The sequence below is a fragment of the Catellatospora coxensis genome, assembly GCF_016862635.1.
Lineage (GTDB): Bacteria > Actinomycetota > Actinomycetes > Mycobacteriales > Micromonosporaceae > Catellatospora > Catellatospora coxensis.
The window spans coordinates 1-55,929 of record NZ_BONI01000047.1 but is presented as its reverse complement, the minus strand read 5'-3'; the positions used below and the strand labels follow the sequence as shown (position 1 = coordinate 55,929).

Below are 55,929 nucleotides of genomic sequence, written 5' to 3'. Positions count from 1 at the left end.
CTGCTGCAGTTCGTGCAGACGGTGGCGAACCTCTACCTGCCCACCCTCAACGCCGACATCATCGACCACGGCGTGGTCAAGGGCGACACCGGCTACATCATGCGCGTCGGCGCCGCCATGATCGGCGTCTCGCTGGTGCAGATCATCTGCTCGATCGGCGCGGTCTACGTCGGAGCCCAGGTCGCCAGCGCGCTGGGCCGCGACGTCCGGGCCGCGATCTTCGACCGGGTGCAGTCGTTCTCCGCCCGCGAGGTGGGCCACTTCGGCGCGCCGTCGCTCATCACCCGTACCACCAATGACGTGCAGCAGGTCCAGATGCTCGCGCTGATGACCTTCACCATGATGGTCAGCGCGCCGATCATGATGGTCGGCGGCATCGTGCTGGCGCTGCAGCTCGACGTGCAGCTGTCCGGGCTGCTGCTGGCCGTGATCCCGGCGCTGGTCCTCGGCATCGGCTTCATCGTGTGGCGGATGCGCCCGCTGTTCCGGGCCATGCAGACCAACATCGACGAGGTCAACCGGGTGATGCGGGAGCAGATCACCGGCATCCGGGTGATCCGCGCGTTCGTCCGCGACCGGCACGAGCAGGAGCGCTTCGCCGGGGCCAACACCGAGCTGACCAACGTCGCGCTGGCCGTCGGCAAGCTGATGGCCTCGATGTTCCCGTTCGTCATGCTCGTCATCAACATCTCGACGGTGGCCGTGCTGTGGTTCGGCGCGCACCGCATCGACAGCGGCGGCATGGAGATCGGCGCGCTGACCGCGTACCTCAGCTACCTGATGCAGATCCTGATGGCGGTGATGATGGCGACTTTCATGTTTGTCATGTTGCCGCGCGCCGAGGTCTGCGCGGAGCGGATCGAGGAGGTGCTCGGCACCGACTCCAGCGTGGTCCCGCCGACCGCGCCGGTCAGCCCGGAAGGGCTGCGCGGGCACCTGGAGCTGCGCGACGTCGAGTTCAGCTACCCGGGCGCGGAGGAGCCGGTGCTGCGCAGCATCGGATTCAGCGCCCGGCCCGGCGAGACCACCGCGATCATCGGCAGCACCGGCAGCGGCAAGTCGACGCTGCTGCACCTGGTGCCGCGGCTGTTCGACGCCACCGGCGGCCGGGTGCTGGTCGACGACGTCGACGTGCGCGACATCGAGCCGCAAGCCCTGTCCCGGGCCATCGGCTTCGTCCCGCAGAAGCCGTACCTGTTCTCCGGCACCGTCGCGTCGAACCTGCGCTACGGCAAGGCCGACGCCACCGACGAGGAGCTGTGGCGGGCCCTGGAAGTGGCGCAGGCCAAGGAGTTCGTGCAGGCCATGCCCGAAGGGCTGGACGCGCCGATCGCCCAGGGCGGCACCAACGTCTCCGGCGGCCAGCGCCAGCGCCTGGCCATCGCCCGCGCGCTGGTCAGCCGGCCCGAGATCTACCTGTTCGACGACTCGTTCTCGGCCCTGGACTACGCCACCGACGCCGCGCTGCGCCGGGAGCTGTCCCGGGAGACCGCCGACGCGACGGTCGTGATCGTCGCCCAGCGCGTCAACACCATCCGCGACGCCGACCGCATCCTCGTCCTCGACGACGGGCAGGTCGTCGGCACCGGCACCCACAGCGAACTCATGAACAGCAACGTGACCTATCGCGAGATCGTGCTGTCCCAGCTCACCGAGGAGGAGGCGGCATGAGCGAGCGTAGCGAGCGAATCATGAGCCCCGTGCGTCACGACGGAGCCGAGCGCAGCGAGGTGACGGCGTGACTCAGACCCCCGTACGCCGTGATTCAGGGCCTCGCTTCGGACCCGGCGCGATGATGGCCGGCCCGCCGCAGGGCAAGTCGCTCAACTTCAAGCAGTCCAGCCGCCGCCTGCTGAAACTGCTGATGCCGCACCGCGTCGCCGTCTGGTCGGCCGTGGCGCTCGGCGTCATCGGCGTGGGCCTGTCGGTGATCGGCCCGCGCATCCTCGGCCACGCCACCGACGTGCTGTTCACCGGCGTCGTCAGCGGCGGCATCCCGGAGGGCGTCACCAAGGCGCAGGCCGTCGAGTCGGTCCGCGCCCAGGGAAACGGCACGCTCGCCGACATGCTCGCCTCGATGGACCTGGTCCCCGGGCAGGGCGTCGACTTCGACGCGCTGGGCCGGGTGCTGCTGGTCGCGCTGGGCGTGTACGTCGCCGCGTCGCTGTTCTCGCTGATGCAGTTCCGGATCATCACGACGGTCGTGCAACGTGCTATCTACACCCTGCGCGAGCAGGTGGAGACGAAGCTGTCCCGGCTGCCGCTGAGCTACTTCGACGGCCAGCAGCGCGGCGAGGTGCTCAGCCGGGCCACCAATGACATCGACAACGTCGCGCAGACGATGCAGCAGTCGCTGAGCCAGCTGATGAACTCGGTGCTCACCATCGTCGGCGTACTGGCGATGATGTTCTGGATCTCGCCCCTGCTGGCGCTGATCGCGCTCGTCACCGTGCCGGTGTCGGTGTGGGTGACCATGAAGATCGGCAAGAAGGCGCAGCCGCAGTTCATCGCGCAGTGGGCCGTCACCGGCAAGCTCAACGCCCACATCGAGGAGATGTACACCGGCCACTCGCTGGTCAAGGTGTTCGGGCGGCAGCAGGAGGCGGCCGCGACGTTCAAGGAGCACAACGAGGCGCTGTACACGGCCGGTTTCAAGGCGCAGTTCATCTCCGGCATGATCCAGCCCGCCATGTTCTTCATCGGCAACCTGAACTACGTGCTGGTCGCCGTCGTCGGTGCGCTGCGCGTGGCGTCGGGCTCGCTGTCGCTGGGCGACGTGCAGGCGTTCATCCAGTACAGCCGCCAGTTCAGCCAGCCACTGAGCCAGGTCGCCGCGATGTCCAACCTGGTGCAGTCCGGTGTCGCCTCCGCCGAGCGGGTGTTCGAGCTGCTCGACGCGACCGAGCAGAGCCCCGAGCCGGTCCCCGCGGCCCGGGTCACGGACCTGCGCGGGCGGGTCGGCTTCGAGCACGTGTCGTTCCGGTACAGCGAGGACAAGCCGCTGATCGAGGACCTGTCGCTGGCGGTGGAGCCCGGCCAGACCGTGGCCATCGTCGGCCCGACCGGCGCGGGCAAGACCACGCTGGTCAACCTGCTGATGCGCTTCTACGAGGTGACCGGCGGGCGGATCACGCTCGACGGCGTCGACATCGCCGCGATGGACCGCGAGGACCTGCGGTCCAAGACCGGCATGGTGCTGCAGGACACCTGGCTGTTCGGCGGCACCATCGCCGACAACATCGCGTACGGCGCGGACTCCCCCACCCGGGAGCAGATCGTCGAGGCCGCCAAGGCCGCGCACGTGGACCGGTTCGTCCGTACGCTGCCCGACGGCTACGAGACGGTGCTGGACGAGGACGGCACCAACCTCAGCACCGGCGAGCGGCAGCTGATCACCATCGCGCGGGCGTTCCTCGCCGAGCCGAGCATCCTCATCCTCGACGAGGCGACCAGCTCCGTCGACACCCGTACCGAGGTGCTCATCCAGCGGGCGCTGAACTCGCTACGCAGCGGCCGGACCAGCTTCGTCATCGCGCACCGCCTGTCCACCATCCGCAACGCCGACGTCATCCTCGTCATGGAGCACGGCTCGATCGTCGAACACGGCTCCCACGACAAGCTGATCGCCTCCGGCGGCGCCTACGCCCGCCTCTACGAGGCCCAGTTCGCCGGCGCCACCACCGAATGAAACAAAGGAAGGGCACCTTCTACACGGACGTCCGTTAAGAAGGTGCCCTTCCTTCGTTTCGTGGTTGCGGTGGGTGAGGGCGGTCAGCGGCGGTGGGTGCGCAGGACGCCGGTGAGCATCGGGAGGGTGAAGTCGCCGCCGGAGGTCGCCGGCTGCGTCGCGAGGAAGTCGCGGATCCGGTCCGCGGTGGCCCGCTGTTCGGGTTCCGGCATGATCAGCACGCCCGCGCGGGTCGCGAGGGTGGCGACGAGGGAGTCCGCGGTGCGGTGCTGCCCGTGCGGGAACTCGGCCTGCTCCGGTGAGCCGAACCGAGGCGGCCCGGTGTGCGGCAGGTGCAGGCCGGCCGTGGCGGCGCGCCAGTTGCGCAGCGTGTCGCGCGGGCCGATGACGGCGCTGCCGCCGACCCGCTCCAGCCCGGCGATCCAGTCGACGCGGTCGTCCAGCACGTTCCACAGTCCGGCCAGGACGCCACCGGGCGCGAGCACCCGGGCGATCTCCGGTCCCGCGACGGCCATGTCGAACCAGTGCATCGCGTTGCCGGCCAGCACCGCGTCGACGGAGCCGTCCGGCAGCGGGATCGTCTCGGCGCTGCCCGGCAGGGCACGGACGGACGGCAGCGTACGCCGCAGCTCGGCCAGCATCGCCGGGTCCGGCTCGACCGCGACGACGTCCAGACCCAGCGCGACCAGCGTGGCGGTCAGCTTGCCGGTGCCCGCGCCGAGGTCGAGCACCCGCGAGCCGGGCGCAGGTTCGACCGCCCAGCGGACCGCGGCCTGCGCGTAGTCCGGACGGTGCTCGGCGTAGGCGGCGGCCGCCGCGCCGAACGACGAGGAGAGCGACCGTTCGTCTTGATCCACGCGATCACCCTAGCCGCGCTGCCGAAGGGCTCTCATGCGAGCGGGCCGCGGAGCAGCTGCGCGGCGTGTTCGATCTCGTCGGCGGTGATGTTCGCGTCGAAGTGGCTGCGGACCCCGGCCGAGTCGTGCTCGTACAGCCAGTCCACGTCGGCCCCGCCGGCCTGCATCGTGGACCGCACCGGCCAGTACCTCCGCACCCGTTCGGCGAGCCCATGGCGATGGTGGGCGATGACGCGGGGCGTGACCGAGTCGTAGAGCCGGTCCGGGTCGTGAGCCGCCTGACGGGCCAGGTCGTCCTCCCAGAACTCGAGGGTCCAGCCCGGCCACAGCTCGGCCCACTGCTCCCGCAGGCCGCACAGCGGCTCCAGGGTCCACAGCCCGGCCCGCCGGGTCGCGGGATCGAGGTCCAGGCCGGATCTCGGCACGTCATCGGCGACGTCGTACGGCAGCTCGGGCCCGGCGGCGAGCCACTCGACCAGGTCCGGCCCCATCCGCCAGCGCAGCCAGGCCAGGTCGGGGCTCAACCCGTAGAGGCGCACCAGCCCGTCGGCGCCGCGGACGGTGACGACGGACCGGACGGAGTCGCCCGGCAGGAACTCGTTGCGCTCACACTGCTCCGATTGATCGTCGACACGCGCGGCCCCCGGGTCGAGTCCGACGTACGCCATCAGGTCGCCGATGCCGTCGTAGGCCCACCGAATCTCCCAGCCGGACCACGTCGCCGCGTACGCCTGCAGCATCGCCGCCCGATGGGCCAGCCGGTTGAACGTGGTGTTGAACAGCAGCAACACCTGCCGGTCGACGTCGATCAGCACGCCGCCCTCGCACATCAGGTCGTCGAACCAGTGGTCGCCGGCGTACTCGCCGGCCTGGGCCAGCCAGCGCAGCACCACCTCCGGGCCCGGCGCGAACAGGTAGTCGATCCCGTAGCCCGCCCCGCCGCCCTGCGCGTACACCGTGTGTTCACCGTCGCGCACGACGACGTAGTTGACTCTGCTGCCCACCGCCGCACCTTAGCGCTCGCTGATCATCCGGTGGGGCCGCGCTCCGCCCTCGGTCCCGGTACGACGGCACGGACCCTGCTCACCGGGCCGCCCGGATCTCGGCGGCGCACACGCCGGGCCGCACGAACGGGTGCAGCTCCGCGTCGAACGCCTGCGGCGACAGCCCGTCCACGGTGCCGCGCAGCAGCCCGAGGTGCACGCCGCAGACCACGTCGGGGTGCCGCCGGGCCACGTCGAGGAACGGGCAGGCGTGCAGCTCGATCCGGGCGGCTCCGTCGTGCGGCGTACGCACGGGATCGAAGCCGAGCTCGGTGAACAGCGCCACGGCGCGGGCGGCGGCTTCGTCGAGCGTCACGCCCGCCTGCGCGACCGGCCCGGCCGGGGCGGTGGGCGCCGCGTGCCGCAGCCAGCGCCGGCCGGCGCGCTGGGCCAGCGCCGCGCCGTCCGCCTCGTCGAGCTGGCCGGCGAGCATCTCCGCGAGCAGCGCGTAGCCGCCCTCGCCCGTGGCGGGCGTGACGCTGGTGTACACCGCCTGCGGGCGGCCGCGGCCGGATCGGTGCGCGCTGGTCTGCGCCACGTACCCGGCGTCGATCAGGACTTTCAGGTGGAAACGCACCGTATTCGGGTGCAGCCCGGTGGCCTGGGCCAGCGCGGTCGCGTCCTGCGGCGTGCCGGCCTCGCGCAACACCTCCAGCACCCGCCGCCGGCTGGCGACCGCGAGTGCGCCGTAGGTCATATCGTCAGCCACGGTCCGAATATATACGATGGCGGTAGTAAAAAAGGAGGAGCCCGTGCGCACCGACATCACCGACCGCGCCGACATCACCGGCCTCGTGACCGACTTCTACGGCCGGGTGTACGCCGACGACCTGCTCGGCCCGATCTTCATCGACATCGCGAAGATGGACCTCCCCGCCCACCTGCCGATCATGAGCGACTTCTGGGAGACGGTCCTGCTGCGCACGGGCAGCTACCGCCGCAACGCGCTGCAGTCGCACTTCGACCTCAACCGGCTGGTACGGCTGGAGCAGCACCACTTCGAGCGCTGGCTGGCGCTGTGGCGGGCCACCGTCGACGACCGCCACGCGGGCCCGCTCGCCGAGCTGGCGAAGACGCAGGCCACCCGGATCGCCGGCTCGATCGGGCGGCGGCTGGCCGGCGCGACCGGCAGCGAGCACGTCACCATCTCGACCGGCAGACCGTGACCCGCGCTCGCTGACCGGAACTCGCATACCGGAGACCGCCCGGCAAGCATCGAAGCGGACCAGTAGGAGACCGGTCATGTCGGCAGCGAAGGCGATCACCCTCGGACTGCTCGCGCTGCCCCTGGCGGCAGCCACGACGGCCGACCCGGCGGGCGGGTACTACCGGACCGTCCTGGACGACCTCTCGCCCCGGCTCCCGCAGGACGTTGTCGACGCCCTTCCACGAAAGCTCCGCGCTTGACAGTGCCCCGTTCCGTCCGGTTAGCTCGTTCCAGCGCGTTCGGGTACGCGCCGAGACTCGCCGGAAGGCTCGAAGCCACCCCGCCTGTTGTCAGGCTGGGCGACGGTCACCGACGCTCTCATCCGCCTGTGCGAGTCCGGGCGTGGAGCGAGGTGCTCACATGAAGACGCTGCCCGACAACCCCGACCTCGGTCACCTGCGCCGGCAGGCCAAGGACCTGCTGGCCGGACTGCGCGACGCCGACCCACAGGTCACCCTGGCCGACGCGCAGACCTCCCTGGCCGCGCAGTACGGCTTCCGTACCTGGGCCGATCTCAAGGCCGAGGTCGACCGCCGGCAGGGACAGGCCGACGTCGCCGATCCCGCGCTGGCACGGCAGATCGCCGACCGGTTCGGCCTGGGCGAGGTGACCGGTCCGATGCGGTCGCTGGCCCGGCCCGACGAGATGGGCCGGCGCTGGTCGCTGGAGACCGATCGCGGCAGGTGGTCGCCGCGCACCGTCGACGACGTGTTCCCGGCGACCGACGGTGCGGAGAACACCCGGTTCCAGGAGGCCGCCGCGCGGGCGGGCGTGGTGCTGCCGGCCCCGGTCCGCAGCCGGTCCGGCGCTTCGGTCGAGTCGATCGAGGGCAACCGCTGGCGGGTCCACGAGTGGCGGCACTCCGGTCCGCCGCTGGCCGCGCCGGTCAGCGCGACGATCACGTACGCGGTCGGCGGCACGCTCGCGCTCCTGCACGGCCTCCGCCTGCCCGCGAACGGGGTCTGCCCGTGGAGTTCGGTCCCACTCTGGACCGTGAGCTGGGCGCGACTCGCCGACACCGCCGCCGCGAAGGGCGCCGGCTGGGCAGCGGCCCTGGCGGCGGCGGTGCCCGTGCTGTCCGAGTTGGAGACCGTCGGGCAGGGCGCGGCCGTACCGGAGCCGGTGCTCTGCCACAACAACCTCAGCCCCGGCAACGTACGCCTCGGTGCGGGAGACTGCCTCATCGTCACCGGGTGGGAACACGCCGCCGGGCTGCCACCGGCGTGGGAGCTGTGCACCGCGCTGGCCTCGTGGGCGGTCGACCCCCGGGGCGGAGTCAACGCCGCCGGGGCCCGTGCCCTGGTCGACGGCTATCGCGCGCGGGCCGGTGCGCTACCGCCGTTGAGCGTCGACTCGTTCCGGGGCGCGGCGACGGGGCTGCTGAACTACGTCGCCGGGCAGGCCGGCGCGGCGCTGGCCGCGCACGGTGAGCAGGACGAGCGGCACGCCGACCGCACCATGCGGCACCTGCTGACCCACCTGCCGTCCCGGACGACGTACCAGCGGGTCCTCGACGCCGCGCTGACGGCGGATGAGACCGCTCCGGCGGGCGCTGCTCGCGGCTGATCCGGTCGGCCTGCTCACGGGACGGTCGCGTGGATCCACGTGACCGTCCCGTGAGCAGCGGGTGGGGAACAGGGCATGGCTCAAGCGCCGTGCCCGAGCCGTGCCTTCTCGACGACCGCCAGCACGGCGTCCGTGACCGCCTGGTCGCTGGCGCCGAAGCCGGCCCGGTCGTACGCGATGACCCTGGTGTGCCGCGCGAGCGCCGGCAGGATCGGCAGCCAGGTCAGCGCGGGGGGGGCCGCTGGCCGCGTCGAGCACGACGGTCGGGCCGCCCGTGCCCGCCTCGACCCAGCGCAGCCTGCGCTGTCCGAAAGCGAGCTCGCCGCGGGTCGCACCGCCCGGAAGCAGCGCGGCCACGGCCCGCAACATGACGTCGTCCACGTGCCGCCCCTCAGCCGAGGCGACCGGCGTCGACGGGCCGGTCGCCGAACCAGATCATCGCCTGGCCGTGCGAGCGGGTCCAGGCCAGCGGCCGGCCGTCCAGCGCGAGCAGGTTGTACGACGCCCCGTCGGGTGGCGGCGGGACCGCCCCGGCCGGCAGAAGATCGCTCGTGTCGTTGGAGATCCAGTGGCCGGGCAGGTCCCGGACCAGCTCGACGAACGTCGCCTGCTGCGGCGCGGGCACCTGGTACAGCACGGACGTGTGGAACACGACCAGGGTCGCGCCGGGTGGAGCCTGGGCTGCCAGCGCGGGCAGGGCGACGTTCAGGTCGCCGCGTACCAGCAGCGGCGGTTCGGCCGCGGCGACGGCGGCCGCGGCGCGCAGCCGGTCGCGGCGGTGCTGGTGCTCGGGCCAGATGAGCGCGTCGAGCCAGGCCACGTCGGCCGGTTCGGTGACGTCGAGCGGGTTCAGGTCGATGCCGGCGCGCCAGACGACCTCGGGCAGCCGGTCCGGCGGGGTGGTGCCGGTGACGGCGCAGTCCAGGACCGGGCCGTGCTCGCCGAGCAGGTGCTCGCCGTAGCGGTAGGCGTACCGGTCGGGGTAGAGGCACAGCCCGGCGGACGCGCCGACCTCCAGCAGGGCCAGCGGCTGGGGCAGCGCGGCGAGCACCGGCAGCAGCACGGCGCAGCGGCCGGCCTCGTTGGTCTGGGTGGCCCTGGCCGTCATCTCGGCCGCGATCGCGGGCCAGTTCCGTACCGTGAACTCCAGGCACGCGGCCGGATCGGCGACCGGGCCGCCGAGGAAGCGGACGACCCCGAACAGCAGCTGCGGCTGCCGTTTCGCCGCCGGCAGCGTCGCGAGCAGCGCCAGGACGTCGTCGTCGCGGCTGACGGCCCGCCCGAGGCGTTCGTAGACGGAGGAGACCCCGTGCGCCTCCGACACCGCGAATTCGGCATAGAGCTGCGCGATCGTCATGTCGCCATGCTCCCACCGCGCCGCCGTACGCGCTGCCCCGGGAAAACTCCTGCTCATCGGCACTGTTGCGTTAACAAGGGCACCTTCTACATCGCATAGCGATGTGAAGGTGCCCTTCCTTCGTCCTGGTCGTCAGGAGTTGAGGCGGCGGTGGCGGTGGACGGAGAGGGGGAGGAAGATCGCGGTGAGCAGGAGTGGCCAGAGGACGGCCAGCAGGAGGGCGTGGTCGGGGACCAGGCCTGGGTTGCCGAACAGGTCGCGGGAGGCGGCGGCGGTGGCCGAGAGCGGGTTCCACTGGGCGATCGTGCCGAGCCAGGCGGGCATGGTGTCGGGGTCGACGAAGACGCCGGAGAGGAAGCCGACGGGCCAGACCAGGATCTGGACCATGGTCACCGATTCCGGTCCTTTCACGACCAGGCCGAGGAAGATGCCGACCCACAGCAGCGCGAAGCGCAGCAGCAGGAGCAGGCCGAACGCGGCGAGCGCGGAGCCGAGGCCCTCGTGCCAGCGCCAGCCGAGCGCCGCGGCCGCGCCGACGAGCACGGCCAGGCCGACCGCCGAGTTCATCAGGTCGGCCAGGCAGCGGCCGAGCACGACCGACGCCGAGTTGATCGGCAGGGACCGGAACCGGTCGGTGACGCCCTTGGCGGCGTCGGTGGACACCGCGGTCATCGTCGCCTCCACGCCGAAGAACATGGCGAGGGCGAACATGCCCGGCATCAGGTAGTCGAAGTAGTCCGCACCGATCGCCCCGCCGAACAGGCCGCCGAACATCAGCGCCACCATCACGGTGAACAGCCAGTTGACGATCACTCCGACGGGCTGCTGCCGCCAGTGGGTCAGCTCCCGGCGGGCGAGCACCCACGTCTCCTCCAGTACGGCTGTCACGCCGCCACCTCCTGCTTGTCGCCCTGCTTGCGGTGAAGGTCGAGGAACACCTCGTCGAGCGTGGGCCGGCGCAGGTTCACCTCGACCGGCTCGACGCCCTCGGCGGCCAGCGCCGTGCTGATGGCGATCAGCGCCTTGGTGCGCTGCCGCACCGGCACGCTGATCCGGTGCTGCTCGGTGCGCGGCTCGCCGTCGGCGTGCGCCGCGACCGCGGGCAGCGCCCGCCCCGCCTGCTCGGGGTCGGCGAACGCCAGGTCGATCCAGTCCTCGCCGATGGTGGCCTTGAGCTCGTCGGGGGTGCCCTCGCTGACCACGCGGCCGTGCCACAGCATCGCGATCCGGCTCGCCAGCTGGTCGGCCTCCTCCAGGTACTGCGTGGTCAGCAGGACGGTGGTGCCGCCCGCGACCAGTTCCCGCAGCGCGGACCAGACCTCCTGGCGGGCCTGCGGGTCCAGGCCGGTGGTGGGCTCGTCCACGAACAGCACCTCGGGCGAGACGATCAGGCCGGCTGCCAGGTCGAGGCGGCGGCGCATGCCGCCGGAGTACTTCGCGACCGGTTTGCCGCCCGCGTCGGTCAGGCCGAACCGCTCCAGCAGTTCGTCGGCGCGGGTCGCCGCGCGGGCCCGGCCGAGGTGGTTGAGGCGGCCGAACAGCACCAGGTTCTGCCGGCCGCTGAGGATCTCGTCGACGGCGGCGTACTGCCCGACCAGGCCGATGCGCTGCCGGACCTGGGCCGGCTGGGTGGTCACGTCGTGCCCGGCCACCACCGCGCGGCCCGCGTCCAGGCGCATCAGCGTCGCCAGAATGCGTACGGCCGTCGTCTTGCCCGCGCCGTTCGGGCCGAGCAGCCCGTACACGGTGCCCCGGGGCACCTCGAGATCGAATCCGTCGAGTGCCGGGGCCGGTGCTCCCCGGTAGGTCTTGCGGACCCCGTGCGCCGCTATCGCCGGCTCTGCCATGCGCAGACTCCTCCCGCTCAGTTCGAGTACACCGTACCGTACAACGTACGCCACTGTCGAGGCGAGCGGAATTCGCGCGGATGACCCACGCTGTGCCGTATGGATTACGCCCCCTTGATGGCCCTCTCCGCGTTCCTGCCGTTGGCGGCGCGGACGGCACTGTGGCAGGTGCCCGAGGACGAGGTGTGGATCGTGGAACGCCACCGGCGCTTCCACCGCGCGCTGGCCGCCGGCCGGCGGCTGGCGGTGCCCCTGCTCGACCGGGTCAAGGCCAAGGTCGATCTCACCCAGCAGATGCTGCTGTGGCCCTCGGCGCCACGGGAGGGCAGCGTCGACGAGCCGGCGGGAGACGTGTTCACCGCCCGGGACGGCGGCAAGGTCGAGATCCGGATGCGCATCCTGTGGCGGATCACCGACCCCGTGCAGGCCGCGTACCAGCCGAACGGTCCGGGTCTGGCCATCGACGACCTGGCCGCGGCCATCCTGCGCCGCCTCATCGCGGCCCTGCCGCAGGAGGCCGCGATGACGAGCCGGTCGACTCTCGACCGGGAACTGACCACCGCGCTGACCGAGCAGGCAGGCCGGTGGGCCGAGATCGGCAGCGTAAGGATCAGCGAGGTGCTCGCGCACCCGGTGCCGGTGCGGGCCTAGCCGCCCGACCGCAGCAGGTCACGGCACAGCGGCACGTCCGAGGTCTTGACGTCGGGCGGGAAGATCAGCGCGGCGAGCGGGCGGCGCAGCACACCGGCCTCCCGCTCGCTGCACATCAGGCGCGAGGTGATCTCGTCGGACGCCAGCTGCCGCGGGCCGCCTCCGTCGCGGTACAGCACGGTCTCCAGGTCCTCGTCCTGGCCGAGGATGTAGGCGATCTTCGTCGTGCCGTCCACGGTGAGCGCGGTCGCGGGCAGCCACATGCCCTGCAGCGCGACCATGCCCGCCAGCAGCACACCCAGGGCCAGCGTCAGCCCGTCGACCCAGCGGTTGGGCACCCGCCCGCCGAGCAGCGGGCTCGGCGGGCGCTCGCCGGCGCGCGGCGCGGCGGTCCGCTCCCGGCGGCGCAGCAGCATCAGCGACAGCAGTGCGGCGGCCGCCGCGAGCGCGAGCAGCAGGTACACCGGCGCGGTGAGCAGCCCGACGACCAGCAGCATCAGCGCCACCGGCGGCGGCAGGCTGGCCAGCACCGTGGGCTGGAACACCGCGCCCCGGACGGCGGCCCGCCGCTCGGACAGCGCCAGGTAGGCCGCGAGGATGAGGATCAGCGGCAGGAACGGGACATAACTGCCGATGAGCAGCGCCTGCATGCTGGTGTGCTGGGCGAGCGCCTTGAGCGTCGCGTCGTCGCCGTTGGACAGCACGAACAGCCGCACCCCGGCCAGGATCGCGGGGAACGCCGCCGACACCAGGCCGAGATAGAAACCGTGCCGCTCCCCCGCGGCGACCGCCGCGGCCGGCGGCGACGGAGCCACGGTCAGGGTGTCGCTGGGCTGCTCGCTCACGGTGCGCATTCTTTCATCCAGATCGGACCGGCGGCCAGACCCGACCACGAGCGGGGCCGGGGCCGGGTCCGCGGCGCGCCACGCCGCCCGGCGGGTGCCGCCGCAGGCCACCCGACCTGGTCTCAGGGTCGAGACCAGGGTTGACACCGGATCTGCCGGGCACGGCCCGGGGTCTAGGTTGTCGGCGTGGCCCTCATCGCGACCCAGTCGCTGACCAAGACATATCCGGGCGGGGTGACCGCCCTGTCCGACCTGACCCTGTCCGTCGAGCCGGGCATCATCGGCCTGGTCGGCGCCAACGGCGCCGGCAAGTCCACGATGATAAAAACCCTGCTCGGGCTGCTGACGCCGACCAGCGGCCAGGCGCAGGTGCTCGGCCTGGACCCGACCACCGCCGGTGAGCAGGTGCGCGCCCGCGTCGGGTACATGCCCGAGCACGACTGCCTGCCGCCGGACATGATCGCCGCGGAGTTCGTGACGCACATGGGCCGGATGACCGGCCTGCCGCGCACCGTCGCCCGCGAGCGCGCCTCCGAGGCGCTGCGCCACGTCGGGCTGTACGAGGAGCGCTACCGCCAGATCGGCGGCTACTCCACCGGCATGAAGCAGCGCGTGAAGCTGGCCCAGGCCCTGGTGCACGACCCGGACCTGCTGCTGCTCGACGAGCCCACCAACGGCCTGGACCCGGCCGGGCGTGACGCGATGCTGACGCTGATCCACCGCATCGGCACCGAGTTCGGCATCTCGGTGGTGGTCTGCTCGCACCTGCTCGGCGAGATCGAACGGATCTGCGACTCGCTGATCGCCATCGAGGGCGGGCGGCTGCTGCGCGCCGACCGGGTCGACGCGATGACCACCGGCACCGACGTGCTGGCCATCGAGGTCGCCGAGGGCACCGACGAGCTGTCGGCGGCGCTGGCGCAGCGGGGGCTGACCGCGACCGCGGAGGGCCGGATGCTGCTGGTGCCGCTGGCCGACGAGGACACCTACGACCTGATCCTGCGTACGGTCGCCGACCTGGACCTGCCGCTGCACCGCCTCGACCAGCGCCGCCACCGGGTGGCCGAGCTGTTCTCCACCGCCGCCCCGCAACCGTCCCTGGAGGTGACCCATGTCTGAGCGGAGTGTCATCCACGACATCGGCTACCAGCGTTACACCGGCATCCGGCTGGGCCGCGGTTACGCCGCCCGCTCGCTGTTCGAGCACGGCGTGCGGGTCGCCTTCGGGCTGGGCCGCAGCGCCAAGGCGAAGATCTTCCCGTGGATCGTGATCGGCCTGGTCACGTCGCTGGCCCTGATCGTGGTCGCGGTGAAGGCGCAGACCGGCGAGATGATCCTGACGTACCAGCAGCTGCCGAGCACGGCCAGCGTGCTGGTGATGGTGTTCCTCGCCGTGGTCGCGCCCGAGCTGGTCTCCCGGGACCTGCGCAACCAGACGCTGCCGCTGTACTTCTCCCGGCCGCTGGCCCGTTCGGACTACGCGCTGGCCAAGCTCGCCGCGCTGGCGACGGCGGTCTGGCTGCTGATGGCCGGGCCGCAGCTGCTGATGTTCCTGGGCTCGGCGTTCACCGCCGAGAACGCGTCGGGGGTGGCCGCGGAGGCGCGCGGCATGCTCGGCGGCTGGGTGGTGGCCACGCTGTACGCCCTGGTCTTCAGCAGCCTGGCCGTGCTGATCGCCTCGATCGCCAGCCGCCGGGCGTTCGCCGCGGGCGCGATCGTGGTCGTCTTCATGATCACCTCGCCGGTGGTGGGCCTGCTCGCCGCGCTCGGCGAAGGCGGCGCGCTGTCGCAGATCGCGCCGATGTTCAGCCCGTTCTCGCTACCCGAGGGGGTACGCAGCTGGCTGTACGGCACGTCGTTCGACGTCGGACCGTACGGGCCGGTGTACGGCCTGGTGACGCTGCTGAGCATCACCGTCTGCACCCTGCTGCTGCTCCTGCGCTACCGGAAGGTTTCCCTGTGAGCGCGAGGAGCGAAACGAAGTGGAGCACCGCAAGCCGCGAACGAAAGGCAGCCCTGTGAGCGACCTACACCTGCGCGGAGTGTCCCGCTGGTACGGCAACGTCGTCGCCGTCAACGACGTGACGATGACCCTCGGGCCGGGCGTGACGGGCCTGCTCGGCCCGAACGGCGCCGGCAAGACCACCCTGCTGCACATGATGGCCGGCTTCCTCGCCCCGTCGCGCGGCGAGGTGCTGATCGACGGCGACGCCACCTGGCGCAACCCGGCGATCTACCGCAAGCTCGGCCTGGTCAACGAGCGCGAGGCGGTGTACGGCTTCCTGTCCGGCAAGGAGTTCGTCCGGGCCAGCGCGAAGCTGCACGGGCTGCCCGACGCCGATGCGGCGACCCGGCGCGCGATCGAGCTGGTCGAGATGGCCGACGCGCAGGACCGCCGGATGGACACGTACTCCAAGGGCATGCGCCAGCGGATGCGGGTGGCCGCGGCGCTGGTGCACGACCCGGCGGTGCTGCTGCTGGACGAGCCGTTCAACGGCATGGACCCCCGCCAGCGCATGCACATGATGGAGCTGCTGCACCGGCTCGGCGCGCAGGGCCGCACGGTGCTGTTCAGTTCGCACATCCTGGAGGAGGTCGAGCAGGTCTCCGGCACCGTGCAGGTGATCGTCGCGGGCCGGCTGGCCGCGTCCGGCGACTACCGCACGATCCGCCGCCTGATGACGCACCGGCCGCACGTGTTCGCGATCCGGTCCAGCGACGACCGGCGGCTCGCGGTCGCGCTGATGGCCTCGGACTCGGTCGCGGGCGTGACGCTGGGCAAGGACGGGCTGACCGTGCACGCCGGCGACTACGGCACGTTCACCCGGGCCCTGCCGCGCATCGCCCTGGACCAGGGCGTACGGGTGCGCCAGCTCATCCCCTCGGACGAGTCGCTGGAAAGCGTCTTCTCCTACCTGGTCTCGGCATAGGGAGCACCGCGATGAACATGACCATTGCCTGGATCACCGCCCGGGGGCTGCTCGGCCGCCGCCGGTCCTGGCTGCTGCTGCCGATGCCGGTCATCCTGATCGGCATCACCGCGATCGGGCTGGCGTTCGAAGCCGAGGCCGCCGATCTCGCCGATGGCGTGCTGATCGGGCTCGGGGTGGCCGTGATCCTGCCGCTGGTGTCGCTGATCGTCGGCACCGGCGTGCTCGGCTCGGAGATCGACGACGGCACCGTGGTGCACATCCTCACCAAGCCCATCCCGCGCAGCCGGATCATCCTGGCCAAGCTGGTGGTCGCTGCGACCGTCAGCGCGGTCACCACCGCGGTGCCGATGTTCGTCGCCGCGACCATGGTCGGCGGGGTGCGGCTCGGGCTCGGGTTCGGGCTGGCCTGTGTGGCCGGGGCGATCGTGTACAGCGCGCTGTTCCTGGCGCTGAGCGTGGTGACCCGGCGGCCGGTGCTGGTCGGCCTGCTCTACGTGGTGATCTGGGAGGGCCTGCTCAGCAACGTGGTGACGGGCACCCGCACCGTGTCGGTGCAGCACTACGTCATCGAGTTCGCCAGCGCGCTGTCCGGCTCGGCGCTGTTCCCGAGCACCGTCTCCACGGCCGTGGCCGGGGTGATGACCGTCGTCTTCACCGTGCTGGGCGCCTGGCTGGCCACCCAGCGCCTGCGCGTCTTCTCGGTCGCCGGCGAAACCAGCTGACCTCCAGCGCAAGCGAAGGAAGGGCACCTTCCACAACGCATAGCGTTGTGAAGGTGCCCTTCCTTTCGCTCGAGCTCGTTCAGCCGGCGATGTTGACCATCCAGTTGATGCCGAAGCGGTCCTTGAGGGCGCCGAACTCGTCGCCCCACATCTGCTTCTCCAGCGGCACGCCGACGGTGCCGCCCTCGGTCAGCTTCTCCCAGTAGCCGCGCAGCCGGTCACCGTCGTCGCCGCTGAGGCTGATCGTGATGTTGTCGCCGGGGTGGTACGACATGCCGGGCGGGGTGTCCGAGGCCATCAGCGTGTAGCCGGCGTCGGACTCCAGCATCGCGTGCATGATCTGGTCGGCGTACGGCGCGTCCTTGTCGCCGAACTCGCCGAAGGTGCTCATCGTCAGGTTGCCGCCGAGGATGCCCTGGTAGAACTCCATGGCCTCGCGAGCGTTGCCGTTGAAGCTGATGTACGGGTTGAGGCGGGACGCCATTTGAATCCTCCATGATCGTCATGGTTAGCCCGGTTTGCGCGCGGTCCAGGCAGCATCCTCGCAGAAGGGTCGGACCGTACGACATGACACGACGGAGTGACGGCCGCCCGTAATCCGTGGTTCAACGGCGCAACGGATCACGTTCATCATCGTCCGTGAATGTCCGGCGCATGAGATCACTCCATCGCCGTACGTTCGTCCTCGGCGGACTCGCGATCGCGGGGACCGCGCTGACCGGCGCGAGTGCGTTCGCCGCCGCCCCGTACCCGTTCAAGCTCGGGGTGGCCTCGGGCGACCCCGAGTCCGACAGCGTCGTGCTGTGGACCCGCCTCGCGCCGACGCCGCTCAACGCCGACGGCCAGGGCGGCATGGCCAACGCCGACGTCGTCGTCGACTGGCAGGTCTCCACCAGCAGCTCGTTCAGCACGCTGGCCGCGTCCGGTTCGGTCACCGCCCGGTACGCCGACGCGCACTCGGTGCACGTGATCGCGGGCGGGCTGACCGCCGACGCCGACTACTACTACCGCTTCCGGGCGCAGGGCCACCTCTCGCCGGTCGGGCGCACCCGCACCGCGCCCGCGCCGACCACGTTCGGGCGCGACCTGGTGATGGCGTTCGCGTCCTGCTCGAACTGGCAGGCCGGCTACTTCACCGCGTACCGCCGGCTGGCCGAGGACAACCCCGGGCTGGTGCTGCACCTGGGCGACTACATCTACGAGGGCGGCGCGACCGCCGGTTCGGTACGCGAGCACGTCGGCGCCGAGATCGTGTCGCTGGCCGACTACCGCCGCCGGTACGCGCTCTACAAGTCCGACCCGGACCTGCAGGCCGCGCACGCCGCCGCACCCTGGCTGGTGGTGCCCGACGACCACGAGGTCGAGAACAACTACGCCACCAACGTGCGCGCCGACAGCTCCCCGGCGCTGACCGCGGCCCAGTGGACCGCCCGGCGCACAGCGGCGTACCAGGCCTACTACGAGAACATGCCGCTGCGCCCGGCCTCGACGCCCAGCGGCAACAGCATCCCGCTGTACCGCCGCATCCGCTGGGGAAAGCTCGCCACCTTCCACATGCTCGACACCCGGCAGTTCCGCGACGACCAGGCCTGCGGCGACGGCTGGAAGGTGTGCGCCGACGCCGACCTGCCCACCCGCAGCCTCACCGGCGCGGCGCAGGAGGCGTGGCTGCTCGACGGCCTGGCCCAGCATTACGGCACCTGGGACATCCTCGGCCAGCAGGTGTTCTTCGCCCGCCAGTTCGACGCCGCCGGGGCCGCCAGCATGGACTCGTGGGACGGCTACCGGGGTTCGCGCGCCCGCATCCAGCAGGGCTGGCGTGACCGCGCGGTGCGCAATCCGCTGGTGCTGACCGGAGACGTGCACAAGTCGTGGGCCAACGAGCTGAAGGCCGACTACGCCAACCCGAACTCGGCGACCATCGGCACCGAGCTGGTCTGCACCTCGATCAGCTCCGGCGGCGACGGCAGCGCCACCACGACCGTCCCGAACGTGGCCACCAACCCGCACCTGAAGTTCTACTCCGACCGGCGCGGCTACGTGCGCACCACCATCAGCCAGGCGCAGGTCCGCGCCGACTTCCGCGCGGTCGGCGCGGTCACCGAGCACGGGGCCGCGGTGTCCACGCTGCGCTCGTACGTCATCCAGGACGGCCTGCCCGGCCTCCAGCAGGTCTAGGAGATGCCCATGAAGTCCCTCACCACCTTGGCTCTGTCCGCGACGGCGGCACTGGCCGTCGCGGCCGTGGCCACCCCGGCCCTCGGCGCCTCGGGCCTGCCGTCGGTCACCCCGGTCTCCGCCGCCCGCGCCATGGCCGCGCTCACCCCGACCTCGGTCACCTGGACCACGGCCAACAGCACCGCCACCGGCGACCAGGACGTCTCCGCGGTGGCCACGAACCGGTCGGGCCACGTCGCCGTCGTCTGGGAGGACGACCGCGACAGCACCGGCCCGGAGGACGCCGCCCACTCCGAGATCTTCCTGCGCCTGTTCCGCGACGGCGTCGCCGTGTACGAGCTGAAACTCTCGGCGGGCGGCACCGCCGGCACCACCTGGCGGCACCTGTCCCCCGACGTCGGCCTCGACGACAAGGGCAACGCCGTGGTGGTCTGGGCCGACGACCCGGACGGCAACGGCTTCTACAACATCCCCTACCGGGTCGTCTCGCCGACCGGCACGATCCTGGGCTCCGGCAACGCCAACGCGTCGGCCGCCGGCCAGCAGATCAACCCCGCGGTCGCGGTCGACCCCGACGGCACGCCGAGCAGCTCCAGCGCGGTCGCGTTCACCGTGGTCTGGGAGGACGTCCAGGACCCGAACCCGGCCACGGTCAAGGCGGCGGGCTTCACCAACGTCACCACCAAGGCGTACGAGGTGACCGCGAGCCAGACCACCGGCGCGCACCACCGCCCCGACGTCGCGGTGTCCGCCGCGGGCGACGCGGTCGTGGTGTGGAACGAGGACGGCGACGGCAACGGCTTCGACAACATCGGCCTGGTCCGGCTCGCCAAGGCCAACGGTGCGGTGACCCTGTCCCGGCGCACCGCCAACGCCACCGGCGACGGCCAGCAGCGCAACGCGTCCGTGGCGGCGAACATGACCGGCGAGTTCACGGTGGCCTGGGAGTCCGACCACACCGGAGCCCCGACCGTGTGGACCCGCTCCTTCACCTCGGCCGGCACGGCCCGCCACGCCGACGTCGAGGTGTCCCCGCAGCCGGGCGCGACCGCGCCCTCGACCGGCATCGACGACCAGGCCAACGTGGTGGTCGCCTGGTCGATCCCGGCGAACACCGGCGACGTCTGGGCTCGCGGCGTCAACCCCGACGGCACCACCGCCGGCCGCCTGCCCGCCCAGTTCTACAGCGACCTGACCACCGGCCGCCAGGACCAGCCCGCCGTCGCCGTCTCCCCCTGGGGCGAGATAGCCCTCACCTTCACCGACGACAACGACGGCAACCAGTTCGACCAGATCCGCCTGGGCCTGGGCGCCCCCAACTCCGACTGGTAACCACCCCACCCCACCCCTCCCGGGGTGATCATGAACCTATGGCACGGCTCGGCGGCGTGTCGGCGGCATAACCTCATGATCACCTCGGGTGTCGGTCTCCGCGCGGCGCAGCACCAGCACCGCGGGGATCACGGCGAGGATCGCGGCCTGGGTCCAGAACAGGGCGTCGAGGAGCAGCTTGATCGGGTCGAGGTGCAGGCGCAGGCGCTCGGGCGCGGCGGCGATCTCCTCGATCTCGTCCAGGGTCGACGCGTCGGCTCCGCTGTCCAACCACGACCACGGGTAGCCGAGGCCGCGGCGGTAGCCGAACATGCAGCAGATGTCCTCGCGTACCACCAGCAGGCCCGCGAGCAGACCGGCCCCCGCCAGCACCGCCACCGCGGCCCAGATGATCGGGCCGGGACGCAGATCGGCCAGCCCGAGCCAGGCCAGCACCGCGCCGGCGCACCCGAGCACCATCCCGAAGACCGTGTAGTAACCGATACCCACGTGTGTCACCAGGGCGAGCAGGCCGACCGCCGCGCTGGCCACCCCGGCGCACAGGAACACGGCCATCCGCAGCCCGGATATCTGCATGCCCAGAGTGTGCCACGGACTGCGGCACCCGCCCGTGCCCCCGACGGCGCTAGTCTTGCCCGCGTGACGACGTGACCCGTGCGGAGGGCCCGTGGACCAGCAGGTGCTGCAAAACCTCGCCGGCAATCCCGCGGCGCCGGAGGACGTGCTGGTCCGGCTCGCCCGCGATCGGCACCTGGCCGGCCTGGTGGCCGCCCGCAGGGGCGAACTTCCCGACGCCGTCGCCGACACGATCGCCGGCCACCGCGATCCGGCGCTGATCACGTCACTGAGCAGGCGGGGCAACGTGTCGGCGGTCAAGGCCTGGCAGCTCGCCGAGCATCCGGTCGCCGTCGTGCGGCAGGCCTGGCGCGACGCGCCACGGCAACGGCTCGTCGACGACCGCTACCTCACGATCGGCGAGCTGGAGCAGCTGCTCGGCATGCCCCGATCCGAACTGGCCTCCCACCACGACCCGGTGGTCCGTGCCGCCGCCGCGCGCTGCTGGTTCGACCCGCCCGCCGACGTGCACCGCGCGCTGCTCACCGATGCCGATCCGGCGGTACGCGCCGCCGCGGTCTCGCCCCGGCACCCTCAGACGCCCGCCGACCTCCAGCCGGAGTTCCTGCGCGACCCGCGGACCCGAGCGGTGCTGGCCCGGTATGCACAGCTCACCGACGACCAGGCGACGGCCCTGGCCATGGACCCGGACGTCGCGGTCCGGGTCGGCCTGGCGCACCATCCGGCGCTGCCGCCGCCGGTACGCGAGCTGCTCTTCCAGGACCCCGAAGACGAGGTCCACCTGACGATCCTGCAGCATCCGTCGCTGACCGAGGAGGAACGCATCCGGCGGTACGACGCATGCCAGGCGGCCGCCGCATCGGGCGACGAGACGGCCGAGGTGGTGGTCGTGTTCTTCGATCTCGTCGCTCCGGACTGGCTGCGCGCCGCCCCGCTGGAGCGCAGGCTGGCCTACCTGGACTCACCCTTCATCGCGTTCCGGGAGGCCGTGGCATGGACGCGCGACCTGCCACCGGAGGCGTACGCCCGGCTCGACGCCGACCCCGCGCACCGGGTCCGGTGGGCCGCGGCGAAACGGCCCGACGCCCCGCCCGCGGTGCTGGAGCGGATGCTGCGCGAGCGCGGAGACAGCCGCAAGACGCGGTGGCGGTGGACCGACCACCCGAACTTCCCCACCGAGGTCCTGCACACCTACGCCGACCACCCCGACGAGCGGGTACGGAGCTACGCGCCACGCGACCCCGCCCTGCCCCCGAAGACCCTGTCCCGGCTCGCCGCGGACCCGAGCGCGGTCGTGCGGCGTGCCGTCGCGGCCGGCCCCGGGTCGCCCGCCGAGATCCTCGCCGCGCTGCTGGCGGACCCCGACCCGTGGGTCGTCGAGCGGGCCGCCGCCAACCCGCGCCTGCCGGTGAGCTTGATGCACGACCTGCTGGACCGGGCCGGCCTTCCGTGATTGTTCGACTTGCCGGGCAGGTGTGCGTATCTTGACCGCCCGTACGCCCGGTTGCCTGGCAAGTCGAGTGACCTTGGCCAGCGCGGCGGCGCGGCGGCGCGAAACGGCCGGGTGGCCGAGTGGCCGAGTGGCCGTCGGTGGAGGTCCTGGTGGAGGTACTGGTGGCGGGCGGTAGGGTCCGGCGGTGATCAACGTCGTCGCCGTCGACCTCGACGGCACCCTGCTGCGCTCCGACCACACCGTCTCGGCCCGGACCGTCGCGGCCCTGGCCCGCGTCGCGCAGGCCGGCGCGCGCATCGTGATCGGCACGGCCCGGCCGCCCCGGGAGGTGCACGAGGTCGCCGCGGCGGCGGGCATCACCGGCGTCGCCGTGTGCTCGAACGGCGCGGCCGTGTACGACCTGGCCACCGGCGAGATCACCATCGTCGGCCCGCTGCCTCTGCCGCTGGCGGAACGGGTCGCCGACGTGCTCACCCCGGCCCTGGACGGCATCGCGTTCGCGGTGGAGACCGGGCACCGGGCGCTGACCGGCCCCGGCTTCGACCACGTGAGCCGCCGCAGCATCGTCCGGGTGCCGGTGCGCACCCGGGCCGAGCTGTGGACCGAGGCCGAGAGCTGCGTCAAGCTGCTGGCCTGGTCACCCGCCCCGGTCACCGACGAGCTGCTGAACCGGCTGCAGGCGCTCGTGCCGGAGGTCGCGGTCACCTACTCCGGCGGCAAGGGCATGCTGGAGATCAGCGCCGCCACCGTGTCCAAGGCGGACACCCTGGCCCGCCTGTGCGCGGCCTGGGGCGTCGACGCCGCGCAGGTGATCGCGTTCGGGGACATGCCCAACGACGTGCCGGTGCTGCGCTGGGCCGGGATCGGGGTCGCCGTCGCCAACGCCCATCCGCAGGCGCTGGCCGGCGCGGACCGGGTCACCGCGAGCAACGACGAGGACGGTGTGGCGGTGGTCCTGGAGGGGCTGTTCCCCGCCGGCGGCGGTGTCGTACCCGCCCGCTAGCGTCGCCCGCGACACGACGGTCGGCTGTGGAGTGTGGGACATGTTCAGGCAGGGCGATGTGCTGGTGGTCCCGATCGCGCGGGAGGAGCTGCCGCCGGACCTGATGCCCGCGCCGCGCGACCGGCGCAACCGCATGGTGCTGGCGCTGGGCGAGGCGACCGGGCACGCGCACGTGGTCACCGGCGAGCGGGTGGCGATGCTGTGCCCGCCCGACGACCCGGGCCGGCTGTTCCTGCTGATCGAGGGCTACGGCCGCCTGGTGCACGAGGAGCACGGGCCGATCGCGCTGGCCGCGGGCGCCTACCGGGTGGTCCGCCAGCGCGAGTACTTCCCCGGCGCGATCCGCCCGGTCGCGGACTGAACACGGCGTGGACGGGAACATCGCGATGACGACGAGCAGCCAGATCACGAGCGCGAGCACCGGTGGGCAGCCGCCGAACCGGCGTGAGGCGCGCCGGAACGAGGACATGGCGCTGGCCGCGCGGGCGGAGCGGTGGATGGCGACCGGCCTGAGCACCGAACCGGCCGACCGGGCGGGCGCGGAGGCGGGCGTGCGCATCGCGTACGCCCTGGCGGGCCTGCCCGCCCCGCGGCGGATGCTGTGGCTGGGCTCGCCCGCGGCGGGCGCGACGGCGGTCGCGATGCTGCGCACCGTGCTCGCGGGCGACCCGCGGGTAAGCGAGGCGCTGGCGGCGCAGGGTGTCCGGCCGGGCGAACTCCCGCTCGGCCGCAGCGTACGGCCCCGGGTGCGCACCCGCCCCTGGGCGCAGGCCCGGACCTCGCTCACCGACCGGCTCGGCGCGGTGGGCTTCGCCCGGCACTGGGCCGCCACCGCCCGCCGGCCCTGGCAGCAGCTCGTCGACCAGCTCGCCACGCCGCTGCGCACCCGGCTGGCGGAGCAGTTCGCCGAGCAGAGCGGCGAGTTCGCGCAGGCCCGGCAGGACGCGCTGCTCGACGTGATCCACGGCCAGCACGACGCGGCCTGGCTGGGCGCGTTCGACAGCCACCCCGACGTCGACGGCCTGGCCCGGGTGGCCTGCAGCGCGGGCTGGTGGTGGGCGTTCGAGCACGTCGCGATCCTCACCGAGCGCCCGCGCGAGGTGCACCGGGACAACCTGGGCCGGCTGCACCACGGCGACGGCCCGGCGCTGTCCTACCCGGACGGCTTCGGCCTGCACGCGTGGAGCGGCATGCCGATCCCGGCCGAGATCGCCGCCGAGCTGCCGACGCTGACCGTCGCGCGCATCCGCGGCGAGGGCAACGCCGAGATGCGTCGCGTCATGCTGGAGCACTTCGGCTTCGACCGCTACCTGCGCGAGTCCGGCGCGGCCAAGACGCAGTCCGACGTGTGCGGCACGCTGTGGCGGGTCGAGCTGCCCGGTGACGAGCCGCTGGTGATGGTCGAGGTGCTGAACTCCAGCCCCGAGCCCGACGGCAGCTTCCGGACGTACTTCCTGCGGGTGCCGCCGTCGACGCGCACCGCGCGGGAGGGCGTGGCGTGGACGTTCGGCCTCACGCCGGAGGAATACCTGCCGCAGCAGCAGACGTGAGCAGCGCGCTCGGCACGCCCCAGGTCGGCGGCGGCCCGGCGGGGATCCGCTCGGGCACGCCGCCGGCGAAGACCCGGTGCAGGCCGAGCCGTTTGAGGTGCACGTATCCGATGTGGCAGTCGCAGGTGGCCTTGCCGCAGGCGCGGGGCCGCAGCGCGGCGCGGTAGCTGCCGTCGTACAGGTTGCCCAGCGGCTCGGGCAGGAAGTGGCAGCGCCGGACCGTGCCGTCGCCGAGCACCGACAGCGACGTCTCGCCCGCTCCGCATTCGTGCCCGGCCGAGGCGTGCGGGCGCACGCTGTACCCGAACAGCGGGTCGATCGCCGTCCACGCCGCCTCGGCGTCGGCGTCGTAGCTGTGCCCGTCCGCCGCGTTGACCCACAGGTACGTCGCCTCCGGCAGCTCGGCCCGCATCGCGACCGCCTCGGCGTGGTGTTCGGGCAGCCCGACCATGCCGACGGAGTGCCGGATGCCGTGCCCGCGCAGCGTCGCGCACGCGGCCAGGAAACGCTCCCGGCGCACCTGCCCCGGGTGGTAGGTCGCCCACAGGGCGAGCCGCGCCGGGTCGGCCTCGGCGACCCAGCCCAGCCGCCCGGCCAGGTTCGTCTGGATGGCGACCCGCTCCACGTGCGGCAGGTGCGACAGCCGCACCAGCGCGTCCCGGTACCACGACCGGGTCAGCCCCTCGCCCCATGGCGTGAACAGCACCGACAGCGTGTCCCCGGCGGGATTGGCGGCGACCCAGTCGGCGAAGCGGCGCAGCGCGGCCTGGTCCTCGGCCAGCTGCGCGCGGCTGTCGCGCCGCTTCGCGAACGGGCAGTACGGGCAGTCGAAGTTGCAGCTCGCGAGCGGCCCGCGATACAGCAGCAGCAGGTTCACCGCAGCACCGCCCGCGCCATCGCCGCCCGCACCGGCCCCGACACCAGCCACGGCCCGATCGCGTCGCCGCGCGCCAGGCCCTCGTCGGTCAGGACCAGCCGATCTCCGTCGGCGACGGCCCAGCCGCGTTCGGCCAGTTCCGCCAGGTGCGGGGAGTCCTCGTCCACCTTGGACCCGAAGCGGGACGCGTACCCGGGCAGGTCGACGCCCTCGGCGCGCAGCAGCGACTTCACCAGCCAGCGCAGCCGCTGCTCGCCGCCGTCGAGCGCGAACCCGAACTCGGCGTACCCGAAGTCCGCTGCGGGCCGGGCGAGGTAGTCGTCGATGATGGCCCGCACCTCGCGCACGCTGACCGCGTAGTCGAACGAGTAGTGCAGGTCGGCGGTGTAGGAGCGCGCGCCGCAGCCGATCCCGACCATGCCGTCGTCCTGGCAGCAGTAGTCCGCGCCGTCCGGATCGGGAACGTCGGCACGCCGGAACTGGCGCATGGAAAGCTGCCGGTAACCGGCCTCGCGAAGCAGATCGCGGCCGTGCCGATAGAGGTCCAGGCGCTCGCTGTCCCACTGCGCGTCACGATCCGGCGCGGTGGCGGTCGGGCCGGACGGCAGCAGCCCGCCACCCCGGCGGCCGAGCCCGGTCAGTGGGCGTACGTACAGCGGGTAGAGGTAGATCTCCTCGGGTCGCCAGGCCAGTGCCTCGCGGAGCGAGTAGGTCCACGTGTCGCGGGTCTGACCGGGGATGCCGTAGATCAGGTCGACGTTGAGCAGCGGGAACGCCGCGTCGCGCAGCGCGGTCAGGGCGCGGTCGACGTCGGCGCGGTGCTGCGGCCGCCCGGCGGCGTGGGCCTCGGTGTCGAGGAAACTCTGCACGCCCATGCTGACCCGGTGCGTGCCGTGCGCGGCGAGCACCGCCAGCCGGTCGGGGGTCGCCGTCGCGGGCGAGGTCTCCACGGACAGCTGTGCCGCGGCCGGGTCCAGGCCGAGCACCCCGTCGGTGATCGCGAACAGCTCGGTCAGCTCGTCGGCGGTCAGGTGGGTCGGGGTGCCGCCGCCGATCGCGGCGCGGGCGTAGCGGGCCGGGCCGAGCGCCGCCGTGACCTGCTCGGCCTGCACCCGCAGCTGCCGCAGGTACGCGCCGACCTGCTCGGCGGGCGGCTGCGCGCGGGTGAACAGGTTGCAGAAGCCGCATCGCATCTCGCAGAACGGGATGTGCAGGTACAGGAACAGGTTGTCCCGGTCCTGCCCGGCCCACACGTCGCGCAGTGCCGGGCGCGGCCGCAGCGGCCGGTATGCCGTCTTGTGCGGGTACGCGTACAGGTAACCCTGGTAGGGCGAGCCGTCGAGCACCTTCACCACTCCCCCGGGGTCAGCGTGAACTCGGCATACGGCACCGTCCACACCACGTCGTGGCCGACCCGGTGCCCCTGGTGGCCGTCCTCGCCGTACGCGGTCCCGTGGTCGGCGCACAGCACCACGAAACACGGCCGCCTCCGCGAGGTGAGCAGCGCGAACAGGCGCGGCAGCGCGGTGTCCACGTAGCGCAGCGCGGCCGCGTGGCTGTCCCGGCCGTCCTCGGCCGCGCCGGGCAGGTAGTGCCGGTTGGGCTGGTGCAGCGCCGACACGTTGAGGAAGGTGAACAGCGGCCGGTCCGCGGGCACGGCGGCGGCGCTGGCGGCGAGCTGGTCGAGCTGGTGGCGCAGCGAGTCCGGTTCGGTCACCCCGAACTCGGGCCGCCAGTGGTCCTCGGCGAACAGCTCCGGCAGCACGCTGCCCAGCGGCGAGCGCCGGTTGAAGAAGCCCACGCCGCCCAGGCACAGCGTGTGATATCCGGCCTGCCCCAGCCCGGTGACCAGATCCGGGGCGTCGAACACCCAGGTGCCGTCGGCGGTGGTCTCGCTGCCGGGGAATCTCGCCGCGAACAGCCGCTCGTGCCGCCCCGGCGTCACCGGCGTCGGCAGGAACCCCGCGAAGAACGCGTGGTGCGCCGCGTAGGTGAAACTCGCCGGGGTGTGCCGGGCCTCCCACCGCCCGCCGGGCAGCGCCCGGACCACATTCGGCGTGCGCCCCGCCGCCGCCTCCTCCGCCGCCACGTCGTACCGCAGGGTGTCGACCGTGACCAGCGCGATGTCATACGCCCCCACCACCGACGCCATCCCCACCCTCACACCGCCACACCGGCCCGCTCGCCTGCCAGCAGGGCGGCGACCTCGGCGTCGTAGGTGTCGCGGCCGTCGACCAGGAGGCCGGGGAGCAGGTCGCCGAAGGCGTTGACCTCGGCGACGGCGTGCGAGCGCCAGCCGGCCGCGAACATCAGGTCGACGCCGGTGTGCAGGCTGCCGGGGAAGCAGGCGGCGACGGCGCGGCAGGTGGCCAGCCCTTCGGCGTAGTGCTGGCCGGCGGCGGCGCGCAGCGCGCACAGGTCGCCGCGTACGCCGCCGAGGTGCAGGTTCGTCATCGGTGAGCGGCTGCCGCGGACCACGACGTGCGACGGCTCGCCGCCGACGGTGACCACACGCAGGTCGACGACGCGGCCGTCGAGCCCGGCCTTGGGCAGCCAGCGCTGCACGTGCAGGCCGTCGGGGGCGAGCCGGTCGACGATCGCGGCGACGTCGCGCTCGTCGCGATAGTGCCGCACCCGCAGCGAGTTGAACAGCCGCCCGCCGGACAGCTCCACCGACGTGGTGGCCAGGATGCGGCCGCCGCTGCCGAGCTGCAGCGCGATGACGCCGGAGGCCGACGAGCCGTGGCACGGCTTGACGAACACCCGCCGCCAGCCGGCCTCGTCCAGCCAGGACCGCAGTTGCGCCCAGCCGGCCGGCGACCCGGGCAGCGCCGCGGGCACGGGGATGCCGGCCGCGAGCAGCCGGGTGTGGCAGGCCGCCTTGTCGAACATGGTCAGGATCTCGGCGGTATCGGCCAGCAGGCGCGCGTCCTGATCGCGGGCGGCGCCGGCGACCCTGGCCAGGCCACGGGCGAGCCCGGCGTACCAGGCGCGGCCACCGACGATCTCGCCGTGCGCGGCCGGGGTCGCCGCGCCCCGCAGCAGCCGGTCGACCTCGGCGTCCTCGCCCGGCGACTCGATGCGGACGGCGGTGCCCTGGGCCAGCCGCAGCGGAGCCCCGCTGAGCACGTCGTGCCAGGCGAGCAGTTCTGGTTCGGGCAGCCCGGCCCGGACGGCGGCGGCGGCGAACAGGCCGACGCGGCGGTGCCCGGGGTTGCCGACGATGGTGAGGCGCACTACTCGGACACCGCGATGTAGCGGTCGTCGCGGTCGGCGTCGCTGCCTTCGGACACGTCCAGCGTGACCCCGGCCTCGGCGAGTTCGGCGGTGAGCCGTTCGAGCACGGCCGCGCCGATGAAGTGGTGATGGAGGTCCAGCTTGTCCAGGTGGGTGAGCGGCTGCCCGGCCAGCAGCGCGGCCGCGCCGGTGTCGCTGAGCATGCCGAGCGACAGGTCCAGCGCGCGCAGGCGGGCGACGACCGGCGCCCCGGCCAGCGCCACGGCGACGAGGTCGGCGATCTCGGCGTCACGCAGCGCGAGCGAGGTCAGCGCCGGCAGCCGGGAGCCGGCCAGGATCGGGGCCAGGTCGTCGACGTCGGCGTCGCCGCCGTAGTTGTCGGTGCCGAGCCACAGCTCCAGGTGGGTCAGCGCGGGCAGGTCGCACTCGGCGACGGCGCGCACGACGTCGGCGGGCAGCCCGCCGGACTCGATGGTGAACTCCCGCAGCCCGCTGTGCCGCACCGGCTTGAGGCCCAGACCGGTCGCGCCGCGCACGGTCAGCACCTCCAGTTTCGGCAGCGCCTCCAGCAGGGGCGTGATGTCGGCCTGCTGGATCCAGGAGATCTCGCACTCGTCGAACGTGATCTCACCGAGGAACAGCGCCCGCAGCCGGGTGAACCGCGGCAGCAGGGCGGCGAGCCGGCCGATCGGCGGGGCGGTGTCGTAAGCGCCGCCCCAGTTGCCGATGACGAGCGCGGTGACCTGGTTGGCCCAGTCCTCCGCGGCGAGGGCTTCGAGCCGCTCCAGGAACTGCCCGGTGTTGTCGTAGTCCGGGTCCTCCAGCCGCCACGCGCTGCCGGCCCGGGAAGCCTTGCCCAGGTCGGCGGGGTATTCCGCGACCGGCAAGCCGGCGAACGTCGTGATGTGGGAGCCGATCGTCATGCGCTGCCTCCGCCGGGCCGCATCAGGTCTGGGACGACGGACATTAACACCCGCCGCCGACGCTTCCGCCGAGCGTGGCACACCATTCATTGCATTAGATAGTTAAGTTTACTAAACTCCAGGCGTTCCACTCGGAGCGAGCCGCTTCCTCGTCCGAACCTGCACCAGATCGGGCCGACGCGTGCCCCCGGCCGCCGCCTGCCATCAGGCCGCACCGGGGAGGGGCGCACCTGCCTGTCCGGTCAGTCGATGTGCCGTGGGCACCCCGCCACGGCACCGGACACCGAAGGGATCCCCATGTCCGACACCCCCAAGCCCCGGCGGGGCCGCCGCTGGGCCGCCGCCGCGGCCGCCCTGGCCACCGCGGCCGCCGGCGTCGCCGTCGCGCTGGCCCCGGCCACGACGGCCCAGGCGGTCGTGCTGCCCAACGGCTTCAAGAGCGTGGGCTACATGCCCTCGTGGGCCGGCAACGTCAACTCCGTGCAGTACGGCAAGCTGACGCACATCAACTACGCGTTCATCCTGCCGAACTCCAACGGCAGCCTGCAGGGCCTGGACAACCCGTCCAAGCTGTCCTCGCTGGTCTCGCTGGCACACGCCGCCAACACGAAGGTCTCCATCGCCGTCGGCGGCTGGAACGACGGCAACGACCAGGCCTTCGAGGACCTGGCCGCCAATTCGACCGCGCGCACCGCGTTCGTCAACAACATCGTGAACCTCGTCAACCAGTACAACCTCGACGGTGTCGACATCGACTGGGAGTACCCGGACACCACCGCCGAGAGCAACAACTTCACGGCGCTGATGAACCAGCTCAGCACCGCCATGCACACCCGCGGCAAGCTGCTCACCGCCGCCGTGGTGTCCGAGGGCAGCACCGCCAACTTCGTGCAGCCCGCGGTCTTCAGCGCCGTAGACTGGCTGAACATCATGGCGTACGACGGCGGCAGCCCGCACGCCAACTACAACTGGTCGATCAACGCGGTCAACTCGTGGAAGTCCCGCGGCCTGCCCGCGAGCAAGGCCGTGCTGGGCGTGCCGTTCTACAGCCGCCCGACGTACTACACGTACAGCCAGCTGGTCGACATGGACCCGGCCAACGCCAACCGCGACTGCACCACGGTCAGCGGCGTGCAGCAGTGCTACAACGGCCTGCCGACCATCCGCAGCAAGACCGCGTGGGCCAAGGCCAACGCCGGCGGCATCATGAACTGGGAACTGTCCCAGGACAAGAACGACTCCCGGTCGCTGGTCAGCGCGATCTACGAGGTCGCCATCGGCGGCACCACCCCGCCGTCGTCGCCGCCCCCGGGCGGCCGCACCGGCCGGATCGTCGGCCAGGCCTCCGGCAAGTGCGTCGACGTGGCAGCCGCCAGCACCGCCAACGGCGCCGCGATCCAGCTCTACACCTGCAACGGCACCAACGCGCAGACCTGGACCGTCGGCACCGACGGCACCATCCGCGCCCTCGGCAAGTGCATGGACATCACCAGCGGCTCCACCGCCAACGGCGCGCTGATCCAGCTCTGGGACTGCAACGGCAGCGGTGCCCAGGTCTGGCAGCCCCAGTCCAACGGCAACCTCCGCAATCCCCAGTCCGCCAAGTGCCTCGACGCCAAGGACCTCGGCACCGCCGACGGCACCCGCCTCCAGATCTGGACCTGCGCCACCTCCGGCAACCAGATCTGGACCCTCCCGTAACGCGTTGATCATGAACTTATGGCACGGTTCGTCGGCGTGTTCCGGCCACAACTTCATGATCGACCACTGAAAGCGCGGCGGGCCCGCACCAGACCGGTGCGGGCCCCTCGTGTGGTCGGGGATCAGCGCCAGCCGTGGACCGGGTCGTAGCCGAGGACGCGGCGGGCCTTGTCGATCGAGAGCAGGGTCTCGTTGCCGGAGACCGGGCGCTGCCAGGGCAGGTCCGGGAAGACCTCGGCGGCCAGGTCCGCGGTCTCGCGGTGCATCACCGTGTCGGCGTTGGCGATGATGAACACCTCCAGGCCGGGCTGCGGGTACTCCAGCGCGCGGCGCACCGCCTGCGCGCCGTCGCGGCAGTCGATGTACGACCACAGATTCCACCTCCGCGCCCGCGGATCGTCCTGCCACGACGCGAAGTTCGCGTAGTCGCCGGGCTCCATCACGTTCGAGAAGCGCAGCCCGATCATCTTCAGTTCCGGGTCCCAGCGGCAGAACTGCGCCGCCATCTGCTCATCGAGGTGCTTGGCCAGGGAGTACGCCGTCTCCGGCCGCCCCGCGTACTCCTCGTCCACCGGCAGGTACGGCGGCGGGGTGTCGAACGGCAGCCCGAGTACCGTCTCGCTGGACGCCCACACCACGTTGCGCACGCCCGCCGCCCGCGCCGCCGCGAACACGTTGTAGCTGACCGTGATGTTGTTGGCGAACGTCGCCGCGTTCCCGGTCACCCCCGGCCCCGGGATCGCCGCGAGGTGCACCACCGCGTCCACCTTCGCGTACCGGCTGTCGATCGCGCTGAACGCCTCCACCGCCTGGCCGTAGTCGGTGAAATCGATCCGGGTGTACGGGCACAGCTGCTCGCGCGGCGGCGCGACGTCGAGGTTCACCACCTCGTACCCGTTGTCGAGCAGATCACGTACCACCGCCCGGCCCAGCTTGCCGCTGCCGCCGGTCACTGCCACCAATGCCATCGTCCACACCTCTGCTTCCTGCATATTGCTCATTACTGAGCAGTTCGGATGTTTCGCTCTCCGCCGCCGGATGGTGGCTGGAGTCCTGGACCGGCAGTCTGGTCCGGTGGCGATCGGCCCGTTCCTGCAAGATCTGCTTCACGCGCGTGTGCGGGGTGTGCAGGGCGATGTCGGGGTCGCTTGCCCGTTGCAGGATGTTGATCGCAGCGTTCACGTCGGCCTGCCACACGACCCCGCACCGGGTGCAGTGAAGCCGGTCCCCGCCGCGACGCCCGAGGGCTGCACAGCGGTGACAGGCTTGTGAGGTATAGGCAGCGTTGACGGGAACGAGCGCAGAACCTCTGCGCTCCGACACGTTCTTCAGCGCCTCGGCGGTGACCCCCTTGGTCCACGCCGCCAGACGCCGGTTGGTGTTCTTCCCGAGCAGGCTGCGCCCGGTGAACTTCTTGGTGAGGTCTTCAGCCACCACCGTGTTCGCCTTGTCCACGACGCGGTGCACAGCAGTGAACGTCTCGGTGCGTACCGTCGCTTCCCAGCGTGCGCGGCGGCGTTGCCGTTTGACGGTGCCGAGGTTGTGGCGGTGGATCCGGGCGGCCTTGGCATGGTCGCCGCGCCGGGCGGCGCCGTTGGCGATAGAGCGCAGCTTCGCCCTGGCCCGGCCCTTGGCCTTGCGATGGTCCGACTCGGTGGTGAGCAGCCGGCCGAGCCGGGTGCCGTGGTGGTCGCCGTCGGAGTCCGTCAAGGCCTCGGTGTAGCCCTTGTCCACGCCGACCCTGCGGGTGCCGCAGGGACGCTGCGAGGTGCGCATGTCGGCGGCGTCGATCTGGTAGTGGATCTCGACTAGGCCGCCGCGCAGGATCAGCCGCAACGTCCCGGTCGGGGCGATCGTGGTGTTCAGCGGGATCCTCACCAACTGCCGACGTCGTAGCCCGGGCACGGCCAGCCAGAGCCGGCCCCGGGCGTCGACCTTGGTGTTGTGCTGGTCGGAGCGGACCACGATCTGATTGTGGGTGCGGTTCTTGCCACGCTTGCAGTGCCGACGCATCTGCCGAGACAGGAACGGGTCGGCTGCCCACCGGTCCGCTTTCAGTTCGGTGAACAGGTGTTTCATCTTGACCGGGTCGCTCGCGTGGCGGCGGATCGCCTGACGCACGTGAACCTTGGCTGCTTCCCGGTTGGCGGCGATGTCGGCCATCGCGTCCCGGACGGTTTCCTTCCAAGCGTTCGCCAACACTCCGAATCGATGGTGAGTGCCATCAGCCAGCCACGCGTCACGGACCTGCCGGTCCTTGAGACCGGCACCGACGACGGAGCCGTACTGCTGCCACACCCGCGACCGGACCCGGCCCAGCCGGCAGGCCTGCTCCGACAGGGCCGCGTACTTGCCCGGGTTCAGCCCGTGCGAGTACGCCACCCTCGTGACCTTCACCGGCCACCACCGCTCAGCTCGTCCTTCAGCGTTTTCTCGTAGCGACGCAGGCCGTACACGCGGTACGAGAAGGTGTGCACGATGGCCAGCAGGTCCTCGACTAGCTCCTGCTGCGGCGACAGCGACTCAGCGTTGGCGACCACGATCTCGCAACCGTGTCGGGACGCCACATGCTCGATGTAGTCAAACCCGAACCGGGCCAGCCGGTCCTTGTGAGCAACGACCAGCCGAACGAGCTCGCCGGCCTCGATCCGGTCCATCACGGCGAGGAACTTCTTGCGGCGCAGATCCATCCCCCCGCCGACTTCGCTGACCCACTCGTCCACTGCGATCCCCGCACCCAGGCAGAACGTCTCCATCGCGGCCACCTGGGAAGCGAGGTCGTCCCTCTGGCCGGGCGAGGAAACACGGCAGTAAACCACCGTGGCCCGGTCCGAGACGCCGAATCCCGGGCGCAGGACAGCAAGCACGTCGGCCTCGTCGAAGTAACGCTGTCCGGCAGGGGTTCGCTTGGCGGCTATACGCCCCTCGCGTTCCCAGCGACGGACGGTCTGAGGCGACCGGCCGATCCGGACAGCGAACTCCCCGATCCGGTAATACTTGCTCATATCGAGCAACTATATGCAAACCTGATAGAAATTCAACCACTAGTTGAATCGCCCGAAAATCCGCTGACAACGCATCCCAACCCGCCCGAACGCGCCCCCGGTCCATCATCCCGGTTAGGCCGAGGCAGACCGCTGCACCGCCGCACCTGCTCGCCACCTCACCTGGCCCCTGTCCGGCGGCCGATCGTGCCGATCGGCGGAGCAGGACGGTGTCACCGACGCAGGTCCACCGCCAGAAGTTCGCTCTTGCCGAGCACCAGCACCCGGTCCCGGTCGACCCCGTGCAGGCTGCCGATCCGCTTGTCCACCGTGGCCCGGCCGACGACACCCCCGTCGTGACCGACCAGGGTCAGCCGGCCCAGGTGGCCGGCGAGCACGAACCCCGAGTCGACGGCTGCGACACCGGCGGACCGCCCGAAGGTCGGCACGCGGGCCCGCGGCTGTGTCCTGCCGGGCTCCAGCGCTACCACCTGCTCGCCGATGTCGCACCAGACCAGGCCGCCCGCCACGGTCACCGACCGGACGTCGTCGGGGACGCCGGGCAGCCGCCGCAGCTCGCCGCCGGTGGGACCGAGCTCCCACAGTCCGCCGGAAGCGCCGCGCACCAGCACCCGCTCCGCGTCCAGCCGGAGGAGCACCGGACCCGAGTCCACCTCCAGCACAGGTTCCGGCAGCTCCCAGGTGTCCAGGTCGGCGCCGGTGCGCGGGTCGAGCGCCCGGATCAGGCCGGTGCCGCGTACGGCCAGCAGCACGCGGCCGCCGAGGGCGATCGGCTGCTGGACCTCCACGTCGCCGCCGACCCGCCACAACAGCGCCCCGTTGACCAGGTCGTATCCCGCCAGCGGGGTGTACCCGCGCCACCCGCCGACCACCACGACTCCCCCGGCGACCGCGAGGTGCCCGGTGAACCGGGGCAGCCAGACGCGCCAGAGCCGCTCGCCGGCGATCGCCTCGTGGCAGGCCAGCCACGGCTGCCACTGCGGAACGGCCAGGCACCGGCCGCCGGCGACCGTCAACGCGTACGGCCACCGGCCCAGGGGCATGTCCCAGCGGACCCCGCCGTCGCGCACGTCGAGGCCGACCAGCCGGGTGGCGCGCTCGTGCACCACCACCCGCCCGCTCCCGACCGCGGAGCGGGTCAGGTAGGCGCGCTGGTGCACGCTGTGCCGCCATACCGTCTCGAAGATCACCGGAGCAGGCAACCAGAGCGGGCCCGCCCCGGCAAGCAGGAAAGGAGCGCCGCCGTCGACAATGCCGACGTGGACGACGAGTTCCCGCGCCGCTGGGCGGCCGACATCGCAGCACTGGCGGCCGAGCTGCAGCTGGGGTTCGAAGCGCGTTTCGGTTACCCACCCGACGAGCACCGGGTGGCGCCGCCGGCCGCACCCGAGGACCTGGCACGCCTGGCGGACCTGCTGTACGGGCTCCGCCTGCCCGGCGACCTGCTGGAGTTCTACCGCGCCACGGGCGGGGTGTCGCTTCCCGACGTCGGCAACGCCTACTTCATCTCCGGTCCGCGCGACGTGTGCGCCGCCCGGGACGAACTCGCGACGGTCGACTGGGCGGGTGAGCGCCTCGACGTCGTGGTCTTCGCCTCCGACGGCGGTGGGACGCGATACGCGCTGCCGGCCCCGACCGGCACGCCGGTGCTGCGCCTGCCACCCGGTGCCATCACGCCGGACCGGGTCTACACCGGCCGGCACATCGGCCGCCCCGGCGCGTACGGACCCGCCGCCGCGGACCTGGCCGAATTCCTGGCCAGGATGCGCGACGCGACGGCCCGTTTCGTCGCGACCGGCGAGGTCACCGATCTCTGACGGCAGGACCCGGGGTGCCGGTGGCGGCGTCCGTCCCGACGCCGCCACCGGCCGAGCGCCTGCCCCGGCGGCACATCCGGGGCAGGCGCAGCACGGGATGGATCAGTGACCGTGCCCGTGGCCCTTGCCCCACGGGCCGGTGATCGCGACGACCAGGCCGTCGGCCTGGATGCCGGCGAACAGGATCCGGCCGTCCTGGCTGAACGTCGGCCCGGTGAACTCGCTGTCGCTGATCTCGTTGCGGGCCAGCGGGTAGGTGACGCCCTTGTCGCTCACGCCGACCAGGTGCGACAGGCCCTCGCCGTCCTCGGCGAGGATGATGCCGCCGTACGGCGAGACGGTGATGTTGTCCGGGCCGTCGTAATGGCCCTCGGCCTTCGGGTCCGGGTTCACCCCGAAGATGGTCTTGAGCTCGATCGTCTCGCGCTTCGGGTCGTAGAACCACACCTGGCCGTCGTGCTCGTGCACGCTGCCGTCGGTGATCCGGGCGTAGCTGGAGACGAAGTACACGCCGCCGTCGCCGTACCACTGGCCTTCGAGCTTGCGGGCGCGGGTGACCTGGTCGTTGGTGAACTGCTTGCGCACCGAGACCGTGGCGGCCAGCCGGTCCGGCACGTCCACCCAGGTCACCTTGTACTTCGTGCCGGGCTCGGTGGCCGCGGACAGGTCGGTGATGTGCAGGCCGTCGAGGGTCGCCTTCAGCGCCTGCAGGCGGCCGGCGGTGTCGCCGCCCTCGCTGAGGGCGAGCTTGCGCAGCGCGCCGTCGCGGCCCTTGAAGCCCTTCGGCGGGACCCAGCGGAAGTAGAGCCCGTTCGGGCCGCTGGCGTCCTCGGTCAGGTAGATCTCGTCGGTCTTCGGGTCGACGGCGACGGCCTCGTGCGAGTACCGGCCGAGGAACTTCAGCGGCACCGGGTCGAGGTTGGCCTCGGAGTCGAACGGGTCGACCTCGAACACCCAGCCGTGGTCCTGCTGGAACTGCCCGCCCTTGCGCTGCTCGGTCTCCTCGCAGGTCAGCCAGGTGCCCCACGGGGTGATGCCGCCGGCGCAGTTGTTGTGCGTGCCGGCCAGGCTGACGTACTGCCGGACCCGGTTGCCGTGGTGGTCGACCTCGATGTTGGTGGTGCCGCCGCCCGCGCCCGGGTCGAAGGTGAAGCCGGGCCGGGTCGGGACCCGGAACGGCTCGTCGCCGCCGACCTCGTGGTTGTTGACCAGGGTGAAGCCGCGGCGGGTGCCGAAGCAGGCGGTGCCGTCGGGGTCGCTCGGGGTGGGCTCGCCGGTCGACAGCAGGGTCTTGCCGGCCTCGGCGACGATCCGGTAGGAGAAGCCCTCCGGCAGGGCGAGGATGCCGGCCGGGTCGGGGATCAGCGGGCCGTAGCCGGGGACGGCCGGGTGGGCGTACGCGGGACCGGCGATCGCCTGCACGCTGCCGGCAAACGCGATGCCGAGGCCGCCGAGGGTGCCGGCGCGCAGCAGGTTACGGCGGGAGAGAGGGGTGTGCACGGATAGCTGCCTTTCGATGGGCCTTCATGTCTACCCGTGACATGCAAGCCCGCGACCGGGAACACCCCGCGCGCACCGCGCCAAGATCAGGAGAACAGCAGGCAAACAATGCCTACGTAGCCGCCTTTTGCCTGCTCAGCCCGCGGTCACATCCCTGCCGAGCACCGCCGCGGCGATCTCGCACACCGCCACCAGCCGCCAGGTGATCTGGTCGGCGCGCCGCCAGTCCAGGGTGGTGACGTCGGGCAGGTTCCAGCCCAGGGCGGTCGCCTTGTCGGTGAGCCCGTCGGCGTAGCAGGCGAGCTCCACCAGGGGCGGCCGCCGCTCGGGGTCGAGCGCGTCGCCGACGCTCGCCGTCGCCTGGTCGAGGATGGCGAGCACGCCCGGGTCGGCCGCCGCGGCGGCACGGCCGGCATCGCCGACGACGCGGGCGTAGCGCGCCAGCACCTGGCGGGCTTGCTCGGGACTGGTGGGGCCGTTGTCCATGCCGCGAGATTAGGGCAGCATCCGGGCCACGAATGCGGCCTGACGTCCGTTATGACCGAACAGAGGACAACGCTGCCCGACCGGCTCCACCCGCCGGAGGGACAGCCGGGTCGACACCCGCCGATGGGCGCGGCCGGAAAGGCCGCGCCCATCGGCCGGTCGGCGCTCAGCGACGGCGGGGCGCCGGCCGCTCGGCGTTGTTCGGCAGCGGCTGCGTCTGGTCGCTGTCGAAGCCCGGCACCAGCGGCTCCGGGTACTCGTCCGGCTCGGCCGGAGCCTGGTACAGGTTCGGGTCGGCCGGGCTCTGGACGGCCGCGCTCGGAGCGGCCGGGCTCGGGGCAGCCGAGCCGGCCCGCTGCGACGGGTACACCGTGCCGGTGGTGGACCGGTCCGCGAGCACCTGGGTCGCGTCGGACTGCCCGGCGGCGTAGGCGCGGGCGTGCTCGGCGACCCGGGTCGACTCCTGCCCGGCCCGGTCGAGCCAGGTGTCCCAGCGCGCCTGCATCGGGCGGACCAGGCCGCCGCCCACGCCCACGATCAGGATGCCGGCTACGGTCGCCAGCACCGCGATCAGGATCGGCATGGTCACCGTGGTGGCGACGCCGATCTGGTTGAGCGCCGCGATCACGCCGAGGCCGATGATGAACACCGACGCGGTGGTGGCCAGGAAGCGGCCGTACGACAGCCCGCCCAGCGCGCCCGTCACCAGGTCCCGGACCCAGGAGGCGATGGCCGCGGCCACCACCACGATGACGATCGCGACGAACGCCTTGGGCAGCCACGACACCACGGCGTTGATCAGGTCGGAGACCGGGTTCGGCCCCCAGATCCCGAACGCGAGCTGCAGCGTGAACAGCAGCACCGCGTAGTACGCCAGCCGCGCCACCAGGTCGGACGGGTCGACGCCGCCGCGGGCCAGCGCCGCGGTCACCCCGCCGCGCGCGGCGAGCTGGTCGAACCGGACCCGTTCCAGGCCCTTGTCGGCGAGCATGCGGATGCCTCGCGCGACGAGCCAGCCGACGAGCAGGATCGCCACGAAGGCCAGCGCCTTGGGCAGGAACAGCGCCACCGAGCGCAGCGCATCGGTCAGCACCTCTCCGAAGTCCATGGGCTTCTTCCTTTCCAGCGGAAACGAGGGGTTTCGGGGGTCAGCCAGCCCATTCCCCGTCGGCGGCGCGGGGAAACGGCGAACCGGTCACGCGTGGCCCGATCGGGTGATCCGGGATCGATCGACATCAACGGATATGGCGGTTAGCATCCTTGCGGGAGCGACCGCACGTCCCCGTCACCGCCGGCAGGCCAGGGCAGGCCCCGCCGGCGGCAGTGCCGCGTGCCGAAACCCCGATCGTCGCGTACGCGGACCGTCACGTCCCGTTTCGCGATCGGAGTCAGCCATGCCCCACCGACCGTCCCGGCTCGCCGCCCTCGGCCTAGCCGTCGCCGTGCTCGCCACCACCGCCGCGGCCACCACCGTCACCGCCGTCCAGGCCGCCACCCGCGCCACGGCGCTGCCCCTCGCCGCGCCGACCGTCCCGCCGCCGTCCTACCCCGCCCCGGGCCGGGTCACCGGCTCCACCGGCGCGCACGACCCGGCCGTGGTACGCGCCCCGAACGGCACGTACCTGCTCGCGACCACCGGCAACAACCTGCCGCTCAAGACCTCGACCGACCGCGTCGCCTGGCGTGACGCCGGTGTCGTGTGGCCCGGCGGCGCACCCTGGACGACCGCGTACACCGGCGGCGGCGCGAACCTGTGGGCCCCCGACATCTCCTACCGCGACGGCCGCTTCCTGCTGTACTACTCGGCCTCCACGTTCGGCTCGCAGCGCTCGGCGATCTTCCTGGCCACCAGCCCCACCGGCGCGGCCGGCAGCTGGACCCACCAGGGCCTGGTCATCGAGAGCAGCAGTGCGGTGAACTACAACGCCATCGACCCGAACCTGTTCGTCGACGCCGCCGGGCAGTGGTGGCTCGCCTTCGGCTCGTTCTGGACGGGCATCAAGTCCGTACGCCTCGACCCGGCCACGGGCAAGCGGTCCACCACCGACACGGCGGTGCGCGCGCTCGCCCAGCGGCAGACCGCGTCCGGCGCGGTCGAGGCCCCGTTCGTGTACCGCCGCGGCGGCTACTACTACCTGTTCACGTCGTTCGACCTGTGCTGCCGCGGCGCGTCCAGCACCTACCGCACCATGGTCGGCCGGTCCACGTCGCCGACCGGGCCGTTCACCGACCGCAACGGCACCGCGCTGACCTCCGGCGGCGGCACCCAGATCCTGGCCGGGCACGGCTCGGTCCACGGGCCGGGCCACCCGGCCGTGCTCGCCGACAACGGCCAGGACGTGCTGTTCTACCACTACTACACGGACAGCGGTGCGGCTCGGCTCGGCATCAACCTGCTGGGCTGGGACAGCGCGGGCTGGCCGTTCGTCTACTGACCGATCCCGGCGACCGGGCACGGTGACCCACCATGCCCGGTCGCCGCGGACAGTCTGGATTAGCCACCCCTCGGCGGGGTAGAAAACATGCGTGTCTCGGAATACTTGGATCATCATCGGTATCGCCGTCGCGATCGTCGGCGTCATCACGCTGATCGGCGCGATCAAACTGGGCCGACGCCTGTTCGCCACCAAGCGGATGCTCGGCGAGCTGGGCACGGGCGGCAAGGTCGCCTTCTGGGGCGCCCTGATCTACACCATCCTCCCCGTGGACCTGCTCCCCGACCCGATCTACCTCGACGACATGGGCGTGCTCGCCCTGGCCCTGATGTACCTGACCAAACTGGTCCGCAAGCACCACGCCGGCCGAACCCTGCCCGGCCCCCGCTCCACGTCCTCCACCAAACGGGACACCCGTCGCTAGCGGGAGACCCGCCCGCGGGTGACGCGTCAGACTCCCAGCCCGCGCGCACGCAACAGGTCGTCGATCAGGCCGGCATTGACCGGCCTGACCAGGTCGAGCTTCTCGCACATCGCTTCGATCTTCTTCAACCGCCGATCCACCGCTGACGGAAGCGTCCGGTTGGTATGGCTGGAGGACTTCCACTCCGCCACGAACCTGTCTTCCGCGACGGGGCTGGCCACGAGCTCGGCGTCCAGCGTGAGCACCATCCGATTCACGACGTCCGCCAGTTGGATCACCGAGAACAGCGACAACTCGACACGTTGTCCCGACGACACCGGCTCCAGCCTGACCGCGTCCTTCGACCCGATGTCACCGCCGGTCAGGCTGATCGCCTGGCTGTAGGCGGCGACGGTGGTCGCATTCGCCACACCGCCGCGATGAATGAGCGAATTGCGAACTTCCTTGTGATACCTGTAGTAGGCCGCCAGGGCGTCCAGGCACCCGATGCTGTACTTCGCGGACGATCGGTAGACCGGCTGGAAGCATGAGGCCATCGTGGCCGACCCTCCCGCCACGAGCGCGGCCAGCGCCTCTCGAACGCCGTCCCTGGTGTTTCCGTACCGGCCCCGGCTTGGGAACTGCAGCGCCTTGCCCGAAGAAGGGCTGCCCGCAAGGCCGGCGACGTCTTCGGCCCACCCCTCGTACAGCGCGATGACATTGAACAGCACGACCTTCGCGAACTCTCCGAGCTGGCTCGACCACGGTCGGGCGACACAGACCTCACGCAGGTTGTTGGCTCGTATTCCACTGCCGGCCGAAAATCTCTGCGACAGCAGCGCATCGGTGGCATCCGGCACGGCGGCCACGAAGCCCTCGACCTGCCAGCGCAGATTCCAGAGCGCGACGGAGGCGGGGTGAACGAAGTCGAAGAGCTCGCTGAGTCTCTCCACGAACTGGCGAGACGGCGGGAAGAACGGGCGCATCACGCTCCTCGGAACTCGGCACCGGACAGCGAAAGAGTGCGCATGTCGTGGACCGGCCTGCCGGCCGCGTCGGTGGCGAACCCCCTCATGCCGCGTACGCGCTCAGCGCCGGGTGGCTGTCGGGCAGCCCGTACCAGCGCAGCAGCTCGGTGACCTCGTCGGGCTCGGCGACCAGCGCGTCCGGGTGGCGGACCAGGTGGTCGACGAGCCAGCGCTGGGCGGGCGTTAGGTCGGCGTACCGCAGCGGGCTGCTCCGCCCGTCGTCGCCGAACGCCAGGTAGAAGGCCTCGCCGAGGCGCTGCGCCCACGGGCCGTGCGCCTGCCGGGTCGCCTCCGAGCGCACCAGAGCCGCCCGCGCCTCGGCCGCTCCCGGGTCACCGAGGTGTTCCAGCAGCCGCACCGACCACTCGGCCCGGGTCAGCCCCCACGGAGCGAGCACCGGCTCGTCGGGCCCGATCCCGCTGCCCGCCCGCTCCCGCAGCACGGCCCGCGCCTCCTCGGGCACGGTCGCGCCTGCGGTGAGCGTCCACGCGACCCCGGCGGCCCAGCGGACCTCCGGGTCCTCGTCGTGCGCCAGGCTGGCGATCACCGCCGACTCGGGCACCGGACCGCGCGCGGCCAGCCCGGCCGCGAGCAGCGCGCTCACCCGCAGGTCACGCCGCCAGCCGCGCTGCCCGGCCACGGCCAGCAGCGGCACGACGGTGTCGCCGGCCGCCTCCGGGAACCAGGCCAGCAGGTAGGCCGCGGCCTCGATGACGGCGCCGTCGCTGTCGCCCAGCAGCCGCACGAGGCGGGGCAGTTCGGCCCGGACCGCGTCGTACACCCGAAGCTCGTCAAGGTCTCCCGGCGGGTCACCGGCCGTGTGGCCGCTCCACTCGCTGTAGAGCAGGTGCCAGGACTCGTCGACGGCGTCCGGCGAGGGCCGCAGTCGCTCGATCGGGAAACCCGTCAGCAGGTACGGGTGGTCGGAGCCGATCGCCATCGCGGTGAGCAGGTCGACGATCGCGGCCCGGTCGAAGGTGAACGGGTCGGCGGCCAGGTCGGCGAGGAACGGCACCGTGTGAACGTCGGCCTGGTAGCGCCTGCCCTCGTGCAGCAGGCTGCTCCAGAGTTCGTCGCGGGCGTCGCCGCGGGCCTCGGGGTCCTCGGCGCGCAGCGCGGTGATGAAGGCGGGGATCTCCTCGGCCGTGCCGAAGGCGTGCGTCAGCCCGCCCCAGCCGACGGTGTCGAGCTTTTCCAGCATCCTTCGATGATGCCCACTATCCCCGACATCAATCGGCCAATTTGTGCGACCGAAGGCCTCGACGTCGGCAGCGATCATCCCACCGGGACCGGGCGGCGGCCGCCAGTTTGCGATCATGGAAGGATGACCGTCACCACCAGGCTCGTGACCATCGACGACGCCCCCACCGTCAGCGCCCTCTACCAGGCGAACCTGGAATTCCTCCTGCCGTTCGAGCCGGTGCGGCCCGAGGGCTGGTTCGGCCCCGAAGGCCAGCGCGAGGTGCTCGCGAGCGCGCTCGACCGGCACGCGCGCGGCGAGTGCGTGCCGCACGTGATCCTGCTCGACGGCCGTGTCGTCGGGCGGATCACCCTCAACGACATCGTGCGCGGCCCGTTCCTCAACAGCCACCTCGGTTACTGGGTGAGCCAGGACGTCAACGGCCGGGGTGTCGCCTCGGCCGCGACGGCGCGCATGATCGAGGTGGCGTTCGAGGAGCAGGGCCTGCACCGCATCCAGGCGGGCACGCTGCGGCACAACCTCGCCTCGCAGAAGGTGCTGGAGCGCAACGGTTTCGTGCGCTTCGGCCTGGCCGAGAAGTACATCCAGATCGCCGGCGTGTGGCAGGACCACATCCTGTTCCAGCGGCTGGCCCACGACCGGCCCTGAACCGCAGACGTTTCGAAACTGATTGATATCTGGCCGGTCCGGGATGGACGCTGCCCTTCAGCCCGTGGGAGCCCTCCCATGGCGAACCGCTCCGCGGCGAATCCTCGCCCGCTCCAAGGAGAACGCGTATGAAGTGGCGACTCCGCCCGATCGCCGTCACCGCCGCGCTCGGCACCGCCGTGGCAGCCGCCCTGCTGTCCGTCGGAGCCTCGCCGGCCACCGCCGCCCCGGTCATCTGCGAGCAGTACGGCACCGCCCCAGTCCAGGGCGGCAAGTACATCGTGCAGAACAACCGCTGGGGCGCGAGCACGGCCCAGTGCATCGACGTGTCCAACGCCGGGTTCACCGTGACCCGCGCTGACCACAACAACGCCACCAACGGCCCGCCCGCGTCGTACCCGTCCATCTACGCGGGCTGCCACTACGGCGCCTGCACTCCCGGCAGCGGCCTGCCCGCCCGGGTGAACACGCTGAACAACCCCCGTGCCACGTTCAACATCAGCACGCCCAACTCCGGTGAGTGGGACACCGCGTTCGACCTGTGGTTCGACGCGAGCCCGAACCCGCCGGGGCAGAACTACGGCGCCGAGGTCATGATCTGGACCAACCACCGCGGCCGCCCACAGCCCATCGGCGGGCGTATCGCCACCGTCAACCTCGAGGGCGGCACCTGGGACGTCTGGTTCGGCAACATCGGCTGGAACGTCATCTCGTACGTGCGCACGACGCCCGCCAACGCGTTCGCGAACTTCAGCCTGAAGGCTTTCATCAACGACTCGGTCAGCCGCGGCAGGATCGACCCGAACTGGTACATGACCAGCGTGCAGGCCGGTTTCGAGCCGTGGATCGGCGGCGCGGGCCTGGCCGTGAACCTGTTCGACTTCAACGTCAACGGCGATGCCGCGGGCGGCGGCGGTGGCGGCGGCGACGTGTCGGTGATCCGCGGCGCGGCCTCGAACCGGTGCGTGGACGTGGCGGGCTGGGGCAAGAACGACGGCACCCCGGTGCACCTGTGGGACTGCTTCCCGAACAACAACAACCAGCGCTGGCGGCGGGTCGGCAACACCTTCGTCAGCCTGGACTCGGGCAAGTGCCTGGACGTGTCCGGTGGGCGCACCGCCAACGGCACGGCCGTGCGGCTGTGGACGTGCCTCAACAACGGCGCGCAGCAGTGGGTCGTCAACAGCAACGGCTCGATCGTCAACCCGAACTCCGGCAAGTGCCTGGACGCGATCGAGTTCGGCACCGCCAACGGAACCCGCCTGCAGATCTGGGACTGCGGCAACCCGCTCGGCGGCAACCAGCAGTGGCGGCTGGGCTGACCGGCCGGCAGTGACCCCCGCCCTCCCGGGAGCCGAACTCGGGAGGACGAGCTCTTTTGGAAACGCCGTTTCCATAATGCAGCATGCGGCGTGGCGGGACAAGCGGGACATCGGCTGATTGACCATGGCGCGGAGCCGTCACAGACTCGCCTTGCCATGCCGACCGTCCGTGCAGGAGCGCCACCATGCCGGTTCACCTCAAACGCGCCGCGAAGGCGCCGGCCCGCACCGCCGACCCCGAGGTCGGCGCGACCGTCGCCGCCGTCATCGCCGACGTGCGCGGCCGGGGCGACGACGCGGTGCGCGACTACTCCCGCCGCTTCGACGGCTGGGAGCCCGAGCGTTTCCGGCTCGACGCCGACCAGGTCGCCGCGATCGTCGGCACGGTGCCGGACCAGGTCATCGCCGACATCCGCACCGTGCAGGGCAACGTGCGCGCGTTCGCCGAGCACCAGCGCGCGTCGCTGCGCGACTTCGAGGTGGAGACCTCGCCCGGCGTGCTGCTCGGCCAGCGCAGCATCCCGGTGTCCGCGGCCGGGGCGTACATCCCCGGCGGCCGGTATCCGCTGGTCGCGTCCGCGCACATGACCATCGTGACGGCGAAGGTCGCCGGGGTGGAGCGGGTCGCCGCGTGCACGCCGCCGATCCGCGGGCAGGTGCCCGCCGCCACCGTCGCCGCGATGCACCTGGCCGGCGCGGACGAGATCTACCTGCTCGGCGGGGTGCAGGCGGTGGCCGCGATGGCCCTGGGCACCGGCACGATCGACGCCGTCGACATCCTGACCGGCCCCGGCAACGCGTACGTCGCCGAGGCCAAGCGGCAGCTGTTCGGCGAGGTCGGCATCGACCTGCTGGCCGGGCCGACCGAGATCCTGATCGTCGCCGACGACGCGGCCGACCCGTTCGTCGTCGCGGTGGACCTGCTCAGCCAGGCCGAACACGGCCCCGACTCGCCCGCCGTGCTCATCACGACGTCCGAGGCGCTCGCCCAGGAGGTGATCGGGCACGTGGAACGCATCCTGACGGACATGCCGACGCGCGACTTCGCGGCCCCGGCCTGGCGCGACCACGGGCAGGTGATCGTCGTCGACGACCTGACCGAGGCGTACGCGCTGGCCGACGACTTCGCCAGTGAACACGTCCAGGTCCTCACCCGGCGGCCGCGCGAGGCGCTGGACCGGATGCGCGACTACGGCGCGCTGTTCCTCGGCGAGGGCACCTGCGTCTCGTACGGCGACAAGGTCATCGGCACCAACCACACGCTGCCCACCCGGGGCGGCGCCCGGTACACCGGTGGCCTGTGGGTCGGTCGTTACCTCAAGACCGTGACCTATCAGGAGGTCGTCGACCCGGCCGCGAGCGTCGAACTCGGCCGGTTGTGCGGCCGGGCCAGCCGCGTGGAGCTGTTCGAGGGCCACGCCCGCTCCGGTGACGTGCGCGCCGCGAAGTACGCCGGCGACCCGCTGCCGTGGTCGCCCGCGCAGGCCGCCGCGTGAGCGCCGATCGGGTCGCCGGGCGCACCGCGCTGGTGACCGGGGCGGGCAACGGCCTCGGCCGGGCGATCGCGCACGCGCTGTCGGCCGCCGGGGCACGGGTCGTGCTGACCGGGCGCACCCGGTCCACGCTCGACGCCGTCGCGGCGGAGCTGGCCTCGGCCCCCGCCGGGGTGCGGGTCGCGCTCTGCGACACGTCGGCGGCGGACTCCGTCGCGGCACTGCGCGCCGAATTGTCCGAGGAGGACGTGTCCATCCTGGTCAACAATGCGGGCATCGCCGGGCCGGTGGACGCGCTCGTCGACATCGAGCCCGCCGACTGGGACGAGGTCTTCGCCGTCAACGTGCGCGGGGTCTACCTGATGTGCCGGGCTTTCCTGCCCGCGATGACCGCCGCCGGGCGGGGCGACGTCATCAACGTCGCGTCGGTGAGCGGCAAGCGGCCGCTGGCGCGGCGCACGCCGTACACGGCGTCGAAGATGGCGGTGCTCGGGCTGACCGTGACCCTGGCGCACGAGGTCGGCACGCTCGGCGTCGCCGTCAACAGCCTCTCCCCCGGGCCGGTCGCGGGCGCGCGCATGACCCGCAACTTCCGGCTGGAGGCGCAGCGCACCGGCGTCACCGAGGCAGAGGCCGAGCAGGCGTTCGTGTCCCGGGCCGCGCTGCAGCGCATGGTCACCGAGGAGGAGGTCGGCGCGGCCGCCGTCGCCATGCTGCGCATGCCGGGCCTGACCGGCGCGGACATCGACCTGTCGGCAGGCATGATCGCGCGGTGAGCCCCGCCGTCGCTCGCCGGAGGTCGCCGGGTGCCGATACAGTCCCATCGCCGCCGGACGAGCGCTCGTCGTCGCGCGGTGAAAGGAGCCGTCGATGACCGACCCGACGACCGAGGGATACACCGTCACCACCGCCGAGATCAACGGCATGGTGCGCAACCTCTGCGCGTACGCGCTGAGCGAGCCCGACCCGCTGCAACGCTACGCCGACCTCACCCACCAGCAGGTCCTGTTCGAGGGCATCGTCGCGGCGATCCAGCGCGAACGCGGCCGCGCCCTGGCCGACCTCGCCGTCTCCGGCGTGCCGCTCGACGAGGTGGCCAAGAAGACCAACCTGGCGGCCGTGCCCCGGGTCCGCAAGCTGATCAGCCTGGCCGGGGAGACCGAGCGGGTCCGGGCCGCCGCGACCGCGGCCAAACCGGCCAAGTCCAAGCAGCCGAAGAGCACCCCGGCGCCCGAACCGGTCGCGCCACCGGCACCGCCGGTCGCCGTGGCAGGCAAGCGCATCATGACGCCGGAGGAGTGGGCGGCCCTGGGCCTGGCCGACGAGGGACCGCGCAGCAAGCCCAAGAAGCGCAGGCGCGCCGCCGCCGCGTGACCCGGTTCAGCCCGCCCCGGGCAGGAACCGGTCCAGGCCGCTGATCAGCAGCTCCAGCCCGAACTCGAACCGCACCTCCCCGTCGCCCTGTACGAGCACGTCGGCGTGCTCGTACAGGTACGGGAAGCGGGCCGGGGGCAGGGTGCGGTAGTAGTCGTGGACCTGGCCGAAGAAGTCGGCGACGAACTCGTCGACCGGCTTGCCGCTGGCCCGCTGCCGGCTCTGGTAGAGCGAGCCCTCGTACGCGTCGGCGCTGATGTACAGCGCGATCCGGTCCACCGCCCAGGCCGCCTGCTGGGGCGGCACGCCGCCGCTGATCAGCACGCCGAGCATGGCCTCGGCCACGCGCACCGAGTTCGGGCCGGTCGGCACGTTGGCGAGGCTGACCCGGGCGATGTCGCTGTGCGCGGCGAGCACCCGGTAGGACTCCTGGGCGATCTCGCGGATCTGCGCGCGCCAGCGTGCCGGGTCCGGTTCGGGCAGCCGGATCTCGCCGAGCACCCGGTCGTACGCCAGCTCCAGCAGCTCGTCCTTGTTCGCCACGTGCGCGTACAGCGAGGCGGCGCCGGTGTTCAGCTCCTCGGCCACCCGCCGCATGCTCACCGCGTCCAGGCCCTCGCGGTCGAGCAGGCTGAGCGCCGCGTCCACGATCGCGTCCCGGCTGAGCGGCTTGCGGGGCGCTGCGCTGCGGCGCGAGGCACGCCAGGGCGGAGGCGGGATCTCGGACATGGCGCACATCGTACTTGACGCGAACGCTGTTCGCTGTGTAGAACAGTGTTCGTCAAGCGAACACCGTTCGATCCTGCCCGGAGGCGACCCGTGACCGTCCTCGACGACACCGCTCCACCCGATACCCAGCCCGCGGCGTACCGCTGGCGTTGGGCCGCCCTGTTCGTCATCCTCGCCGCCGAGGTGATGGACCTGCTCGACGCGCTGGTGACCACCATCGCGGGCCCCTCGATCCAAGCCGAGCTGGGCGGCTCCGAGAGCCTGATCCAGTGGCTCGGCGCCGGCTACACCCTGGCCATGGCGGTGGGCCTGATCACCGGCGGCCGCCTCGGCGATCTCTACGGCCGCAAGCGCATGTTCATGATCGGCGCGGCCGGCTTCGTCGCCGCGTCGGCGCTGTGCGCGGTGGCCACCACCCCCGAGCTGCTGATCGGCGCGCGCGTGCTGCAGGGCCTGCTCGGCGCGGTGCTGCTCCCGCAGGGCCTCGGCCTGATCAAGGAGATGTTCCCGCCCAAGGAGGTAGGCACCGCCTTCGGCGCGTTCGGGCCGGTCATGGGCCTGTCCGCGGTCGGCGGCCCGATCCTGGCGGGCTGGCTGGTCGACGCCGACCTGCTCGGCACCGGGTGGCGCATGATCTTCCTCATCAACCTCCCGCTCGGCCTGCTCGCCCTGCTCGGCGCGGCCAAGTTCCTGCCGGAGTCCCGCTCCGAGCACGCGTCCCGGCTCGACCTGACCGGTGTCGCCCTGGTCAGCGCGGCCGCGCTGCTGCTGCTGTACCCCCTCGTGCAGGGCCGCGAGCTCGGCTGGCCCGCCTGGACCTTCGCCATGATGGCCGCCGGCCTGCCGGTGTTCGCCCTGTTCGGCCGCCAGCAGATCGCCCGCCGCCGCGCCGGCGGCGACCCGCTGGTCGAGCCGTCGCTGTTCCGCCGCCGCGCGTTCACCGGCGGACTGGTCGCCGGGCTCGCCTTCTTCTCCGGCATGATCGGCTTCGGCCTGGCCTTCAGCCTGTACGTCCAGCTCGGCCTCGGCTACAGCCCGCTGAAGGCCGGTCTGGCCGGGGTGCCGCAGTCGCTGGGCATCGTCATCGGCTTCGGTGTCGCCGGTGGCGCGGGCCTCACCCGCAGGCTCGGCCGCCGCCTGCTGCACCTGGGCCTGGCCGTGATGGCCGCCGCCACGGTCGGCTTCGTGATCACCCTCGACCTGGCCGGGGTCGGCGTCGCCCCGTGGCAGCTCTCGCCCGCGCTCGGCGTCTTCGGTCTCGGCATGGGCCTGGTCATGGCCCCGTTCTTCGACATCATCCTGGCCGGGGTGCAACCGCACGAGACGGGCTCGGCGTCGGGCACCCTCACCGCGGTGCAGCAGCTCGGCAGCGCGGTCGGCATCGCCCTGCTCGGCACGCTGTTCTTCAACCACGCCGGCTTCGGCCCGCTCGGCCCCGACCCGGCCTCCTTCGCCGACGCGATGCGCCTGGTCCTCTGGGTCGTCGCCGCCCTGCTCGCCGTGACCTCCCTCGCCGCCTTCCTCCTCCCCCGCCACGCCCGCGACGAACCCCCCACCCCCTGACCCCCCGCCACCAGGGCCGCAACTCTTAAAGAGTTGCGGCCCCTAGCGGGTTGTCACGGTGGTGGTATTGCGCCTCAGGGGGCTCTGAAATGCGGTGCCGGCTGACCGGGTGGGGGTTCTGGCCCACCATGGAGGCATGACCGATGAGCCCGACACGACCGCCGAGGAACCCGTCGCTCCCCGCCCGGCGCGGCGCGAGTCCTCCGGCAGGTTCGCCCTCGCGCTGGTCGGGGCGTTCCTGGCCGGGTCCTGCCTGACCGGGTGCGTCGGCGCGGCCCTGGTCGCGGCCGCCCACGCCGTACGCCACGAGCGTATGGAGGACAGCTGGTACCACCGCGACCGCGACCGGTGGCACGAGCGCCCCGAGTGGTGGGACCGCGACCGTCAGTTCCCGCCGCCGCCGGCGCCGGTCCCACCGGTCGTGCCGACGAGGCCGCCCGCCGCGCCGCCCTCGGTCCCGGCTCCGCCGCCCGCCGCGCCGACCCCGACACCATCCAGGACCTGAACCGGGGCGAGCGCGTAGATCGGGTAGTGCGCTACCTGGCATCGATATGAGACAGTGCCGGGCATGCAGAACATCACCTCCCGGGCGCTCATCGCGCTGTCGATCGTGTACGGCGCCACCATCGCGATCCTCGCGATCTCCGGCGCGGACTTCGTGGGAAAGTTCGCCGCCATCGGCGGCATCACCATCGGCGTGCTCTGGGCACTGCGGGCGGTGCTGGGCTCGAAGACGAGCGCGTAGCCCGTGACGGCCGTCCGGTGGCCGGCGAGGAGGTACGCCACCGGACGACCGCTCCGGTTCAGACCCGGGAGCTGTAGCTGATGAAGAACTCCGGCATCACCGGAGTGCCCGCGGCGCTCCAGCAGATGACGTTGCGGACGATCACCACCGCGCCCGAGAGCAGCCAGACGTTCTGCAGGTTGCAGTAGCTCGCGCCGCTGCGGTAACCGGTGACCTGCACGTGGCCCTCGCGGAACCCGACCTTGTGGAACTCGACGTACTGCAGATTCGGGCCCGCCGGGGTCGAGACGATGACCGAGCCGACCGAGCTGTAGGCGGACGGGCCGGGGAAACCGTTGCTCCACAGGTAGGCGAAGTACTTCGGCGCGTTGAACGCCCCGTAGACCGAGCGCTCGCGGTGGTACGTCAGGTCGAACCAGCTGTCGGCGGGCGCGCCGACGTGGTCGTAGCAGCGTACGACGACGTCCAGGCCACCGCCGCCGGGGATCCAGTTGTCGACCTTGCAGCGGCGCGGGCTGTTCGGGTGCTGCGCGGTCACCTGCAGGTTGCCGTCCTGCAGCCCGGTGCTGACGCCGGGCAGCCAGACCTTGTAGACGCCGGTGCCGATGCCGCCGTGGGTGACCGTGTTGACCAGACCGAACGGGTTGTACGACGTGTTGGTGCCGCCGGTGGACTTGCCCTGCACGTAGGCGTACGTGCCGGGGCCGACGAGCGGGCCGGAGCTGGTCGAGTACATGACCGTGAACGCCGACCAGTCGGGGCTGATCACCGCCCCGGTGTACTTGTAGCACTGGACCTCGACGATCTGGTCCGCCCCGGAGGCGTAGTAGTTCCAGACCTGGCACCAGCGCGGGTCACCGGCGACGGCGGTGACGTGGGCGACGCCGTTGGCCGAGGCGATGCTCGGGAACTTCACCCGGTAGCGGCCGACGACCAGCGGGCTGACCGTGCTGTTGGGGATGTTGTCGCTCTTCCACTGCCGGGTCGGGTCCATCAGGTAGGCGGCCGGCGGGACCGGGTTGTCCATGAACGCGAACGCCCAGCGGTCGGGCGTGGCGGCGTGCGCGGCCGGGGCCTGCGCGACGGCGGCGACGCCGATCGCCGCGACGGCGGTGAGCAGCGCCACGAGGGTGCGACGGAGTTTCACGGGATACCTCCGACGAGGTGGGATAGGGTGCCGTCAATCTAAGTCCTTCATCGCCCGCTTTCGATGCAGCGACGTTGATCTGCCAGCACAACCGTCCGGGTCGGACGGTTGACATCGATCGACGGTCGTACGACTCTTGGGAGCGCTTCCACTCACCACTCCCGAAAGGAGGTCCGACGATGAGAAAGAGCCGCATCGCCCTGCTGGCGTGCACGCTGGCAGCGGCCACCCTCACCGTCCCGGGCCAGGCGAGCGCCGAGCCCGCCGTGACCGTGACCGTCAACGCCCGCGCCGGGCTGGAGTCCGCCGGGGACGCCGCGATCGGCGTCAACCACGCCGTCTGGGACTCGCAGCTGGGCACGAACGCGGTCGCCGACCTGATGAAGAACGCCGGCGTGCAGACCATGCGCTACCCCGGCGGGTCCTACTCCGACATCTACCACTGGGAGACCCACACCGCGCCCGGCGGTTACGTCGCCCCCGACACCGACTTCGACACCTTCATGGGAGGCGTGAAACGGGCCGGCGCGCAGGCCATGGTGATCGCCAACTACGGCACCGGCACGCCGGAGGAGGCCGCCGGCTGGGTGCGCTACGCCAACGTCGAGAAGAACTACGGCGTGAAGTACTGGGAGATCGGCAACGAGCTGTACGGCAACGGCCACTACGGCGCGAACTGGGAGGCCGACGACCACGCCGACAAGAGCCCGGCGGGCTACGCCACGGTCGCCAAGCAGTACGCCGAGGCGATGAAGGCCGTCGACCCCACCATCAAGATCGGCATTGTGCTGACCACGCCGGGCAACTGGCCCGACGGCATCGTCGGCTCCGGTGACGCCGGGACCTGGAACCAGGTCGTGCTCTCCATCGCGGGCCCGTCCGTCGACTTCGCGATCCTGCACTGGTATCCGGGCGGCTCCTCCTCGGCCGAGGCGCTGTCCAAGACCGCGCAGGTGACCGACGCGGTCTGGCTGGCCCGCCGGCAGATCGACCGGTACGCGGGCAAGAACCTCGGCATCGCGCTCACTGAGATCAACACCGGGTACGGCCAGAACACGCAGCCCGGCGCGCTGTTCGCCGCGGACGCCTACGCGAGCCTGATCGCCGCGGGCGTGTTCAACATCGACTGGTGGAACGTGCACAACGGCATGGGCACCGTGTCCGAGGTCGGCGGGCACACCGACTACGGCGACTGGGGCCTGCTCTCCAGCGCCAACTGCAACAGCGACGGCACGGTCTGCCAACCGCCGCTGAACACCCCGTTCGCCCCTTACTTCGGGCTGGCCATGACCTCTCGTTTCGTCAAGGCCGGCGACCAGCTGGTCCGGGCGGGCGCCTCCGACCCGGCGATCCGGGCGCACGCCGCCCGCCGCGCCAACGGCGACCTCGCGGTGCTGCTCGTCAACACCGACGAGGCGGCGAGCAAGCAGGTCAGCCTGAACTACGCCGGATACTCCCCCGCCGCGACCGCCCAGGTGCACACCTTCGGCAACGGCGACACCGCGATCACGACCGGCACCGGCAGCGCCACCTCGGTGACGCTCGCGCCGAACTCGCTGACGACGCTGGTCCTGCGCCCGGCGGCGGCGACCGCCCGCCCGGCGACGCCGGGTCGCCCGGTCGCGTCCGCGGTCTCGGCCACGAGCACCACGCTCACCTGGCCGGCCGGGGCCGCCGGGCTCAAGTACGAGATCCACCGGCAGCTCGGCACGATCAGCGAGCAGTGGGGCGAGACCACGGGGACCACGTTCACCGTGCACAACCTCACCCCGGGCACCCGCTACACGGCCAACGTCATCGCGCGGGACGGTTCCGGCCGGGTCTCCTGGGCCTCGCCGCCGGTGACCTTCCAGACCGGCACGCCCACCGCCGCACCGTGCGCGGTCACCCTGACCGACGCCAGCAACTGGGGCAACGGGTACGTCGGCAGCGTCGACATCACGAACACCGGCACCAACCCGGTGGACACGTGGACCCTGGCGTTCAGCTGGCCCACCGCCTGGCAGCAGCTCGGCAGCGGCTGGAACGGCACCTGGACGCAGACCGGCTCGACGGTCACCGTCGCCAACGCCGACTTCAACAAGCTCATCGCCCCCGGCGCCACGGTGAACGTCGGCTACGTCGGCAACTACCAGGGCCCCAACGTCCTCCCACCCCTGTTCAAACTCAACGGCACCCTCTGCACCACCCGCTGACCCCATCGCAAGGAAGGGCACCTTCTTAACGGTTTACGTAGAGGAAGGGCACCTTGTTAACACGCACCCGTCCGGCCCGCCTCGCGCGGGGCGGGCCGGACGGGTGCTGCGGCGATCTCGATTCCTGTCAGCGGTGGCGCATATGGTCGCCGGTGTGGAGAACCTCAGCTTCGAGCATGCGGACCAGTGGGAGGCCTGGCTGGCCGAGCATCACGGCAGCCCCGACGGCGCGTGGCTGAAGGTCCGCAAGAAGAACTCGCGGCAGCCCGCGATCAGCGTGACCGAGGCGGCCGACGTGGCCCACTGCTACGGCTGGATCGACAGCGTGCGCAAGTCCCTCGACGCCGACCACTTCCTGCAGCGATACTCCCGCCGCAGGCCCAAGGGCTCGTGGTCGCGGGTCAACGTGGAGCGCGTGGAGGCACTCATGGCGCAGGGGCGGATGCGCGCGCCGGGCCTGGCCGAGGTCGAGGCGGCCAAGGCCGACGGGCGCTGGGACGCCGCCTATGTCAAGCAGAGCGACGCGACCGTGCCTCCAGACCTCGCCGCCGCGCTGGCCGCGAACCCGGCCGCCGCCGACTTTTTCGGGCAGCTCGGCAAGACCGACCAGTACCTGGTGATGCTTCCGCTGCTGAAGGCCGTGAACCCGGAGACCCGCGCGGCCCGCCTCGGAAAGGCGATCGCAGACCTCGCCGTTGACAGACGTCCCCGCCCATCAAGCTGACGTTGACGGGATCTGGCGCAGTGCCCACCGACTTCGCAGCCTTCGTCGCGGGTTGCGCCGGACCCGCCGATCCACGCCTCCGCCTGGATCGTGCGCAGATCGACTAGGCACCGCGACGGGATGGTCACGCACCGACCATCTCGAGCTCGATGCGGTCGAGTTCGACGCAGTCGGCACCCAACTGCCAGCGCTTTTGACGGTTATGACACAACCAACCCAGGCAAGCTGACATTGCTCGCCAAGTGGGAGTGGTATCGCCTTACGCCTACTTACCGACGTATCACTTCTTCCTTTTTGGCTTCTTGGCTGAGGTCTTGACTCGACCTCCCATTCGCAACGCCAGATAGTCAGACAATTCGCGGGTCCGCTGGGTGTCGGGATGCCTGGCACCCAGGATTCGGGTTTGATGTCGACAGATGTCGTCAGCTTCCGACCGGGCCGTTATCAGGGAGCCCCGGAACGTATCCATTACCGCAATGTCGAATCTGGCATCCAGGGTGGCCGGGTGGTCGTCACCGAGCAGCCGCCTCAGACGACCCAGAACGTCCTCCTTCATAGCGCGGGCCCG

At 71.9% G+C, this 55,929-nt stretch carries 56 protein-coding genes (1 of these 56 only partly in view); 30 read left to right on the top strand and 26 right to left on the bottom strand.

Going from position 1 to position 55,929, the window contains the following annotated elements:
- Both Cco03nite_RS25595 and Cco03nite_RS25590 read left to right on the top strand, forming a co-directional pair.
- On the top strand, positions 1-1,671 hold the 3' portion of the coding sequence (locus Cco03nite_RS25595) for an ABC transporter ATP-binding protein (RefSeq protein ID WP_203694752.1). It extends 63 nt beyond the left edge of the window; the window shows 1,671 of its 1,734 coding nt (coding positions 64-1,734); its start codon lies off the left edge, out of view; the stop codon is at positions 1,669-1,671.
- A gap of 121 nt (positions 1,672-1,792) precedes the next feature.
- The gene (locus Cco03nite_RS25590; RefSeq protein WP_203694772.1) at positions 1,793-3,688 is read left to right on the top strand and encodes an ABC transporter ATP-binding protein; all 1,896 of its coding nucleotides are present in this window, start codon (positions 1,793-1,795) and stop codon (positions 3,686-3,688) included.
- An 83-nt stretch (positions 3,689-3,771) separates the two neighbouring features.
- On the opposite strand, the gene Cco03nite_RS25585 is transcribed toward Cco03nite_RS25590, so the two are convergent.
- The 3 genes from Cco03nite_RS25585 to Cco03nite_RS25575 form a co-directional block, all read right to left on the bottom strand.
- Complete coding sequence (locus tag Cco03nite_RS25585) at positions 3,772-4,545, bottom strand: class I SAM-dependent methyltransferase (protein ID WP_203694751.1); 774 nt, start codon at positions 4,543-4,545, stop codon at positions 3,772-3,774.
- Between the two features lie 32 nt (positions 4,546-4,577).
- Positions 4,578-5,549: a hypothetical protein gene (locus Cco03nite_RS25580; RefSeq protein WP_203694750.1), complete on the bottom strand. Its 972-nt coding sequence runs from the start codon at positions 5,547-5,549 to the stop codon at positions 4,578-4,580.
- A 79-nt stretch (positions 5,550-5,628) separates the two neighbouring features.
- A complete protein-coding gene (locus tag Cco03nite_RS25575; RefSeq protein ID WP_203694749.1) occupies positions 5,629-6,297 on the bottom strand; it encodes a helix-turn-helix transcriptional regulator in 669 nt (222 codons plus the stop codon).
- 43 nt (positions 6,298-6,340) lie between these two features.
- Here Cco03nite_RS25575 and Cco03nite_RS25570 point away from each other — a divergent pair, with 43 nt between their 5' ends.
- From Cco03nite_RS25570 to Cco03nite_RS25560, 3 genes are all read left to right on the top strand, one after another.
- Entirely contained in the window at positions 6,341-6,754 is a 414-nt protein-coding gene (locus Cco03nite_RS25570) for a group III truncated hemoglobin (RefSeq protein WP_203694748.1), read from the top strand.
- A 76-nt stretch (positions 6,755-6,830) separates the two neighbouring features.
- The gene (locus Cco03nite_RS25565; protein ID WP_203694747.1) at positions 6,831-6,995 is read left to right on the top strand and encodes a hypothetical protein; all 165 of its coding nucleotides are present in this window, start codon (positions 6,831-6,833) and stop codon (positions 6,993-6,995) included.
- 160 nt (positions 6,996-7,155) lie between these two features.
- Positions 7,156-8,361: an aminoglycoside phosphotransferase/kinase family protein gene (locus tag Cco03nite_RS25560; protein ID WP_203694746.1), complete on the top strand. Its 1,206-nt coding sequence runs from the start codon at positions 7,156-7,158 to the stop codon at positions 8,359-8,361.
- A gap of 391 nt (positions 8,362-8,752) precedes the next feature.
- On the opposite strand, the gene Cco03nite_RS25555 is transcribed toward Cco03nite_RS25560, so the two are convergent.
- The 3 genes from Cco03nite_RS25555 to Cco03nite_RS25545 all read right to left on the bottom strand — a co-directional run bounded on the left by Cco03nite_RS25555 (position 8,753) and on the right by Cco03nite_RS25545 (position 11,565).
- Positions 8,753-9,718: a DUF2332 domain-containing protein gene (locus Cco03nite_RS25555; RefSeq protein WP_203694745.1), complete on the bottom strand. Its 966-nt coding sequence runs from the start codon at positions 9,716-9,718 to the stop codon at positions 8,753-8,755.
- 132 nt (positions 9,719-9,850) lie between these two features.
- Complete coding sequence (locus tag Cco03nite_RS25550; RefSeq protein WP_203694744.1) at positions 9,851-10,606, bottom strand: ABC transporter permease; 756 nt, start codon at positions 10,604-10,606, stop codon at positions 9,851-9,853.
- Entirely contained in the window at positions 10,603-11,565 is a 963-nt protein-coding gene (locus tag Cco03nite_RS25545; protein ID WP_203694743.1) for an ATP-binding cassette domain-containing protein, read from the bottom strand. The genes Cco03nite_RS25550 and Cco03nite_RS25545 overlap by 4 nt, the downstream gene beginning before the upstream one ends.
- Positions 11,566-11,664: 99 nt before the next feature.
- Between Cco03nite_RS25545 and Cco03nite_RS25540 the strand changes: the two genes are divergently transcribed.
- On the top strand, positions 11,665-12,216 hold the full coding sequence (locus tag Cco03nite_RS25540; RefSeq protein WP_203694742.1) for an SPFH domain-containing protein: 552 nt from the start codon (positions 11,665-11,667) through the stop codon (positions 12,214-12,216).
- On the opposite strand, the gene Cco03nite_RS25535 is transcribed toward Cco03nite_RS25540, so the two are convergent.
- A complete protein-coding gene (locus Cco03nite_RS25535) occupies positions 12,213-13,061 on the bottom strand; it encodes a hypothetical protein (protein ID WP_203694741.1) in 849 nt (282 codons plus the stop codon). The two genes, Cco03nite_RS25540 and Cco03nite_RS25535, sit on opposite strands and share 4 nt — an antisense overlap.
- Before the next feature lie 186 nt (positions 13,062-13,247).
- Here Cco03nite_RS25535 and Cco03nite_RS25530 point away from each other — a divergent pair, with 186 nt between their 5' ends.
- Genes Cco03nite_RS25530 through Cco03nite_RS25515 form a run of 4 tightly spaced genes read left to right on the top strand, consistent with a single transcriptional unit; the run spans position 13,248 to position 16,716 of the window.
- Positions 13,248-14,180: an ABC transporter ATP-binding protein gene (locus Cco03nite_RS25530; RefSeq protein ID WP_203694740.1), complete on the top strand. Its 933-nt coding sequence runs from the start codon at positions 13,248-13,250 to the stop codon at positions 14,178-14,180.
- A complete protein-coding gene (locus Cco03nite_RS25525; RefSeq protein WP_203694739.1) occupies positions 14,173-15,024 on the top strand; it encodes an ABC transporter permease subunit in 852 nt (283 codons plus the stop codon). The genes Cco03nite_RS25530 and Cco03nite_RS25525 overlap by 8 nt, the downstream gene beginning before the upstream one ends.
- A 55-nt stretch (positions 15,025-15,079) precedes the next feature.
- On the top strand, positions 15,080-15,991 hold the full coding sequence (locus Cco03nite_RS25520; RefSeq protein ID WP_239167655.1) for an ABC transporter ATP-binding protein: 912 nt from the start codon (positions 15,080-15,082) through the stop codon (positions 15,989-15,991).
- Between the two features lie 11 nt (positions 15,992-16,002).
- A complete protein-coding gene (locus tag Cco03nite_RS25515) occupies positions 16,003-16,716 on the top strand; it encodes an ABC transporter permease (RefSeq protein WP_203694738.1) in 714 nt (237 codons plus the stop codon).
- A 79-nt stretch (positions 16,717-16,795) separates the two neighbouring features.
- Here the strand turns inward: Cco03nite_RS25515 and Cco03nite_RS25510 are convergent, their stop codons facing one another.
- On the bottom strand, positions 16,796-17,200 hold the full coding sequence (locus Cco03nite_RS25510) for a VOC family protein (protein ID WP_203694737.1): 405 nt from the start codon (positions 17,198-17,200) through the stop codon (positions 16,796-16,798).
- Positions 17,201-17,370: 170 nt separating this feature from the next.
- Between Cco03nite_RS25510 and Cco03nite_RS25505 the strand changes: the two genes are divergently transcribed.
- Entirely contained in the window at positions 17,371-18,894 is a 1,524-nt protein-coding gene (locus Cco03nite_RS25505; RefSeq protein ID WP_203694736.1) for an alkaline phosphatase D family protein, read from the top strand.
- Positions 18,895-18,903: 9 nt separating this feature from the next.
- Positions 18,904-20,226, top strand: a complete 1,323-nt coding sequence (locus Cco03nite_RS25500) for a hypothetical protein (RefSeq protein WP_239167654.1) — start codon at positions 18,904-18,906, stop codon at positions 20,224-20,226.
- A gap of 36 nt (positions 20,227-20,262) precedes the next feature.
- On the opposite strand, the gene Cco03nite_RS25495 is transcribed toward Cco03nite_RS25500, so the two are convergent.
- Positions 20,263-20,802, bottom strand: a complete 540-nt coding sequence (locus Cco03nite_RS25495; protein ID WP_203694735.1) for a hypothetical protein — start codon at positions 20,800-20,802, stop codon at positions 20,263-20,265.
- A gap of 91 nt (positions 20,803-20,893) precedes the next feature.
- Between Cco03nite_RS25495 and Cco03nite_RS25490 the strand changes: the two genes are divergently transcribed.
- From Cco03nite_RS25490 to Cco03nite_RS25475, 4 genes are all read left to right on the top strand, one after another.
- Complete coding sequence (locus tag Cco03nite_RS25490; RefSeq protein WP_203694734.1) at positions 20,894-22,255, top strand: hypothetical protein; 1,362 nt, start codon at positions 20,894-20,896, stop codon at positions 22,253-22,255.
- A gap of 184 nt (positions 22,256-22,439) precedes the next feature.
- Entirely contained in the window at positions 22,440-23,258 is an 819-nt protein-coding gene (locus Cco03nite_RS25485; RefSeq protein ID WP_203694733.1) for an HAD family hydrolase, read from the top strand.
- A 40-nt stretch (positions 23,259-23,298) separates the two neighbouring features.
- Positions 23,299-23,619 (top strand): DUF8820 family protein, encoded by a 321-nt coding sequence (locus tag Cco03nite_RS25480; RefSeq protein ID WP_144119213.1) that lies wholly within the window; start codon positions 23,299-23,301, stop codon positions 23,617-23,619.
- A 25-nt stretch (positions 23,620-23,644) separates the two neighbouring features.
- Positions 23,645-24,808 (top strand): DUF6745 domain-containing protein, encoded by a 1,164-nt coding sequence (locus Cco03nite_RS25475; protein ID WP_239167653.1) that lies wholly within the window; start codon positions 23,645-23,647, stop codon positions 24,806-24,808.
- Here Cco03nite_RS25475 and Cco03nite_RS25470 read toward each other — a convergent pair.
- From Cco03nite_RS25470 to Cco03nite_RS25450, 5 genes are read right to left on the bottom strand one after another with little or no spacing between them, the layout of a single operon-like run.
- Complete coding sequence (locus tag Cco03nite_RS25470; protein WP_203694732.1) at positions 24,771-25,685, bottom strand: STM4011 family radical SAM protein; 915 nt, start codon at positions 25,683-25,685, stop codon at positions 24,771-24,773. The two genes, Cco03nite_RS25475 and Cco03nite_RS25470, sit on opposite strands and share 38 nt — an antisense overlap.
- Positions 25,682-27,037, bottom strand: coding sequence for an STM4012 family radical SAM protein (locus Cco03nite_RS25465; RefSeq protein WP_239167652.1), 1,356 nt, complete (start codon positions 27,035-27,037; stop codon positions 25,682-25,684). Before Cco03nite_RS25465 ends, Cco03nite_RS25470 begins: the two co-directional genes overlap by 4 nt.
- Positions 27,034-27,828 (bottom strand): STM4013/SEN3800 family hydrolase, encoded by a 795-nt coding sequence (locus tag Cco03nite_RS25460; RefSeq protein ID WP_425546885.1) that lies wholly within the window; start codon positions 27,826-27,828, stop codon positions 27,034-27,036. Before Cco03nite_RS25460 ends, Cco03nite_RS25465 begins: the two co-directional genes overlap by 4 nt.
- A gap of 17 nt (positions 27,829-27,845) precedes the next feature.
- Positions 27,846-28,922 (bottom strand): STM4014 family protein, encoded by a 1,077-nt coding sequence (locus Cco03nite_RS25455; RefSeq protein WP_203694730.1) that lies wholly within the window; start codon positions 28,920-28,922, stop codon positions 27,846-27,848.
- Entirely contained in the window at positions 28,922-29,845 is a 924-nt protein-coding gene (locus tag Cco03nite_RS25450) for an STM4015 family protein (protein WP_203694729.1), read from the bottom strand. The genes Cco03nite_RS25455 and Cco03nite_RS25450 overlap by 1 nt, the downstream gene beginning before the upstream one ends.
- 297 nt (positions 29,846-30,142) lie before the next feature.
- On the opposite strand from Cco03nite_RS25450, the gene Cco03nite_RS25445 reads away from it, so the two are divergent.
- Positions 30,143-31,546 carry a glycosyl hydrolase family 18 protein gene (locus tag Cco03nite_RS25445; protein ID WP_203694728.1) on the top strand — a complete coding sequence of 468 codons (1,404 nt, stop codon included), beginning with the start codon at positions 30,143-30,145 and terminating at the stop codon, positions 31,544-31,546.
- Between the two features lie 122 nt (positions 31,547-31,668).
- Here the strand turns inward: Cco03nite_RS25445 and Cco03nite_RS25440 are convergent, their stop codons facing one another.
- The 4 genes from Cco03nite_RS25440 to Cco03nite_RS25425 form a co-directional block, all read right to left on the bottom strand.
- Positions 31,669-32,514: an NAD-dependent epimerase/dehydratase family protein gene (locus Cco03nite_RS25440; protein WP_203694727.1), complete on the bottom strand. Its 846-nt coding sequence runs from the start codon at positions 32,512-32,514 to the stop codon at positions 31,669-31,671.
- Positions 32,456-33,928, bottom strand: coding sequence for an RNA-guided endonuclease TnpB family protein (locus Cco03nite_RS25435; RefSeq protein ID WP_203694726.1), 1,473 nt, complete (start codon positions 33,926-33,928; stop codon positions 32,456-32,458). The genes Cco03nite_RS25440 and Cco03nite_RS25435 overlap by 59 nt, the downstream gene beginning before the upstream one ends.
- A gap of 11 nt (positions 33,929-33,939) precedes the next feature.
- Positions 33,940-34,551: an IS607 family transposase gene (locus Cco03nite_RS25430; protein ID WP_203694725.1), complete on the bottom strand. Its 612-nt coding sequence runs from the start codon at positions 34,549-34,551 to the stop codon at positions 33,940-33,942.
- 212 nt (positions 34,552-34,763) lie between these two features.
- Complete coding sequence (locus Cco03nite_RS25425) at positions 34,764-35,741, bottom strand: outer membrane protein assembly factor BamB family protein (protein ID WP_203694724.1); 978 nt, start codon at positions 35,739-35,741, stop codon at positions 34,764-34,766.
- Between the two features lie 69 nt (positions 35,742-35,810).
- Between Cco03nite_RS25425 and Cco03nite_RS25420 the strand changes: the two genes are divergently transcribed.
- Complete coding sequence (locus tag Cco03nite_RS25420; protein ID WP_203694723.1) at positions 35,811-36,368, top strand: SMI1/KNR4 family protein; 558 nt, start codon at positions 35,811-35,813, stop codon at positions 36,366-36,368.
- Positions 36,369-36,470: 102 nt separating this feature from the next.
- On the opposite strand, the gene Cco03nite_RS25415 is transcribed toward Cco03nite_RS25420, so the two are convergent.
- From Cco03nite_RS25415 to Cco03nite_RS25405, 3 genes are all read right to left on the bottom strand, one after another.
- A complete protein-coding gene (locus Cco03nite_RS25415) occupies positions 36,471-37,868 on the bottom strand; it encodes an alkaline phosphatase PhoX (RefSeq protein WP_203694722.1) in 1,398 nt (465 codons plus the stop codon).
- 135 nt (positions 37,869-38,003) lie between these two features.
- Complete coding sequence (locus tag Cco03nite_RS25410; RefSeq protein ID WP_203694721.1) at positions 38,004-38,354, bottom strand: DUF6401 family natural product biosynthesis protein; 351 nt, start codon at positions 38,352-38,354, stop codon at positions 38,004-38,006.
- Positions 38,355-38,520: 166 nt separating this feature from the next.
- On the bottom strand, positions 38,521-39,462 hold the full coding sequence (locus Cco03nite_RS25405; RefSeq protein WP_203694720.1) for a mechanosensitive ion channel family protein: 942 nt from the start codon (positions 39,460-39,462) through the stop codon (positions 38,521-38,523).
- A gap of 286 nt (positions 39,463-39,748) precedes the next feature.
- Here Cco03nite_RS25405 and Cco03nite_RS25400 point away from each other — a divergent pair, with 286 nt between their 5' ends.
- Together Cco03nite_RS25400 and Cco03nite_RS25395 are read left to right on the top strand one after the other, a co-directional pair.
- Positions 39,749-40,789, top strand: a complete 1,041-nt coding sequence (locus tag Cco03nite_RS25400) for an arabinan endo-1,5-alpha-L-arabinosidase (RefSeq protein WP_203694719.1) — start codon at positions 39,749-39,751, stop codon at positions 40,787-40,789.
- Between the two features lie 91 nt (positions 40,790-40,880).
- The gene (locus tag Cco03nite_RS25395) at positions 40,881-41,213 is read left to right on the top strand and encodes a YkvA family protein (protein WP_203694718.1); all 333 of its coding nucleotides are present in this window, start codon (positions 40,881-40,883) and stop codon (positions 41,211-41,213) included.
- Between the two features lie 26 nt (positions 41,214-41,239).
- Here Cco03nite_RS25395 and Cco03nite_RS25390 read toward each other — a convergent pair whose 3' ends face one another.
- Together Cco03nite_RS25390 and Cco03nite_RS25385 are read right to left on the bottom strand one after the other, a co-directional pair.
- Positions 41,240-42,178: a hypothetical protein gene (locus Cco03nite_RS25390; RefSeq protein ID WP_203694717.1), complete on the bottom strand. Its 939-nt coding sequence runs from the start codon at positions 42,176-42,178 to the stop codon at positions 41,240-41,242.
- 85 nt (positions 42,179-42,263) lie between these two features.
- Entirely contained in the window at positions 42,264-43,421 is a 1,158-nt protein-coding gene (locus Cco03nite_RS25385; protein ID WP_203694716.1) for a hypothetical protein, read from the bottom strand.
- Between the two features lie 123 nt (positions 43,422-43,544).
- On the opposite strand from Cco03nite_RS25385, the gene Cco03nite_RS25380 reads away from it, so the two are divergent.
- From Cco03nite_RS25380 to Cco03nite_RS25360, 5 genes are all read left to right on the top strand, one after another.
- Positions 43,545-44,069 carry a GNAT family N-acetyltransferase gene (locus tag Cco03nite_RS25380; protein WP_203694715.1) on the top strand — a complete coding sequence of 175 codons (525 nt, stop codon included), beginning with the start codon at positions 43,545-43,547 and terminating at the stop codon, positions 44,067-44,069.
- Positions 44,070-44,197: 128 nt separating this feature from the next.
- Positions 44,198-45,391 (top strand): RICIN domain-containing protein, encoded by a 1,194-nt coding sequence (locus Cco03nite_RS25375; protein ID WP_203694714.1) that lies wholly within the window; start codon positions 44,198-44,200, stop codon positions 45,389-45,391.
- A 185-nt stretch (positions 45,392-45,576) separates the two neighbouring features.
- Positions 45,577-46,887 (top strand): histidinol dehydrogenase, encoded by a 1,311-nt coding sequence (gene hisD / locus Cco03nite_RS25370; protein WP_203694713.1) that lies wholly within the window; start codon positions 45,577-45,579, stop codon positions 46,885-46,887.
- On the top strand, positions 46,884-47,660 hold the full coding sequence (locus tag Cco03nite_RS25365; protein ID WP_203694712.1) for an SDR family NAD(P)-dependent oxidoreductase: 777 nt from the start codon (positions 46,884-46,886) through the stop codon (positions 47,658-47,660). Before hisD ends, Cco03nite_RS25365 begins: the two co-directional genes overlap by 4 nt.
- A 94-nt stretch (positions 47,661-47,754) precedes the next feature.
- On the top strand, positions 47,755-48,258 hold the full coding sequence (locus tag Cco03nite_RS25360) for a hypothetical protein (protein WP_203694711.1): 504 nt from the start codon (positions 47,755-47,757) through the stop codon (positions 48,256-48,258).
- 6 nt (positions 48,259-48,264) lie between these two features.
- On the opposite strand, the gene Cco03nite_RS25355 is transcribed toward Cco03nite_RS25360, so the two are convergent.
- Positions 48,265-48,987, bottom strand: coding sequence for a TetR/AcrR family transcriptional regulator (locus Cco03nite_RS25355; RefSeq protein ID WP_203694710.1), 723 nt, complete (start codon positions 48,985-48,987; stop codon positions 48,265-48,267).
- A 90-nt stretch (positions 48,988-49,077) separates the two neighbouring features.
- Between Cco03nite_RS25355 and Cco03nite_RS25350 the strand changes: the two genes are divergently transcribed.
- From Cco03nite_RS25350 to Cco03nite_RS25340, 3 genes are all read left to right on the top strand, one after another.
- Positions 49,078-50,550 (top strand): MFS transporter, encoded by a 1,473-nt coding sequence (locus tag Cco03nite_RS25350; RefSeq protein ID WP_275412073.1) that lies wholly within the window; start codon positions 49,078-49,080, stop codon positions 50,548-50,550.
- Between the two features lie 136 nt (positions 50,551-50,686).
- Positions 50,687-51,055, top strand: coding sequence for a hypothetical protein (locus tag Cco03nite_RS25345; protein ID WP_203694709.1), 369 nt, complete (start codon positions 50,687-50,689; stop codon positions 51,053-51,055).
- Between the two features lie 63 nt (positions 51,056-51,118).
- Positions 51,119-51,295 carry a hypothetical protein gene (locus tag Cco03nite_RS25340; protein ID WP_203694708.1) on the top strand — a complete coding sequence of 59 codons (177 nt, stop codon included), beginning with the start codon at positions 51,119-51,121 and terminating at the stop codon, positions 51,293-51,295.
- A gap of 58 nt (positions 51,296-51,353) precedes the next feature.
- Here Cco03nite_RS25340 and Cco03nite_RS25335 read toward each other — a convergent pair whose 3' ends face one another.
- A complete protein-coding gene (locus tag Cco03nite_RS25335) occupies positions 51,354-52,442 on the bottom strand; it encodes a hypothetical protein (protein ID WP_203694707.1) in 1,089 nt (362 codons plus the stop codon).
- A 179-nt stretch (positions 52,443-52,621) separates the two neighbouring features.
- Here Cco03nite_RS25335 and Cco03nite_RS25330 point away from each other — a divergent pair, with 179 nt between their 5' ends.
- Both Cco03nite_RS25330 and Cco03nite_RS25325 read left to right on the top strand, forming a co-directional pair.
- Positions 52,622-54,637: a cellulose binding domain-containing protein gene (locus Cco03nite_RS25330; protein ID WP_203694706.1), complete on the top strand. Its 2,016-nt coding sequence runs from the start codon at positions 52,622-52,624 to the stop codon at positions 54,635-54,637.
- Positions 54,638-54,791: 154 nt separating this feature from the next.
- Positions 54,792-55,361: a YdeI/OmpD-associated family protein gene (locus Cco03nite_RS25325; protein WP_239167651.1), complete on the top strand. Its 570-nt coding sequence runs from the start codon at positions 54,792-54,794 to the stop codon at positions 55,359-55,361.
- Positions 55,362-55,641: 280 nt separating this feature from the next.
- Here the strand turns inward: Cco03nite_RS25325 and Cco03nite_RS25320 are convergent.
- On the bottom strand, positions 55,642-55,929 hold a 288-nt coding region (locus Cco03nite_RS25320), incomplete at its 5' end, for a hypothetical protein (protein ID WP_373314321.1).

Coding starts and splice junctions, on each gene's coding strand:
- Cco03nite_RS25565 (WP_203694747.1), top strand. CDS start 6,831: ATGTCGGCAGCGAAGGCGATCACCCTCGGACTGCTCGCGCTGCCCCTG.
- Cco03nite_RS25475 (WP_239167653.1), top strand. CDS start 23,645: ATGACGACGAGCAGCCAGATCACGAGCGCGAGCACCGGTGGGCAGCCG.
- Cco03nite_RS25385 (WP_203694716.1), bottom strand. CDS start 43,421: ATGCTGGAAAAGCTCGACACCGTCGGCTGGGGCGGGCTGACGCACGCC.
- Cco03nite_RS25555 (WP_203694745.1), bottom strand. CDS start 9,718: ATGACGATCGCGCAGCTCTATGCCGAATTCGCGGTGTCGGAGGCGCAC.
- Cco03nite_RS25545 (WP_203694743.1), bottom strand. CDS start 11,565: ATGGCAGAGCCGGCGATAGCGGCGCACGGGGTCCGCAAGACCTACCGG.
- Cco03nite_RS25590 (WP_203694772.1), top strand. CDS start 1,793: ATGATGGCCGGCCCGCCGCAGGGCAAGTCGCTCAACTTCAAGCAGTCC.
- Cco03nite_RS25360 (WP_203694711.1), top strand. CDS start 47,755: ATGACCGACCCGACGACCGAGGGATACACCGTCACCACCGCCGAGATC.
- Cco03nite_RS25525 (WP_203694739.1), top strand. CDS start 14,173: ATGTCTGAGCGGAGTGTCATCCACGACATCGGCTACCAGCGTTACACC.
- Cco03nite_RS25440 (WP_203694727.1), bottom strand. CDS start 32,514: ATGGCATTGGTGGCAGTGACCGGCGGCAGCGGCAAGCTGGGCCGGGCG.
- Cco03nite_RS25505 (WP_203694736.1), top strand. CDS start 17,371: ATGAGATCACTCCATCGCCGTACGTTCGTCCTCGGCGGACTCGCGATC.
- Cco03nite_RS25445 (WP_203694728.1), top strand. CDS start 30,143: ATGTCCGACACCCCCAAGCCCCGGCGGGGCCGCCGCTGGGCCGCCGCC.
- Cco03nite_RS25430 (WP_203694725.1), bottom strand. CDS start 34,551: ATGAGCAAGTATTACCGGATCGGGGAGTTCGCTGTCCGGATCGGCCGG.
- Cco03nite_RS25560 (WP_203694746.1), top strand. CDS start 7,156: ATGAAGACGCTGCCCGACAACCCCGACCTCGGTCACCTGCGCCGGCAG.
- Cco03nite_RS25480 (WP_144119213.1), top strand. CDS start 23,299: ATGTTCAGGCAGGGCGATGTGCTGGTGGTCCCGATCGCGCGGGAGGAG.
- Cco03nite_RS25345 (WP_203694709.1), top strand. CDS start 50,687: ATGACCGATGAGCCCGACACGACCGCCGAGGAACCCGTCGCTCCCCGC.
- Cco03nite_RS25410 (WP_203694721.1), bottom strand. CDS start 38,354: ATGGACAACGGCCCCACCAGTCCCGAGCAAGCCCGCCAGGTGCTGGCG.
- Cco03nite_RS25450 (WP_203694729.1), bottom strand. CDS start 29,845: ATGACGATCGGCTCCCACATCACGACGTTCGCCGGCTTGCCGGTCGCG.
- Cco03nite_RS25510 (WP_203694737.1), bottom strand. CDS start 17,200: ATGGCGTCCCGCCTCAACCCGTACATCAGCTTCAACGGCAACGCTCGC.
- Cco03nite_RS25355 (WP_203694710.1), bottom strand. CDS start 48,987: ATGTCCGAGATCCCGCCTCCGCCCTGGCGTGCCTCGCGCCGCAGCGCA.
- Cco03nite_RS25375 (WP_203694714.1), top strand. CDS start 44,198: ATGAAGTGGCGACTCCGCCCGATCGCCGTCACCGCCGCGCTCGGCACC.
- Cco03nite_RS25495 (WP_203694735.1), bottom strand. CDS start 20,802: ATGCAGATATCCGGGCTGCGGATGGCCGTGTTCCTGTGCGCCGGGGTG.
- Cco03nite_RS25500 (WP_239167654.1), top strand. CDS start 18,904: ATGAAGTCCCTCACCACCTTGGCTCTGTCCGCGACGGCGGCACTGGCC.
- Cco03nite_RS25515 (WP_203694738.1), top strand. CDS start 16,003: ATGAACATGACCATTGCCTGGATCACCGCCCGGGGGCTGCTCGGCCGC.
- hisD (WP_203694713.1), top strand. CDS start 45,577: ATGCCGGTTCACCTCAAACGCGCCGCGAAGGCGCCGGCCCGCACCGCC.
- Cco03nite_RS25340 (WP_203694708.1), top strand. CDS start 51,119: ATGCAGAACATCACCTCCCGGGCGCTCATCGCGCTGTCGATCGTGTAC.
- Cco03nite_RS25330 (WP_203694706.1), top strand. CDS start 52,622: ATGAGAAAGAGCCGCATCGCCCTGCTGGCGTGCACGCTGGCAGCGGCC.
- Cco03nite_RS25400 (WP_203694719.1), top strand. CDS start 39,749: ATGCCCCACCGACCGTCCCGGCTCGCCGCCCTCGGCCTAGCCGTCGCC.
- Cco03nite_RS25540 (WP_203694742.1), top strand. CDS start 11,665: ATGGATTACGCCCCCTTGATGGCCCTCTCCGCGTTCCTGCCGTTGGCG.
- Cco03nite_RS25380 (WP_203694715.1), top strand. CDS start 43,545: ATGACCGTCACCACCAGGCTCGTGACCATCGACGACGCCCCCACCGTC.
- Cco03nite_RS25390 (WP_203694717.1), bottom strand. CDS start 42,178: ATGCGCCCGTTCTTCCCGCCGTCTCGCCAGTTCGTGGAGAGACTCAGC.
- Cco03nite_RS25405 (WP_203694720.1), bottom strand. CDS start 39,462: ATGGACTTCGGAGAGGTGCTGACCGATGCGCTGCGCTCGGTGGCGCTG.